The organism is Micromonospora sp. NPDC093244 (assembly GCF_040683695.1).
GTDB lineage: Bacteria > Actinomycetota > Actinomycetes > Mycobacteriales > Micromonosporaceae > Micromonospora.
This window is the reverse complement of sequence record NZ_JBFBEO010000006.1, coordinates 230,304-287,096: the sequence shown is the minus strand read 5'-3', so window position 1 is coordinate 287,096 and position 56,793 is coordinate 230,304. Positions and strand designations below refer to the sequence as shown.

General features: G+C 72.7%; 52 protein-coding genes (1 of these 52 cut by a window edge). 23 read left to right on the top strand and 29 right to left on the bottom strand.

The features are described 5' to 3' along the window. Positions 1-3 precede the first annotated feature (3 nt). On the top strand, positions 4-729 hold the full coding sequence (locus tag AB0N27_RS26030; protein WP_364375044.1) for an ABC transporter ATP-binding protein: 726 nt from the start codon (positions 4-6) through the stop codon (positions 727-729). A gap of 50 nt (positions 730-779) precedes the next feature. On the opposite strand, the gene AB0N27_RS26025 is transcribed toward AB0N27_RS26030, so the two are convergent. After that, on the bottom strand, positions 780-1,262 hold the full coding sequence (locus tag AB0N27_RS26025; protein WP_364374961.1) for a hypothetical protein: 483 nt from the start codon (positions 1,260-1,262) through the stop codon (positions 780-782). An 81-nt stretch (positions 1,263-1,343) separates the two neighbouring features. Continuing rightward, positions 1,344-2,492 (bottom strand): helix-turn-helix domain-containing protein, encoded by a 1,149-nt coding sequence (locus AB0N27_RS26020; RefSeq protein WP_364374958.1) that lies wholly within the window; start codon positions 2,490-2,492, stop codon positions 1,344-1,346. 171 nt (positions 2,493-2,663) lie between these two features. Between AB0N27_RS26020 and AB0N27_RS26015 the strand changes: the two genes are divergently transcribed. Next, a complete protein-coding gene (locus AB0N27_RS26015; RefSeq protein ID WP_364374955.1) occupies positions 2,664-3,938 on the top strand; it encodes a YncE family protein in 1,275 nt (424 codons plus the stop codon). A gap of 34 nt (positions 3,939-3,972) precedes the next feature. Here AB0N27_RS26015 and AB0N27_RS26010 read toward each other — a convergent pair whose 3' ends face one another. Continuing rightward, positions 3,973-4,425, bottom strand: a complete 453-nt coding sequence (locus tag AB0N27_RS26010) for a GNAT family N-acetyltransferase (protein ID WP_364374952.1) — start codon at positions 4,423-4,425, stop codon at positions 3,973-3,975. Positions 4,426-4,498: 73 nt separating this feature from the next. Between AB0N27_RS26010 and AB0N27_RS26005 the strand changes: the two genes are divergently transcribed. Further along, on the top strand, positions 4,499-5,011 hold the full coding sequence (locus tag AB0N27_RS26005; RefSeq protein ID WP_364374949.1) for a potassium channel family protein: 513 nt from the start codon (positions 4,499-4,501) through the stop codon (positions 5,009-5,011). On the opposite strand, the gene AB0N27_RS26000 is transcribed toward AB0N27_RS26005, so the two are convergent. Both AB0N27_RS26000 and AB0N27_RS25995 read right to left on the bottom strand, forming a co-directional pair. Continuing rightward, positions 4,938-6,503, bottom strand: a complete 1,566-nt coding sequence (locus tag AB0N27_RS26000) for an alpha/beta hydrolase (RefSeq protein ID WP_364375041.1) — start codon at positions 6,501-6,503, stop codon at positions 4,938-4,940. The two genes, AB0N27_RS26005 and AB0N27_RS26000, sit on opposite strands and share 74 nt — an antisense overlap. A 14-nt stretch (positions 6,504-6,517) precedes the next feature. After that, positions 6,518-7,624, bottom strand: a complete 1,107-nt coding sequence (locus tag AB0N27_RS25995) for an ATP-dependent DNA ligase (RefSeq protein ID WP_364374946.1) — start codon at positions 7,622-7,624, stop codon at positions 6,518-6,520. Positions 7,625-7,759: 135 nt separating this feature from the next. Here AB0N27_RS25995 and AB0N27_RS25990 point away from each other — a divergent pair, with 135 nt between their 5' ends. Further along, positions 7,760-7,972, top strand: coding sequence for a hypothetical protein (locus AB0N27_RS25990; RefSeq protein ID WP_099851492.1), 213 nt, complete (start codon positions 7,760-7,762; stop codon positions 7,970-7,972). Positions 7,973-8,066: 94 nt separating this feature from the next. Beyond that, a complete protein-coding gene (locus AB0N27_RS25985; protein ID WP_364374942.1) occupies positions 8,067-8,489 on the top strand; it encodes an SRPBCC family protein in 423 nt (140 codons plus the stop codon). Here AB0N27_RS25985 and AB0N27_RS25980 read toward each other — a convergent pair. Beyond that, positions 8,464-8,958, bottom strand: a complete 495-nt coding sequence (locus AB0N27_RS25980; protein ID WP_364374939.1) for a GNAT family N-acetyltransferase — start codon at positions 8,956-8,958, stop codon at positions 8,464-8,466. The genes AB0N27_RS25985 and AB0N27_RS25980 overlap by 26 nt on opposite strands. A gap of 94 nt (positions 8,959-9,052) precedes the next feature. Between AB0N27_RS25980 and AB0N27_RS25975 the strand changes: the two genes are divergently transcribed. Next, positions 9,053-9,556: a DUF1990 domain-containing protein gene (locus tag AB0N27_RS25975; RefSeq protein WP_364374936.1), complete on the top strand. Its 504-nt coding sequence runs from the start codon at positions 9,053-9,055 to the stop codon at positions 9,554-9,556. A gap of 12 nt (positions 9,557-9,568) precedes the next feature. Here the strand turns inward: AB0N27_RS25975 and AB0N27_RS25970 are convergent, their stop codons facing one another. The 10 genes from AB0N27_RS25970 to AB0N27_RS25925 form a co-directional block, all read right to left on the bottom strand. Beyond that, a complete protein-coding gene (locus AB0N27_RS25970; RefSeq protein ID WP_364374933.1) occupies positions 9,569-10,489 on the bottom strand; it encodes a DNA-3-methyladenine glycosylase 2 family protein in 921 nt (306 codons plus the stop codon). A gap of 119 nt (positions 10,490-10,608) precedes the next feature. Further along, entirely contained in the window at positions 10,609-11,256 is a 648-nt protein-coding gene (locus AB0N27_RS25965) for a hypothetical protein (protein ID WP_364374930.1), read from the bottom strand. A gap of 205 nt (positions 11,257-11,461) precedes the next feature. After that, positions 11,462-12,244 (bottom strand): zf-HC2 domain-containing protein, encoded by a 783-nt coding sequence (locus AB0N27_RS25960; protein ID WP_364374927.1) that lies wholly within the window; start codon positions 12,242-12,244, stop codon positions 11,462-11,464. Then, positions 12,241-12,933: a sigma-70 family RNA polymerase sigma factor gene (locus tag AB0N27_RS25955; protein ID WP_139582135.1), complete on the bottom strand. Its 693-nt coding sequence runs from the start codon at positions 12,931-12,933 to the stop codon at positions 12,241-12,243. The genes AB0N27_RS25960 and AB0N27_RS25955 overlap by 4 nt, the downstream gene beginning before the upstream one ends. A gap of 113 nt (positions 12,934-13,046) precedes the next feature. Further along, positions 13,047-13,904, bottom strand: coding sequence for a fused MFS/spermidine synthase (locus AB0N27_RS25950; RefSeq protein ID WP_364374923.1), 858 nt, complete (start codon positions 13,902-13,904; stop codon positions 13,047-13,049). An 18-nt stretch (positions 13,905-13,922) separates the two neighbouring features. Then, positions 13,923-14,885, bottom strand: a complete 963-nt coding sequence (locus tag AB0N27_RS25945; RefSeq protein ID WP_364374920.1) for a hypothetical protein — start codon at positions 14,883-14,885, stop codon at positions 13,923-13,925. After that, positions 14,882-17,356, bottom strand: coding sequence for an SMC family ATPase (locus AB0N27_RS25940; protein ID WP_364374917.1), 2,475 nt, complete (start codon positions 17,354-17,356; stop codon positions 14,882-14,884). The genes AB0N27_RS25945 and AB0N27_RS25940 overlap by 4 nt, the downstream gene beginning before the upstream one ends. Further along, the gene (locus tag AB0N27_RS25935; protein ID WP_364374914.1) at positions 17,356-18,504 is read right to left on the bottom strand and encodes an exonuclease SbcCD subunit D; all 1,149 of its coding nucleotides are present in this window, start codon (positions 18,502-18,504) and stop codon (positions 17,356-17,358) included. Before AB0N27_RS25935 ends, AB0N27_RS25940 begins: the two co-directional genes overlap by 1 nt. A 20-nt stretch (positions 18,505-18,524) precedes the next feature. Then, entirely contained in the window at positions 18,525-20,276 is a 1,752-nt protein-coding gene (locus AB0N27_RS25930; protein ID WP_364374911.1) for an ATP-binding protein, read from the bottom strand. Positions 20,277-20,424: 148 nt separating this feature from the next. Continuing rightward, on the bottom strand, positions 20,425-21,171 hold the full coding sequence (locus AB0N27_RS25925) for a pyrimidine reductase family protein (RefSeq protein ID WP_364374908.1): 747 nt from the start codon (positions 21,169-21,171) through the stop codon (positions 20,425-20,427). Between the two features lie 150 nt (positions 21,172-21,321). Here AB0N27_RS25925 and AB0N27_RS25920 point away from each other — a divergent pair, with 150 nt between their 5' ends. The 6 genes from AB0N27_RS25920 to AB0N27_RS25895 all read left to right on the top strand — a co-directional run bounded on the left by AB0N27_RS25920 (position 21,322) and on the right by AB0N27_RS25895 (position 28,018). Then, positions 21,322-21,876: a plasmid pRiA4b ORF-3 family protein gene (locus AB0N27_RS25920; protein ID WP_364374905.1), complete on the top strand. Its 555-nt coding sequence runs from the start codon at positions 21,322-21,324 to the stop codon at positions 21,874-21,876. A 264-nt stretch (positions 21,877-22,140) separates the two neighbouring features. Further along, complete coding sequence (locus AB0N27_RS25915) at positions 22,141-23,451, top strand: extracellular solute-binding protein (RefSeq protein ID WP_364374902.1); 1,311 nt, start codon at positions 22,141-22,143, stop codon at positions 23,449-23,451. A gap of 114 nt (positions 23,452-23,565) precedes the next feature. Continuing rightward, positions 23,566-24,552 carry a sugar ABC transporter permease gene (locus tag AB0N27_RS25910; RefSeq protein ID WP_364374899.1) on the top strand — a complete coding sequence of 329 codons (987 nt, stop codon included), beginning with the start codon at positions 23,566-23,568 and terminating at the stop codon, positions 24,550-24,552. Positions 24,553-24,622: 70 nt separating this feature from the next. Beyond that, positions 24,623-25,468 (top strand): carbohydrate ABC transporter permease, encoded by an 846-nt coding sequence (locus AB0N27_RS25905; RefSeq protein WP_364375038.1) that lies wholly within the window; start codon positions 24,623-24,625, stop codon positions 25,466-25,468. Then, positions 25,465-26,889 carry a GH1 family beta-glucosidase gene (locus AB0N27_RS25900; RefSeq protein WP_364374896.1) on the top strand — a complete coding sequence of 475 codons (1,425 nt, stop codon included), beginning with the start codon at positions 25,465-25,467 and terminating at the stop codon, positions 26,887-26,889. The genes AB0N27_RS25905 and AB0N27_RS25900 overlap by 4 nt, the downstream gene beginning before the upstream one ends. Positions 26,890-26,971: 82 nt before the next feature. After that, positions 26,972-28,018: a LacI family DNA-binding transcriptional regulator gene (locus AB0N27_RS25895; protein WP_364374893.1), complete on the top strand. Its 1,047-nt coding sequence runs from the start codon at positions 26,972-26,974 to the stop codon at positions 28,016-28,018. Between the two features lie 37 nt (positions 28,019-28,055). On the opposite strand, the gene AB0N27_RS25890 is transcribed toward AB0N27_RS25895, so the two are convergent. Continuing rightward, the gene (locus AB0N27_RS25890; protein ID WP_364374890.1) at positions 28,056-29,267 is read right to left on the bottom strand and encodes an acyl-CoA dehydrogenase family protein; all 1,212 of its coding nucleotides are present in this window, start codon (positions 29,265-29,267) and stop codon (positions 28,056-28,058) included. Then, a complete protein-coding gene (locus AB0N27_RS25885; RefSeq protein WP_364374887.1) occupies positions 29,267-30,337 on the bottom strand; it encodes a phosphotransferase family protein in 1,071 nt (356 codons plus the stop codon). Before AB0N27_RS25885 ends, AB0N27_RS25890 begins: the two co-directional genes overlap by 1 nt. A 145-nt stretch (positions 30,338-30,482) precedes the next feature. Here AB0N27_RS25885 and AB0N27_RS25880 point away from each other — a divergent pair, with 145 nt between their 5' ends. From AB0N27_RS25880 to AB0N27_RS25870, 3 genes are all read left to right on the top strand, one after another. Beyond that, positions 30,483-31,184, top strand: a complete 702-nt coding sequence (locus AB0N27_RS25880) for an amino acid-binding protein (protein ID WP_364374884.1) — start codon at positions 30,483-30,485, stop codon at positions 31,182-31,184. 62 nt (positions 31,185-31,246) lie between these two features. Then, positions 31,247-32,641: a DM9 repeat-containing protein gene (locus AB0N27_RS25875; RefSeq protein ID WP_364374880.1), complete on the top strand. Its 1,395-nt coding sequence runs from the start codon at positions 31,247-31,249 to the stop codon at positions 32,639-32,641. 107 nt (positions 32,642-32,748) lie between these two features. After that, positions 32,749-33,825, top strand: coding sequence for a GNAT family N-acetyltransferase (locus AB0N27_RS25870; protein WP_364374877.1), 1,077 nt, complete (start codon positions 32,749-32,751; stop codon positions 33,823-33,825). Here AB0N27_RS25870 and AB0N27_RS25865 read toward each other — a convergent pair. Next, positions 33,822-34,226 carry a VOC family protein gene (locus AB0N27_RS25865; RefSeq protein WP_364374874.1) on the bottom strand — a complete coding sequence of 135 codons (405 nt, stop codon included), beginning with the start codon at positions 34,224-34,226 and terminating at the stop codon, positions 33,822-33,824. The genes AB0N27_RS25870 and AB0N27_RS25865 overlap by 4 nt on opposite strands. Before the next feature lie 56 nt (positions 34,227-34,282). Continuing rightward, on the bottom strand, positions 34,283-35,848 hold the full coding sequence (locus tag AB0N27_RS25860; protein ID WP_364374871.1) for an aldehyde dehydrogenase family protein: 1,566 nt from the start codon (positions 35,846-35,848) through the stop codon (positions 34,283-34,285). 433 nt (positions 35,849-36,281) lie between these two features. Between AB0N27_RS25860 and AB0N27_RS25855 the strand changes: the two genes are divergently transcribed. The 3 genes from AB0N27_RS25855 (at position 36,282) to AB0N27_RS25845 (ending at position 42,509) form a co-directional block, all read left to right on the top strand. Next, positions 36,282-39,179, top strand: a complete 2,898-nt coding sequence (locus tag AB0N27_RS25855; protein WP_364374868.1) for a glycoside hydrolase family 9 protein — start codon at positions 36,282-36,284, stop codon at positions 39,177-39,179. 203 nt (positions 39,180-39,382) lie between these two features. Beyond that, entirely contained in the window at positions 39,383-41,851 is a 2,469-nt protein-coding gene (locus AB0N27_RS25850; RefSeq protein ID WP_364374865.1) for a non-reducing end alpha-L-arabinofuranosidase family hydrolase, read from the top strand. A 133-nt stretch (positions 41,852-41,984) separates the two neighbouring features. Then, positions 41,985-42,509, top strand: coding sequence for a DUF488 domain-containing protein (locus tag AB0N27_RS25845; protein ID WP_364374862.1), 525 nt, complete (start codon positions 41,985-41,987; stop codon positions 42,507-42,509). 9 nt (positions 42,510-42,518) lie between these two features. Here the strand turns inward: AB0N27_RS25845 and AB0N27_RS25840 are convergent, their stop codons facing one another. From AB0N27_RS25840 to bioB, 3 genes are read right to left on the bottom strand one after another with little or no spacing between them, the layout of a single operon-like run. After that, on the bottom strand, positions 42,519-43,025 hold the full coding sequence (locus tag AB0N27_RS25840) for a GNAT family protein (RefSeq protein ID WP_364374859.1): 507 nt from the start codon (positions 43,023-43,025) through the stop codon (positions 42,519-42,521). 4 nt (positions 43,026-43,029) lie between these two features. Continuing rightward, positions 43,030-43,221, bottom strand: a complete 192-nt coding sequence (locus AB0N27_RS25835; RefSeq protein WP_364374856.1) for a hypothetical protein — start codon at positions 43,219-43,221, stop codon at positions 43,030-43,032. A gap of 5 nt (positions 43,222-43,226) precedes the next feature. Beyond that, positions 43,227-44,222 carry a biotin synthase BioB gene (bioB, locus tag AB0N27_RS25830; RefSeq protein ID WP_364374853.1) on the bottom strand — a complete coding sequence of 332 codons (996 nt, stop codon included), beginning with the start codon at positions 44,220-44,222 and terminating at the stop codon, positions 43,227-43,229. 154 nt (positions 44,223-44,376) lie between these two features. On the opposite strand from bioB, the gene AB0N27_RS25825 reads away from it, so the two are divergent. From AB0N27_RS25825 to AB0N27_RS25810, 4 genes are read left to right on the top strand one after another with little or no spacing between them, the layout of a single operon-like run. Next, positions 44,377-45,543, top strand: a complete 1,167-nt coding sequence (locus AB0N27_RS25825; protein ID WP_364375035.1) for an 8-amino-7-oxononanoate synthase — start codon at positions 44,377-44,379, stop codon at positions 45,541-45,543. A gap of 17 nt (positions 45,544-45,560) precedes the next feature. Further along, entirely contained in the window at positions 45,561-46,265 is a 705-nt protein-coding gene (bioD, locus tag AB0N27_RS25820; RefSeq protein WP_364375032.1) for a dethiobiotin synthase, read from the top strand. Between the two features lie 54 nt (positions 46,266-46,319). Further along, complete coding sequence (locus AB0N27_RS25815) at positions 46,320-47,894, top strand: histidine kinase (protein WP_364374850.1); 1,575 nt, start codon at positions 46,320-46,322, stop codon at positions 47,892-47,894. Next, the gene (locus AB0N27_RS25810) at positions 47,891-48,562 is read left to right on the top strand and encodes a response regulator transcription factor (RefSeq protein ID WP_364374848.1); all 672 of its coding nucleotides are present in this window, start codon (positions 47,891-47,893) and stop codon (positions 48,560-48,562) included. The genes AB0N27_RS25815 and AB0N27_RS25810 overlap by 4 nt, the downstream gene beginning before the upstream one ends. Positions 48,563-48,593: 31 nt before the next feature. On the opposite strand, the gene AB0N27_RS25805 is transcribed toward AB0N27_RS25810, so the two are convergent. From AB0N27_RS25805 to AB0N27_RS25785, 5 genes are all read right to left on the bottom strand, one after another. Continuing rightward, positions 48,594-49,361: an ABC transporter permease subunit gene (locus AB0N27_RS25805; protein WP_364374845.1), complete on the bottom strand. Its 768-nt coding sequence runs from the start codon at positions 49,359-49,361 to the stop codon at positions 48,594-48,596. Continuing rightward, a complete protein-coding gene (locus AB0N27_RS25800) occupies positions 49,358-50,290 on the bottom strand; it encodes an ATP-binding cassette domain-containing protein (protein WP_364374842.1) in 933 nt (310 codons plus the stop codon). Before AB0N27_RS25800 ends, AB0N27_RS25805 begins: the two co-directional genes overlap by 4 nt. 69 nt (positions 50,291-50,359) lie before the next feature. Beyond that, positions 50,360-51,205, bottom strand: coding sequence for a polysaccharide deacetylase family protein (locus tag AB0N27_RS25795; protein WP_364374839.1), 846 nt, complete (start codon positions 51,203-51,205; stop codon positions 50,360-50,362). Positions 51,206-51,229: 24 nt separating this feature from the next. Then, the gene (locus AB0N27_RS25790) at positions 51,230-52,342 is read right to left on the bottom strand and encodes a cytochrome P450 (protein ID WP_364375029.1); all 1,113 of its coding nucleotides are present in this window, start codon (positions 52,340-52,342) and stop codon (positions 51,230-51,232) included. Between the two features lie 66 nt (positions 52,343-52,408). Continuing rightward, a complete protein-coding gene (locus AB0N27_RS25785; RefSeq protein WP_364374836.1) occupies positions 52,409-53,077 on the bottom strand; it encodes a 50S ribosomal protein L11 methyltransferase in 669 nt (222 codons plus the stop codon). A 177-nt stretch (positions 53,078-53,254) separates the two neighbouring features. Here AB0N27_RS25785 and AB0N27_RS25780 point away from each other — a divergent pair, with 177 nt between their 5' ends. Beyond that, positions 53,255-54,091: a hypothetical protein gene (locus AB0N27_RS25780; RefSeq protein WP_364374833.1), complete on the top strand. Its 837-nt coding sequence runs from the start codon at positions 53,255-53,257 to the stop codon at positions 54,089-54,091. Between the two features lie 82 nt (positions 54,092-54,173). Here the strand turns inward: AB0N27_RS25780 and AB0N27_RS25775 are convergent, their stop codons facing one another. Then, positions 54,174-56,793, bottom strand: the 3' portion of a protein-coding gene (locus AB0N27_RS25775; RefSeq protein WP_364374830.1) for a M36 family metallopeptidase. It continues 311 nt past the right edge of the window; only the last 2,620 of its 2,931 coding nucleotides appear in the window; its start codon lies beyond the right edge, outside the window — the gene reads right to left on this strand; its stop codon occupies positions 54,174-54,176.

Here is a 56,793-nt window from a genome sequence, read left to right as displayed (position 1 = left end):
GACATGGTGGTGACCGGAGCGACCGGGTACGGGGACGGATCGACGACGTCCCCCGTCGAGGTGGTGCGGGTCAGCGGCGTCAGCCGGAGCTTCGGGCGGGGCGAGCACGCGGTGCACGCGGTACGGGACGTCTCGTTCAGCGCCGAGCGGGGTGAACTCGTCGCCATCCGGGGCCGCTCCGGAGCGGGCAAGACCACACTGCTGAACATGATCGGCGGGCTCGACCGGCCGGACAGCGGTCAGGTGGTGGTGGCCGGGCACGACGTGACCTCGGCGGGGGAGGCGGAGCTGCTGCGGCTACGCCGGGGCACCGTCGGGTTCGTGTTCCAGACCTTCGGGCTGGTGCCGATTCTGTCCGCCGCCGAGAACGTGGGTGTGCCGTTGCGGCTGGCGCAGGTGCCGGCCGCCGAGCGGGAGCAGCGGGTGGCAGTGCTGCTGGAGCTGGTCGGCCTGGGCGGGCACGCGGCGCAGCGACCGTACGAGTTGTCCGGCGGTCAGCAGCAACGCGTCGCGGTCGCCCGGGCGCTCGCCAACGAACCGGACCTGCTCATCGCCGACGAACCCACCGGCCAGCTCGACTCGGAGACCGGACGGTCCATCATGGACCTGCTGCGCGCGGTGGTGCACACCCGTGGCATGACGGCCCTGGTGGCGACACACGACCCGGCCCTGATCGACCTCGCCGACCGGGTGCTCGTCCTGCGCGACGGCCGACTGGTCGACGCCTGACGGGGCCCGATCGCCGCCCCGCCCGCGGCGGTCGTGGCCCACCGGGCTGGTCAGCGAGTGTCCGGCCGGGGCGCGGTTGGCAGGGTGCCGGCCAGCGGGATCAGCAGGCAGCCCAGCAGGGCCAGCCAGGTGCCGGCCCCGGGGTCCGTCGAGAGCATGCCGGCCTCGCGGGCGTACGCGTCGTGGGCCTGGGCGATCCACACCGCGCCGGTGAGGCCGCCGCAGGTCAGTGCGTTGGCGATGAGCAGCCCGAGGCTCGCCTCGCGCCACGGGCGGCGGGCCGGACCGGTGCGCGTGAGTGACACAGTGGCCACGGCGGCGGCGACCAGCGCGACCGGCACGGCGACCCAGCCGACCTGCGCGCCCGACTTGAGCTGGGTGCCGTCCGGGTACACCGTGCGCCAGGCGGGCAGCAGCGGGGCCACCGCCACGGCGAGCACACCGGCCAGCAGGACGGCGGAGCCCAGGCGCCGCCACCGCGGGTCGACACCGCGCGGGTGGGGTGGCGGATCGGACGCGGCCGGGGTGCCCATCCCGGTCAATCTAATCCGCCGGGCGCGGCCGCACCGCCCGCCCGTGGTGGCGTCCGGAAGACCGAGCCGCCGCCCGCCCTCTCAGCAGCCGTCCAGCCAGCTCCGCAGAGCCCACCACCAGTGGATGATCTCCGGCACCGTGGACCGTGCCCCCTCCTCGACCGGCGGCCCGCCGGTCACCTCCCGGAGCCGGCGCAACCGGTAGCGGACCGTGTTCGGGTGCACGTGCAGGGCGGCGGCGGTCTGGTCCAGCCGCTGGCCGTGGTCGAGCCAGGCGAGCGCCGTGGTGGCCAGCTCCCGGTGGAACTCGTCGGCCGGGTCCAGCGCGCCGAGCAGTGCGCCCCGCAGCAGCTCGGCCAGGGCCGGCTGGGCGGCCAGCGCCGTCTCCCCGGCCAGGTCGGTCACCCGGCGCAGACCGCGCAGCCGCCGCCGCGCCGCGGTCCGCAGTGCCGCCAGGCAGAGCGGGTACATCGCCGGGGCCCGCTCCAGCGGTTGCGCAGGCGCCACCAGCACCAGCAGGTCGACCGGCATGGTGCCCGGACACCGCGGCAGCAGGCCGGCCAACCGGTCCTCGACGGTGCCGAGCAGGCCGCCGTGCCGGATGAGCTGCCGGTGCAGGGCGTGTGTCCGCGCCGGGTCGGGCTCGGTGCCGACCAGACAGTGGTAGCGCCCGTCCGGCCGGAGGCCGAACCGGGTCAGCTCGGCAGGTGACGTGCCGGTAGGCCCGTCGAGCAGGAGCCGGCGCAGCAGGCGTGCCCGGGCCGCCGCGCCGGTACCGACAAGCTCCCGCTCGGCGGCCCGGTGTCCGGTCACCACCGCCCGCTCCACCGCCGCGGCGTACCGGCCGATGGTGAGCAGCCCCTCCAGCAGCACCTCGTCGGCGATGCCGGCCGCCCGCCCGTGTCGGACCACGAGTTCGACCGCCCGGTCCCGGCCAGCCTGCACGCCGCCCAGCAGGTCGGCGACGGAGATGCCCTGCGCCGCCCGGTCAGCGCCGAGCCGGCGGGCCTCGGTGAAGTCCCGCCCGGCGGGGTCCTCGTGGCGTTCCAGCGCGCCGAGGCCGCTGGTGAGCAGCAGGACCACCTGCCGGCGGACCTCGCCGGCGGGGAGGCGGGCCACCTCCGGGGAGTTCGCGCGGGCGGCCCGCGCCACCTCGTCCACGACTGCCGCGTCGGCGGCCAGGTCGCGCAGCAGCCCGCCGAACGTGGGGGCCTTTCCGGTCCGGGTCATCGGCGCCCGCCGCCTCCCGTTGTCGCCGCGGCACAACCGGACCGGTCGTGCGTTGGCACCCGGTCCCTAGTCGTGGCGACCGGCCGGTTGCTCTCCTGGTTGTTACCGCAAGGTAACACCGATCGAGGCACCGAGAAACATCGATGTCCTGCCGGCTGTCAGGAGGCGTACATGACCCCCGTGCCACCCCACCCGTCCCGCTCCCGCCGCCGCCGCGCCGGCCTCGCCGCGCTGGCCGCGCTCGCGCTCGTCGCGCCCACCCCGCTGGTGTCGGCGCCCAGGCCGGCGGCCGCCGCAGTCGCCCTCCAGGAGGTGATGTTCGTCGGCAACAACTGGGACGGCACCGCCGACGTCATCCGGTCCCGCGGCGACTACGCGAAGCTCGGCCGGATCAACGTGATCCCGGACCGTGCCGCGCGACTGCGCGAGATCTACCTCAACCCGATCAAGCTGGCGTTCTTCCTCGGCATCCGGCAGGGGCCGGGGGAGGGGCACGACCAGTTGATCGACGACATGTACACCACCCCGGACGGCACCGCGCTTGTGGTGTCTCGGCCCAGCTTCGCCGACGTGGTCTCGGTCGACCTGGCCACCGGTGCGATCCGCTGGCGGTTCCCGGTCTCCGGCTACCGCGCCGACCACATGGCCATCTCACCCGACGGCACCCGGGTCGCGGTCTCCGCGTCCACCTCGAACACCGTGCACGTGCTGGACATCCGCACCGGAGCGCAGCTCGGCTCGTTCGGCACCGGCGACAAGCCGCACGAGAACATCTTCACAAACGACGGTCGACTGTGGAACTCGTCCATCGGCGAGGTCAACACCGACCTGGACGCGCCCTGGCTCGACTTCACCAAGGGAGACCGCAAGATCACGATTGCGGACGCCAGCACGTACCAGGTGGTCAAGGTGATCGACATGCGTGACCGCCTGGACGCCGCAGGCCGGCGTGACCTCTCCGACGCCGTGCGCCCGGCCGTGTTCACCCCGGACGGCGGCAAGCTCTACTTCCAGGTGTCCTTCTTCAACGGCCTGATCGAGTACGACGTGGCCACCGACCGGATCACCCGGGTAGCCACGCTGCCGAAGAACCCCGCCACCAGCGAGGACCGCACCACCTGGGTCAACGACTCTCGACACCACGGCCTGTCGATCAGCCCGGACGGCACCCGGCTCTGCGTCGCCGGCACCATGGACGGCTACACCACCGTCATGGACCGGTCCACCCTGAACCCGGGCCCGCTCGTGCCGGCCAGCAAGCCGTACTGGGCCACGGTCAGCGGGGACGGCCGGGACTGCGTGATCTCCGAATCCGGCGCGGACCAGGTCACCGCGATCAACTTCGCCACCGGGCAGAAGGTGACAAGCGTCCCGGTCGGCGACCACCCGCAGCGGGTCCGCGTCGGGCACCTGCCGGTCGGCTGGACGCCGCCAGCCGCAGGCTGACCGACGACCACATCCCCGGGCTGGGGGCACGGCGTCAGAGCGCCAACTTCATGCCCTCGTGGCTGGCCACGAAGCCGAGGCTCAGATAGAAGCGGCGCGCGTCCTCGCGGGCCTTGTCGGTGGTGAGCTGCACGAGCGCGCAGCCCCGCTGGCGGGCCTGGTCGACCGCCCAGGTCATCAGCTCCCGGCCCAACCCCTGGCCGCGCCGGTCGGAGCGGACGCGGACCGACTCGATGAGCGACCGTTCCGCACCGTGCCGGCCCAGCCCGGGAATGTAGGTGATCTGGAGGCAGCCGACCAGCTCGCCGTCCTGCTCGGCGACGATCAGCTGGTTGCGCGGGTCCGCGCTGATGGCCGCGAACGCCCTCTCGTAGGCCTCGTCGACCACGGTGAAGTCGCGGGCCTTGCCCAGCACGTCGTCGGCGAGCAGGGCGATGACGGCGGGCAGGTCGGCCCGGGCCGCCTCCCGGTAGGTCACGTCGGTCATGCCGATGAGCTTGACACAGCGACGTCGACGGGTGGGTCGGTGGCGGTTGCCGGCAGGGCGCAGCATGAGCGGCATGGAAGTCTTGCTGCTGCCGTTCCGGTGGATCTACCGGGCGTTGGTGTGGTTCGCGAACTCACCCCGCACGCTGATCACCTCGTACCTGCTGATGATCGTCGTGGCCGGGGTCATCTACGGGGAGGTCGAGCAGCGCAGCCCGGCGGACGCCGTCTGGTGGGCGGTGGTCACCGCCTCGACCGTCGGGTACGGCGACATCTCGCCGACGACCTGGGCGGGTCGTACGCTCGCCGCGCTGCTCATCTCGACCATGGTGCTGCTGGTCATCCCGCTGATCACCGCGCACTTCGCGAGCCGGCTCATCGTCGACGACGACGCGTTCGAGCACGAGGAGCAGGAGCAGCTCAAGGCCGACGTGCGCCGGATGCGGGCGCTGGTGGAGGAGTTGGCCGCCCGGCAGGGGATCGAGGTGCCGCCCCTGCCGCCGGTCCAGCCGGTCAGCGGGCCGGGCAGCGCAGGCCCTCCCGTGGCACGGTCAGGTCGATCAGGTAGGCGTCGACCGCGTCGGTGATGCAGGACGTCTGCGGGTACGCGGTGTGCCCCTCACCCTCCCAGGTGAGCACCCGACCGACGCCCAGCATGGAGGCGAGCCGGGGAGTCTGCTCGTACGGCGTCGCCGGGTCGCCGGTGGTGCCGACCACCACGATCGGGGACGCGCCGTTCGCCTTCCCGGTCGGGTACGGGTCACGCCCGCCCGGCCACTCCACGCAACTCAGCATGCCGACCGCGAGCGCCGGCCCGAACAGCGGATACTTTGAGCGCCACTGGGACTGCAACTGGCGGATCTGCTCCCGGCTCGGCTTCTCGGTCTCATCGGCGCAGTTGATGGCCAGGTTGGCGTCGAACAGGTTGGAATAGTGCCCGTCGCTCTCCCGGCCGGCGTACGAGTCGGCGAGCCGGAACACGTCCTTCGGATCACCCTCGGCCAGCCGGTCGATCGCCCGGGCCAACTCCTGCCAACCGGACTCCGTGTACAGCGAGGAGATGACCGCGTAGAACACCCACCCGGCGGTGGCCTCCCGGCCGTCGGGGCCGCGTACCGGCGAGACCTTGGCCTTGTCGATGGCCGAGGTGACCGCGGCGCGCGCGTCCGGAGCGATCGGGCAGCGGTCGGCGTTCGCCGCGCACCAGCGGGCGAAGTTGTCGAAGGCCCGCTCGAAGCCGCGGGCCTGACTCTCCGACCCGGCTACCAGCCGCTGCTGCGGGTCGACCGCGCCGTCGAGCACCAGCGCCCGCACCCGCTGCGGGTAGAGCTGCGCGTAGATGGCGCCGAGCAGGGTGCCGTACGAGTAACCCAGGTAGGTCAGCTTGTCGTCGCCGACGGCGGCGCGCACCGCGTCCATGTCGCGGGCCGCCTGCTCGCTGCCGTACAGCGGCAACTGATCGCCGTACCTGTCGCCGCAGCCACGCCCGATCCGCTGGCTCAGCCCGACGAAACCGTCGAACGCCGACTGGCTTGCCGGATCCGGGTCGTAGCCGAAGCTGGCGTCCAGGTCGGCGTCGGAGATGCATTTCACCGGGCTGGACCGGGACACCCCGCGCGGGTCGAAGCCGACGATGTCGAAGCGTTCGGTGACCGAGGGGGGAAGCCCGCCGAACTGCGTGCCGAAGGAGAGGTAGACGGCGGTGTCGACGCCGGACCCGCCGGGGCCGCCCGGGTTCACCACCAGCGAGCCGATCCGGTCGCGCTGCTTCGTGGAGCGGGCGCGCAGCAGGGCGATCTCGAACGTCTCCCCGGCGCCCGGACCGGCGGTCGCCCCGCCACCGGTGCCCCAGTCACGGGGAACCGCGATCCGGGTGCACTCGTACCGCATGTCCGGTGCACCGCGCCCGACCAGCTCGTCGGCGACCTCCGGGCAGGCCCGCCAGGTCGGCGTGCTGCCCGTCGGCGCCGCCGCGCCCTCCACCTCGGTGCGCGGCGCGAACGCCGGCAGGGTGCAGCCGGCGGTGAGCAGAGCCGCGACGCCGAAGGCCACGAGAGTACGCCGGACACGATGCGCCAGCTCAACGGTGCGGGTCACGTGGCTGCCCGGTCCACGGTGGCCGCCGGATCGCCGCGCAGCACCTGGTCCACGTCGAAGCGGATCGGACGGTCGAGCTGGTCGTAACGGCAGGAGCGGGGATCACGATCCGGTCGCCACCTGACGAACCGCGCGGTGTGCCGGAACCGCTCACCCTCCATCGCGTCGTAACCCACCTCGACCACCAGCTCGGGGCGCAGCGGCTCCCACTCCAGGTTCTTCGTGCCGGTCCACCGGCTCACCCCACCCGGGATGCGCTGGCCGCGCTCGTGATCACCGTGCACCCACGGGTGCTCACCGCCGATGTCCCGGTAGGGGGCCAACTCGTCGAGCAGCTCGGCCCGGCGCGCCATGGTGAACGACGCGCTCACCCCCACATGGTGCAGGACCCCCGCGTCGTCGTACAGGCCGAGCAGGAGCGAGCCGACCACCGGACCGGACTTGTGCCAGCGGAAACCCGCCACCACCACGTCGGCGGTACGGGCGTGCTTGACCTTGAACATCAGCCGCTTGCCCGGCTCGTACGGCAGGTCGGCCGGCTTGACGATCAGCCCGTCCAGCCCGGCGCCCTCGAAGACGTCGAACCAGCGGCGGGCCGTCTCGGCGTCGGTGGTGACCTGGGTGACGTGCACCGGCGGCCGCACCCCTGCCAGCGCCTCGACCAGCCGTTCCCGGCGACGGGGATAGGGCTCGTCGAGCAACGACTCGTCACCGATGGCCAGCAGGTCGAACGCGACGAAATCCGCCGGGGTGGTCTCGGCCAGCAGCTTCACCCGGGACGCGGCCGGATGGATGCGCTGACCCAGCAGTTCGAAGTCCAGCCGCGGCTGGCCGCCCGGGCCGTCCCGCCGGATCACGATCAGCTCACCGTCGACGGCGCACCGCTCGGGCAACTGTTGGCGGGCCTGCTCGACGACCTCCGGGAAGTAGCGGGTCATCGACTTGCCGCCCCGACTGGCCAGCTCGACCTCGTCGCCGTCGCGGAACACGATGCACCGGAACCCGTCCCACTTGGGCTCGTAGGTCACCCCGGGGGTGGTGGGTAGCTTGGCGACGCTCTTGGCCAACATCGGCTCGACCGGAGGGTTGATCGGCAGGTCCACGGCGACCAGTCAATCAGACGGCACCGACAGCCGTGAGGCAGATCACCGGGGGTACGCGGGCGAGGTGTCCTGCGTCGCGCCGCTCGTCCCCGCCGGGCGAATCAGATAACCGCAGGTCAGAGCTACTTTCGCGAGGTGTCCGAGTGGGTCTGTGACTGCTGCGGGCGGTGGCGGGTCAGCGTCGAGTTGATCCGGGGCCGCTACCGGTACCGGCTGACCCGCCGCTACCCGGAGCGGTTCGGCGGCGGCCGGAACGTGCTCGGCGAGGTCGGTTCGGTGCCCGAGCTCGAGGAACTGCTGCGCCGTCGTACCCCGCTGAGCCTCGCCGACCTGCGCGAAGCCGCCTGATACCGACCGGCCGGCACCCGGTCGTCACGATTCTTCGGGTTGTCTCGTCGTCCTCTCCGGCGGGGCCGGGTGGCACCGCCGGGGAGGGGACACGATGCGGTTCGAGGCCGGTACGGAGATCGACGCCACGCCCGAGCAGGTCTGGGCGGTGCTCACCGACGTGCGGCGCTGGCCGGAGTGGACGGCCTCGGTGAGTCGGGCGGAGCGGGGCGAGCCGGGGCCGCTGACCGTCGGCGCGACCGCCCGACTGACCCAGCCACGGCTGCGGCCGGCGGTGTGGCGGGTCACCGAGCTGACCGAGGGACGGGCGTTCACCTGGGTCTCCGCGACCTCGGGGGTGCTCACCCGGGGCGAGCACCGGCTGCTGCCGCTGCCCGACGGACGTACCCGGGTCGAGCTGGCCATCGACCAGAGCGGGCCGCTCGCGGGGCCGGTCGGCTGGCTGTACGGCGGGCTGCTGCGCCGCTATGTGCGCACCGAGGCCGACGGGCTCAGGCGTCGGTGCGAGCGGGGCTGACCGCCGGCTTCTCCAGCACGACCATCGGGACGCCGTTCGGGTCCGGCCGGTGCGCCGTGATCCGGTAGCCGTGCCGCTCGTACAGCCGCAGGTTCGTCGCGCTGTCCGCACCGGTGAACAGGGTGAACCGGGCGACCCGGCCCGCGCAGGCATCCTCGATCGCCGTGAGCAGTCGCGCCCCGACCCCCCGTCCCTGCTGGTCCGGTGCGACCGACAGCCGGCCGATGTACGCGGCGTCCCCGTCCAGCTGGGCCCGCACCGATCCGACCAGCCGGTGACCGAGCCGGGCCGCGAGCACGATCGCCGGGCCGGTCAGCGCCGCCACGACCTCGTCCAGGGTCTCGGTCAACGGCGGGAGGAACGGGTCGCGGTAGTGCTGCGCCTCGGTCAGGTAGGCGGCGCGTTGCACGGTGAGGATCTCGCCGGCGTCCGCGACGCCGGCCGGGACGATGCTCGCCTCGATGCTCATCCGGGCAGCACACCACAGCCGTCCACCTCGTCGATGGGCGGCCCGCCCGCACCGGCCGTACCCTTGCGGGGTCCGACGACGGCGAGGGGGAGCGGTGGCCGAGCTGACCTACCCGGAGGTGGGGGAGACCCGGCACGGCCCGCTGCCCGGCGGATACCACCACCTGCGCCACAGGTCCCCGCTTCCGGCCGGCTCCTTCGCGACCGCTGCCGAGGCGGTGCTGAGCTGGCGGCTGCACCGCGCCGCCGGGGTCCGGATGCGTACCGACTCCCCGCGCGCCACCGCCGGGGCCCTGGTGACGGCCGGGCTCGGTGTCGGCCCGGCCCGCGTCTGGGGACCCTGCCGGGTGGTCTGGAGCGAGGATTCGCCCACGCTCGCCGGCTTCGGCTACGGCACCCTTCCCGGGCATCCGGAGCGGGGCGAGGAGGCGTTCGTGGTCGGCCGGGACGACACCGGCGCGGTCTGGTTCGAGGTACGCGCGTTCAGCCTCGCCGACCGCTGGTTCACCCGCGCCGCCGGCCCGGCCGTCCGGGCGGTGCAGCACGCGTACGCCTGGTGGCTCGGTCGCACCCTGCGCCGGCTCTGCGCCGAGCGCTGACCGCCGCGGCGCTCAATACCTGGCGAAGGAACGGATCGGGGCGCGCGGCCCGTACTTCGGCGCCTGGATGCCGGCGGCCTCCAGCAGCAGGCACACCCGGCCCCGGTGACCCCGGAACGGCTCCAGCAGGGCCAGCATCCGGGCGTCGTCGCCCCGGGGTTCGCCGGCCAGCGCCCAGGCCACCGTGTTCGGGATGTGGAAGTCGCCGACGCTCACCGCGTCCGGGTCGCCGTACGCGATCCGGACCACCTCGGCGGCCGTCCACGGCCCGATGCCGGCGATGGCTGTCAACCGGCGGGTCGCCTCGGTGGCGTCGGCGCATCGCTCCAACCGGTCGGCGAGCGCGGCGGCGCGGCGCAACGTGTCCGCGCGCCGCTGCTCCACCCCGAACGGGTGGAACACCCAGTACGGGGTCGCCGCCACCGCCGCCGGTTCGGGCGGCAGCAGCAGCGGTTGCAGGGGGCCCGGCGCCGGTTCGCGGAAGTGCCGCACGGTCGCCGCGTACGCCCGGTACGCCTCCTTGCCGGTGACCTTCTGCTCGAAGACCGCCCGCAGCAGCCGGGGGAAGACCTGCCCGGTCGCCGGCATCCGCAACCCCCGGTGCTCCCGGGCCAGCCGGGCGACCAGCGGATGTGTCGCGGCCAGCTCGGCGAAGCCGCTCTGGTCGTCGCGGAGCCCGGCGATCGCGTCGGCGCGGGCCAGGACGTGCTCGGCGCCCGGCCCGTAGCCCTCGGCCAGCAGCGTGCCGCCACCGGGCCGTAGGGCCAGGGTGGCCGGCCCGTCCGGGGTGCGGGTGGCCCACCAGAAGGTGCCGGCGGCGACGCGCGCGCACGGGTCGTACGGGCTGAAGGTGAGCGCGCGGACCGACGCCGCCAGCCGGTAGCCGGCCGGCGGGTGCAGCACCCGCGTCGCGGCGGGCCCGGTTCCGGTCACCCCGCCACTGTGCCAGGTGCCCGACGGAACGCAGGCACCGCCGTGGCGTCGACATCCCGGGTACGACGATGGCCGGCCGCGCCCTCCCCGGCTGCGACCGACCACCGTGTCCCGCTGGCTCAGTACGAGTAGCCCGAGCCTCCGGCGTCGTTCGACCCGCTGTCCGCCGGCGGGGCGACCGCCTTCGGGGTGCCCTTGGGCAGGCAGCTCAGGTTCTTCTTACCGTCCGGCTGCACCACGAACCAGGTGCCGCCGACGGCCTGGCCCTTCCACTGACCGGGCTTCTTGTCACCGATGTAGCGGTACACCGGCCAGCCGCCGACGGTGAGCTGGCGGGTGCCGTCCTGCCGGGTCACGCTGCCGACCTTGTCGTCCGAGACGCCGGTGAGCTGCGGGTTGCCGTCGGTCAGCGCGGGAGGCCACACCTCGGCGCACTTGTCGACGCAGTTCGACGCCGGCGGGTCGGCGGTGTCCTTGTCGAAGCGGTACAGGATCCAACCGTCCTGGTCGGTGACGACCTTGCCCATCCGGGCGACGCTCTTGCCGATCAACTGCTCGGTCAGGTCGACGTTCGCGGGCGGCGCGTCGGCGACCGGCGCCTCCGGCGCCGCCGAGGCCTCGGGTTCCGCCGATGCGGTGGGCTCGGCCGCGGCGACGGCGACCGGCTCGGCCGCGCCCGGGTTCGCCCCGTCGTAACCCGCGGGAGCGCAGGCCGTTAGTGCGACCATCGCGCTCGCGACGATGACGGTCCGCTTCATCTGTGCCACGTGCCCTCCTCATTCTTGGCAGTTCACCCATAGGTACGGCGGGAGGGCTGTCAAGGTTGAAACAGCAACAGTGGTCAATTTCACTTCGATTGATTGAACCGATCGGGGCTGCCGCTCGTACGCCCCGGTACCTGACCTTTCCGGTGCCACGACAGATCGGCGCCGGCCATTGTGACAATGACCGGCGCCGACGTGTCGAAGCGACCTACATGGGGACCGTGACCAGCGGACTCGCCACCCCCTTGGCGTCCACCGACTGCACCTGGATCTGCTTGATGTCGTTCATCGGCGCCGCCGTGGAGGCACTCAACTCGAGACCCTGCGGCCTGGTGTTCGTGCCGTAGCCGCCCTCCGGCACCGACCACGTGGAAATCACCTCGGTGTCGGCGTTCTTGCGTACCACCACCAGCCGGCAGGTACGCGGGCCGGGCAACTTGCGGAGGCTGAAATTGATCCGGGTGCCGTAGTCCCGCTTCACCAGGAACATGGTCGTCTGCACACCTGTGGTCGGGTCGGTCGCGTCGACCTGGTCACCCTCCTCCTCGGTGCCGCCCACACCCGGGCCGCTCGGCGGCGCCGTCGGCACGCTCGTCGGCGGGTCGTTCACCGCCGCCGTCGCCGTCGGGTCGGCGAGCACCCCCGGCGCCTCGTCGCCTGCCACGCTGACGAACCCGTACCCGGTCAACCCGCCGAACACCACCACCGCCGCGGCGGTCGCGAGGAGCTGACGAAACCGGGTACGCCGACGGTCGGCGCGAACAGCGCCCAACGTCCGGTCCAGCAGCGCCGGATCCGTCGCGGTCTGCTCCAACGCCATCATCGTCTCGCCGTCGATGTCGGAGAGCAGCCCGACCACCGGCACCATGGTCTCCAACTCGGCCGCACACGCCCAGCAGGCGGCGAGATGCTCCTCGAACCGCTCGGTGTCCTGCTCGTCGAGCACGCCGAGCGCGTACGCGGCGACGTCCATGTGGTCTGGCCGGCTCATTCTGTCACCCCCCGCTCCTGCAGAGCCGTGCGCAGCGCGCGCAGCGCGTAGTAGACCCGCGACTTCGCGGTGCCGAGAGGAAGCCCCAACTCCTCGGCGGCCTCGGGGACCGTCCGTCCCCGGAAGTACGTCGCCACCAGGATCTCCCGGTGGGACTGACTCAGCGTACGCAGCGCGTCCGCCACCGTCATGGTGCGCAGCACCCGGTCCGTGCTGTCCGCCTCGGCGAACGCCGTCAGGTCCCGGTCGTACGTCTCCGGTGGGCGGGCCTCCTGGCTGCGGTGCTCGTCGATGGCGATCCGACGGGCCACCGTGACCAGCCACGGTCGCAACGAGCCCTGCCCCTGCGCGCCGAGCCGGTGCGCGTTGCGCCAGGCCCGCAGCAGCGTCTCCTGCACGATGTCCTCCGCGCGCTGCCGGTCCCCCCCGGTGAGCCGCATGACGAACATCAGCAACGGACCGGCGTGCTCCGCGTAGAGCAGCCGGATCAACTGGTCGGAGTGGCTCGCCTCGGTTGACGTCGCCTGATGGCGCCCGGGCGCCGGTCGCGGCGTCACCGGACCATTCTGGCGAGCCGTCGCGCGGGCGTCGACCCCACGGGCAGACGAGGTCGGCCGTGACGAGGACCGCGCGGACATCCAGTCCGCACGTACCGCGTCGCCATGCCAACCGGCCGCCACCGCATGCATGCAGACCTCCGGGATGTCCGTGACCAACGCCGGCCCACGAGGTGGGCCGCCCGGTGGTACGCAGCACCGCCGCGAGCGGATCAACGAAGCGCGAAAAAACTTCTGCGCGACGGTCAGCGGCGTACGGAGAACAGGCCCGGCGGCGGGGGATCCGAACCGGTGGCGTCCGCGTCCCGCACCACCGCCGCGCCACCGACGAAACGGTCCAGCTCGTCACCTGCGACCACCCGCCCGGGGAACCAGTCGCCGGCCGCCCGCCGGGTCAACTCCGGCACCGGAGGCGTCGTACGCCCCGCCACCAGCACCAGGTTGCCGTACCGGCGGCCCCGCAGCACCGCCGCGTCCCCGATCAGGCAGGCCCGTGGCAGCACCGAACGGACAGTGGCTACCTGCCCCCGGGCGTGCCGCAGCGGCGGACCGTCGGCCAGGTTCGCCAGGTACCAGCCCGCCGGGCGCAGCACCCGGGCCGCCTCCGTCGCGTACTCCACAGAGGTGAGGTGCGCCGGCGTGCGGGCACCGGCGAAGACGTCCGCGACCACCACGTCGTAGCTGGCGTCCCGGGTGGCGGCCAGCACGGCACGGGCGTCCTCGACCCGCACGCGCAGCCGCGTGTCCGTCGGCCAGGGCAACGCCCGCCGGACCAGCTCCACCAGCGCACCGTCCACCTCGGACACCCGCTGGGTCGAGCCGGGCCGGGTCGCCGAGACGTACCTGGGCAGGGTCAACGCGCCACCGCCGAGATGCAGCACCCGCAACGGCTCACCCGGCGGCGCGAGCAGATCCACCGCGGCGGCCAGCCGCCTGACGTACTCGAACTCCAGGTGGGTGGGATCGGTCAGGTCGACGTGCGACTGCGGCGCGCCGTTCAACAGCAACGTCCACGAGCCGGCCCGGTCCGGTGACGGCACCAACTCGGCCAGCCCGGTGTCCACCTGCTCGACCACCCGGTCACCAGCCCGCTTACGGCCCACGACGACAGGCGTCCCTGCTCAACGGGCCGCGGCGCGGGAGACGGTGGTCAACGCGCGGTGCAGCAGCCGGGAATCACCGAGCAGGGCGCGGAGCCGGCGCTCCAGCCCGGCGATCGGAATCAGATTCTGCGGAGCCCGGGGATCCTTGTACGGCGTCGAGGCGAACCGGGGCAGTGTGACGAGCGACAGGTCGGCAAGCTCGATCGCCGCCTCGACCGGCAGGTCGGCCGAACACTCCACCCGCACGATGCCCGCCCACGGCGCTCCCACGGCCACCGGCAGCCGCACGTACCACGACCAGCCGCCCCAGGCGGTGCCCAGCCGGAACACGGGCGACCGCTCACCCGACGCCAGCGCGGTCACCACTGCCGTCAACCGGGCATCAAGGTACTGGCTGTGCTGGGTCTTGATGTAGCCGAGTGTGCGTGGCAACTGCCGCCGACTGCGCAACGGGCCGTCCACCACCAGCAGGTCACCGTCGACGCGGGCCGCGTCCGACACCGCCACCTCCAGCGCGGTCAGCGGGCCCTGCACGGCGGCCGGCAACTTCGCCAACTCACCGGTGCCACCCACCCGGTGCACCGGGTAACGGATCGCGCCCGCCACCACGTCCTGCGCCGACGGGCTCGCCGTGAACAACCCCCGACCGACGCGGGTACCCGCCAACTGGGCCGCACCCGCCCCCAGGTCGCAGCGGACCACGCCCGCCGCGTACGAGGCGGCCAACCCGGGGAACGACCCGCCGTCGTCCTCGGCCGTCCAGATGCTCGCGTCGATCCGGCGGACCCCGTCGACCATCAGCACCACGTCGGGCGCCCGCACTCCGGGGCGTACCCCGATCGCCCGCCACTCCGCGGCGGGCAGCTCCACGTCCGCGTCGACCTGCGCGCTGCTCGGCGCGGCCGGCCCGGCGGCGGACGCCTCGAACGACGCCCCGTACGCCGGATCCCAGGAGTCGACGAAGAACGCCGCGTCGCTCACCGGCCCGTCCGCTCGACCCGCGCGGACCGGGCGTCCTTGCGCACCTCGAAGCGCACCGGGATCCGTTCGGCCAGCGCCGACACGTGGGTGACCACGCCGACCATCCGGTCACCCCGGGCGGCCAGGTTCTCCAGGGTGGCCGCCACCGTGTCCAGTGTGGCGGCGTCCAGCGTGCCGAAACCCTCGTCCAGGACGATCGACTCCAGGCTCGCCGCGGTCGTCGACATGCCTGCCAGCTGCTCGGAGAGCGCCAGCGCCAACGCCAGCGACGCCTGGAACGTCTCACCACCGGAGAGGGTGCGCACGCCCCGCCGCAGCCCCGCGTCGTGGTGGTCGACCACGAAGAACTCGCCCTTGTCGTGCACCAGCTCGTACTGCCCGGCGGACAGCTCCCGCAGGATCCCCGACGCGCCGTCGACAAGCAGGTCCAACGCCTCGGCCAGCAGCCACCGTTCGAAGTTGTTGGCGCGCAGGTGCCCGGCGAGGGCGCGGGCGACCTGCGCGTCCCGCTCGTGGCCGACGCGCTGCTCGCGCAGGGTCCCGGCCTGCTCACGGCGCTCCCGCAGCCGGCGGCGGTCCGCCTCGGCCCGCTCCACCGCCACCGTCGCGGCGTGCACCGGGTCATCGCCGACCGGCACGTCGGCAGTGGCGAAGCGGTGGGCGATCTGCCGCTGCACCGCGTCGGCCGCCGCCTCGGCCTCGGCGACAGCAGTCGCCCGGCCCGCCCGGTCGGCGCGGCGCCGGTCCGCCTCGGACGCCGCCCAACCGGTCAACGCCGCCCACGCGGTGGCCACGTCGCCCCGGTCCGTCGCGGGTGGACCGAACCGGGCCAACCCGTCCCGCGTGGTGTCGAAGCCCCGCCACGCCGCCCGCAGACGCTCCTCGGCGGCGTCCACCCCGGCCCGGGCCCGACGGGCGGTGTCCCGACCGGCGCGTACCGCGGCTGCCGCCTCCTCCAACGCGCGCCGCAGCCGGGCGTGCTCGGCCAACTCCCGACGCAGCACCGCCGGCTCGGCCGCGCCGGCGAGCTGCCCGGCCAACTCGGCCAGCCGGGCGTCCACCTGCTCCTGCCGGGCGCGGGCCTGCACCAGCAGCCGCTCCAGGTCCCGTGCCGCCGTGTCGCGCTGCTGCACCGCCGCCTGCGCTGCCTTGGTGGCGGCCCGCGCCGCCTTGCCGGCCGCCGTCGCCGCGGCCACCGCCGAATCAGCGGGCACCGCCGGCACCCGCGCCACCGGCTGCTCGCACACCGGGCAGGGCGCACCCTGGTGCAGGTGCACCCGCAGGCTCACCGCCAGGTCGGTGGCTTTCGCCTCCTCGTGCGCCCGGAAGGCCGCCTCCAACTCGGCGTCGGCCCGCTCGGCGTCCGCGCGGGCAGCCGCCAGCGCGGCCACCGCCTCGGCGTGCTCCTCGTCCGCCGCGCGCACCGCCGCGCGGACCGTCTCGGCCTCGCCGGTCAGCCGGTCCCGATCGTCGTACGCCCGCAGCAGCAGTCGCAGCGCGCTCTCGTCCCCGGCGCTCGCCAGCTCGCCGCGCAGCTTCTCCTCGCGCTCCTCGGCCAGGGACACGGCGGTGGCCGCCGCCTCGGCCTCGGTCCGTGCCGTCGTCACCGCGAGCGCCACCTCGGCCACGCCGCCCGGCGCGAACACGTCGGAGAGCACCGCCAGTTCGTCGTCGAGTGCGGTGAGCGCCGCCGCGGCCTCCCGTGCGGCGGACCGGGCCGCCGCCAGGAGCGGCACCGCCTCGGTCACCGCGGCGGACAACTCGACCATCCGGTCGACCCGGGCGTCCGCCTCGGCCAGCACCTCGTCGTCCACATCGGACAGCCCGGCGAGCACCTGGTCGACCGCCTCGAGGCGGGCCTCCGCCTGCGCCGCGCGCGCCGTCGCCCGCTTCTGCACGTCCTCGTAGACGCCCAGGCCGAGCAGGTTGACCAGGATCTGCTGCCGGGTCGCCGGCTTGGCGTGCAGGAAATCGGCGAACTGCCCCTGCGGCAGCACCACACAGCTGGTGAACTGCTCGTACGGCAGCCCCACCGCCTCCAGCACCGCCTGCTCCATCTCGGCGGGGGTGCCGGCCACCACCTCACCGAGATCGTCCGGGCTCAACCCGGTGTCCAGCTTGGTCACGTCGAAACCGGCAGGCATCAGCTGCAACCCGGCGTTCGCCGTCTTCACGTTGCCCCGGCCGTCCCGGCGGACCACCCGGGTCGCCACGTACCGGGCGCCGCCGGACTCGAAGACGAGCCGCACCCGGGCCTCGGCCGCCGACGGCGCGAGCGCGTTCGCCAACCCCCTGGCGCCACCCCAGCGGGGCACCGTGCCGTAGAGGGCGAAACAGATGGCGTCCAACACCGTGGACTTGCCCGAACCCGTCGGGCCGATCAGGGCGAAGAAGTCGGCGTCGGTGAAGTCGACAGTGGTCTCGTCCCGGAAGACCGTGAACCCGGCCATGTCCAGCCGCATCGGACGCATCAGTGATCGACCTCCTCGAAGAGCTCGTCGAAGAGTTCCCGGACACCCTCGTCGGCGTGGCCCCGGCTGTCCAGGTAGTCGGCGAACAGCTCCCGCGGCGACCGCCCGGACCGCTGCGCGATGCGCGTGCCACTGCTCGACGCGGCCACCAGTTCCGGGTCGATCCGGATCTCCAGCGCCCGGGGCAGCAGCTCCTGGACCTCCTCGCGCAGGCCGGCGCGCGGCTGTTCCCGCACGAACACCCGCAGCCAGGCGTCCGGCGCCTCGATCTCGGCGAGCTGGGCCAGGGTGCCGCGCACCGTCCGCAGCGCACTCGCCGCGGTCACCGGCACCTCCCGCACCCGCGCGGCGGTGCTGGCCGTCACCTCGACGATCGTCACCGACGGGACGTTCTCCTGCTCGCCGAAGTCGACAGCGAGAGGGCTGCCGCTGTAGCGCACCGGGCACGGGCCCTCGACGCGCTGCGCCCGGTGCAGGTGACCCAGCGCCACGTAGTGCGCGGTCGCCGGGAAGACCGTGGCCGGCACGGCGTAACCGAGCACAGTGTGCGCGTCGCGCTCACCGCCGCCGGTGGCCGCGCCGGTCACCGTCAGGTGCGCGGTGACCAGGTGCACCCGGTCCGGTTCGGTGAAACCCTCGGTGAGTCGCCCCAGCACCCGACCCAGGTGGTCGGCGTACGTCTGGTTGGTCTCGGCGGCGGTCAGCTCGTACATCTCCAGCGCGCGGACCGCGTACCGCTGGGACAGGAACGGCAGCGCGGCGAGCCGCCACCGCTCGCCGCCGGCCGTGGTGCCGTCGATGACGTGTTCGTCGGGGTTTTCCCGCACCCCGCCGCGCAGGGTGATGCCCGCGGCGTCGGCCCACGGCCGCAGCGCGTCGAGCGCCGGACCGTTGTCGTGATTGCCGCCGATCGCCACCACGTCCGCGCCGGTACGCCGCAACGCGGTCAACGCCCGGGTGACCAGACGTGTCGCCTCCGAGGTGGGCGCGGCGGTGTCGTAGAGGTCACCGGCGACGATCACCAGATCCGGCTGCTCGGCGCGGGCGATGTCGATCACCCCGGCCAGTACGGCCTTGTGCTCCTCGGCCCGGGACTGCCCCTTGAGCACCTTTCCCACGTGCCAGTCGGAGGTGTGCAGGATCTTCATGGCTGTTCCGGTGCCTCTGCCTAGAACGGGATGTCGTCGTCGGTGCCGCCGCCGGAGCCCACCACGGCGAACGGGTCGGCGGACTGGGTGATCGAACGCAGCGTCTCCGATGGTGCCCGGCCCGCCTCGGAAACCCGGGTCGCCCACGCCGGGAACGGGAACTCCAGGCAGAGCGGCACCGGGATGTCCGGCTGGTTGACGAACATGGTGCCCGGCTTGGCCAGCAGCGCCCGCTGCCGCTGCGCGGGCGGCAGGAAACCGTACTCCGGTCGGGACGCCTCGGCCGGGTCGAGCCGGCCGACCACCCGGATCGCCGAGTTGGTGACGATGCGGCGTTCCACCTCGCTCGCCGTCTGCTGCGCGCCGATCAGGATCACGCCCAGCGAGCGGCCCCGCTCGGCGATGTCGAGCAGGACCTCCTTGATGGGGGAGGAGCCCTCCCGGGGGGCGTACTTGTTGAGCTCGTCGAGGACGACGAAGAGCAGCGGCTTGGCGGTGCCGGACTTCTCCTTGCGCTCGAACTCGCTCTTGAGCGTCACACCGACCACGAACCGCTGCGCGCGGTCCGGCAGGTTGTGCAGGTCGACGACTGTCACCTGCGCCGACTCGCTGGTGTTGATCGAGTGCGGGCGGCGGGTGGCCAGGTCGCCACGGATCAGCCGGGCCAGGTCCTTCTTACTGCCGATCAACCGCCTGGCGAACGCGTTGACGGTGCCCAGACCCACCGCGCTGCCCGCCCAGTCCGAGCGGGTCTCGTCGTCGTTGAGCTGATCGACGATGTGGTCGACCAGGTCGCCGTACGAGCCGAGCCGCACCCCGTCGATGCTCACCCCGCCGTCGGCCGGCTGGGCGTACCGGGCCAGGTGGGCGGTGACCGAGTGGACCACCATCGTGTACTGCTGGCGTTCGTCGTCGGCGTCGGCGAACACGTACGGCAGCAGGCGGTCGGCGCAGAACTCGGCGAGCGTCCAGTAGAAGCTGTCCACGCCGGTGAGCCGGCTGCTCACGTCGGGAGTGCCCGACGAGTCGCCGGGGCGCGGCGGGGCGTAGACCCGCACGTCGGGGAACGCGCCGGCGCTCAACCCGAGCTTCGCGTACGCCGCGCGGGTGGGCTCGTCCAAACGGGTGTTGGGGTGGTCGAGGAACAGCAGGTCCTCACCCTTGACGTTGAAGATCAGCGCCTTGGCGTTCACCGCGTCGCCGCCCAGCACTCCGGAGCGGAACACGGAGTAGAGCAGGAAGGTGGCGAAGCTCGTCTTGGTGGCCACCCCGGAGATGCCGGAGATCGAGACGTGCGCGCCCCGGCTGCCGTCGAGGAAGTCGGCGTTGAGGTAGACAGGCACCCCGTCGCGGCCCATTCCCATCGGGATGCGCCGCTCCATGCGGTCGAAGTGCAGCGCGCGCGCCCGGGCGTCGCCCTCGGCCCGGTGCACCACCGCGCCAGGGGTCGGCGGCACGTACAGCTCCGGGTCGACACGCGTGGTGGTGATCTCGGCTGCCTCCTGCACCTGCGCGGGCAGCGTGCCGTCGGCGATGGCGAACACGTCCGAGTCGAACTGCGCGCCCTCGTGGCGGGCGCGGACCTGGGTGACCACCCCGGCGATCGTCACCGGCTCCCGCTCGGGCAGCTCCCGTCGGGTGACCACCACGTCGTCGAGCTGGAGATAGCTGCCGGGCGCCACGGCCGTCCAGAACTGCAACGGGGTCGCGTCGGCGGTGCCCAGCACCCGCCCGACCGCCTCGCCAGGGCTGTCGAGGTCGGGGTCGGTCATCGGGCGACCCGGGTCGCTCGGGCATCACTGTCGGCGCGCATGACGTGCATCCTGCCCGAGGAGTACGACAGGTCGCCACGCGACGCGGCGGACGACACCAGGCGGCGTCACACTCACGACGCTCGGTGTGTGAACGGGTGACGGCGCGTCACTGGCGGGCGTGGCGGAGCAGGAGGACACCGTCGTCGGCGGCGAGCACGTGCCGCAGCGGCAGGTGCCGGGGCGGTGCCGCGTCGCCGGCGGTGATCCGGCCCGGGCCGGGGCCGGCGAGCAGCGGCGAGACGGTCAGGCACAGCTCGTCGACCAGGTCGGCGGCGGTGAGCGCGCCGAGCAGGTGCGGGCCGCCCTCGCAGAGCAGTTGGGTCAGCCCGCGACCGTGCAGCTCGGTGAGGCCTGCGGCCAGGTCGACCCGCCCGGTGCCGCAGCGCAGCAGGTCGGCGACGTCGGTCAGCCCGGGCGGCGGGTCGGCGTCGGCGTGGGTGAGCACGATCGGGCGGACCGGCGCGTCGGCGAAGGCCGCCTGCGCCGGGTCCAGGTCGAGCGAGCCGGAGACGACCACGAGCGTCGGGTACGCGGCGAGCCCGTGTTCGCGGCGCCAGGCGCGACGGCGCTCGTCGAGCCGGACCGCGCGGTATCCCTCGTGGCGCAGCGTGCCGGCGGCCACGACGAGGGCGTCGCAGACCATCCGCAGCAGCCCGAACACCCGCTTGTCCGGCTCGCCGGAGAGCCCGGCGGAGTAGCCGTCGACGGTGACCGCGCCGTCCAGGCTGGAGACGAAGTTGACACGCAGCCGTGGGTGGTCGGCGCGGGCGTACAGGCTGGTCAGCGTGGCGTTGTCGAGCGGCTCGGTCGACGGCTCGGGCCAGAGCCGTCGAATCGGGATTCCGACCGTCATTCGCCGGCCGGACCGGTGACGGGAGGGGTCGGCTGGGCGGTACGGTGCTGGCAGTCGCACCAGTTCCGGCCCGGGCAGTCACCGTGTCGCCGGGCCCGGCACGCTCGGCAGATCATGCTGGCAGCCTAAGCCGCGGGAGGACAGGACAGCATGCCGCGTCAGATCTTCCAGCTGAAGATGTCCCTCGCCGGTGTCCGTCCGCCGGTGTGGCGGCGGGTGCTCGTGCCGGCCGGTTACACGCTGGACCGGCTGCACCGGGTGGTGCAGCACGCCATGGGCTGGCACGACTGTCACCTGCACTCGTTCGAGATCGGCGCCGTGCAGTACGGAGAACCCGATCCGGACGGCGAGTTGGCGCTCGACGACGAGCTGGACGTCCGGCTGGACGCGGTGCTCGGCAAGGGCAGCCGCTTCTCCTACACGTACGACTTCGGTGACTGGTGGGAGCACGACCTGGTCGTCGAGGACGCGCTGACCGCGGACCCGGACGAGCGGTACCCGGTCTGCCTGGACGGTGAGCGGGCCTGCCCGCCGGAGGGGATCGGCGGGCCGGCGGGCCACCAGGCGCTGCTTGTCGCGTTCGACGATCCCGATGTCCTGGCCGATCCGCGGTACGCCCTGCTGCGTGACTGGGCGGGTGCCGACTACGACCCGTCCCGCTTCGACCCCGGCCGTACGACCACGTTGCTGCGCCGCTTCTGCTGAGCCGGCTCCGCCAGTTCCACCAGGCAACGCTCGCCCCGCGCATCCGCCCGAAACAGGGCGGTAACGATCTGGGAACGCTCCCATTGGTCTATTGACACCCCGGGGGCACCCCGGCAATCTCATGGGAGCGCTCCCGGGGGAGTGGCGGACATCTCCTTCACGGCTCCCCCCAGACGCCCCTGCCACCGGCAGGGCGACAGCAGGGGCGTTGCAGCATCCCCCGCCACACACGACACCAAGCCTCACCACTTGAGAGGGGTCAGGATGAGCGTCACCTCACGTCGCCGCTTTGCGGCGATCGCGCTCGCGTCCGTCGCCGTGCTCGCCGCGGCGACCGCCTGCGGCGACAGCGACTCGTCGTCCGGATCGGACGGCGGCAAGGTCACTCTGGTCGTCGACGTCTTCGGCGACCAGGGCTTCGGGTACGAGGAGCTCTACAAGCAGTACCAGTCGGAGCACCCGAACGTCACCATCCAGGAGCGCGGCAAGGGCCTGGGCCTGGGCGACTACAACACCCGCCTGACGCAGCAGATCACCGCCGGCGCGGGCGCCGGGGACGTCGTCGCGCTCGAAGAGGGCACCATCGTGCAGTTCTTCGCGCAGGCCGACAAGTTCGTGAACCTGGCCGACCACGGCGCCAACGACCTCAAGGGCAACTTCCTGCCCTGGAAGTGGGAGGGTGGCCTCACCCCCGACGGCAAGGTCCTCGGTCTCGGCACCGACGTCGGCGGCATGGCCGTCTGCTACCGCAGCGACCTCTTCAAGGCCGCCGGCCTGCCGACCGACCGCGAGCAGGTCGGGGCTCTCTGGCCGACCTGGGAGGAGTTCATCGCCCAGGGCCAGAAGTTCGTCGCCGCCGACAAGAAGCACAAGTTCGTCGACTCGGCCACGAACTTCTACAACATCGTGCTGATGCAGAAGGCCGGCGCGGGCACCGGTTACACCTACTTCGACAAGAGCAACAAGCTCACCATCGGAGAGAACCCGGACGTGCGGGCCGCGTTCGAGCTGACCACCAAGATGACCGCCGCCGGTCTGTCGAACAACCTCAAGAGCTTCTCCAACGAGTGGAACGCCGGCTTCAAGAACGGCAGCTTCGCCACCATCGGCTGCCCGGCGTGGATGACCGGTGTCATCAAGGGGCAGGCCGGTGACGCGGCCGCCGGCAAGTGGGACGTGGCCAAGGCGCCCGGCAACGGCGGCAACTGGGGCGGCTCCTGGCTGGCCGTGCCGAAGTCCAGCAAGCACCAGAAGGAGGCCGCCGAGCTGGCCAAGTTCCTGACCACCGCCAAGAGCCAGACCGAGGCGTTCAAGAAGGTCGGGAACCTGCCCTCGTCGCCGCAGGCCCTCGAGGACCCGGCCGTGCTCGCCGCGACCAACGAGTACTTCAACGGGGCGCCCATCGGCAAGATCTTCGCCGCCGGCGCGAAGGAGCTGAAGCCGGTCTACCTCGGCCCGAAGAACCAGGCGGTCCGCGACGCGGTGGAGAACGCGCTGCGCAGCGTCGAGCAGGGCAAGGCCGCCGACGCGGCCTGGCAGGACGCGGTGAAGAACGGCGAGGCAGCAGGCAAGTAACCGGCTGTCGACGCGCTCACGGGTGGTGCCGGACTCCGGCACCACCCGTGAACCCGCGTCGGAACGCCCTGCCGCGGCGCCCGCGACGGTGCCGCCAAGTGTGAAGGACCGTTCATGAGCTCTCTCGAGACCACCGCGCCGCCGGCCGCACCGCCCCGCGGCCCGCGGCCCGCCCCGCGGCACTCCTCGCAGCGTGGCCGGCTACTGAACCGGCTGGACCTGCGCCTGACCCCGTACGCCTTCGTGCTGCCGTTCTTCGTGCTCTTCGCGATCTTCGGCGTCTACCCGATCATCTACACGTTCTGGATCGCGATGACCGACAGGTCACCGCTGAACGCCACGATCAGCTTCGTCGGCGTGGACAACTTCGTCGAGCTGTTCACGAACGACCCGCAGTTCTGGAACGCAGTGGTGAACACCTTCGGGATGTTCCTCATGTCCACGATTCCGCAGCTGCTCATCGCCCTGCTGCTGGCAAACGCCCTGAACCGGCGTATCCGGGGGCAGATGTTCTTCCGGCTGGCCATCGCCATGCCGATCATCACCTCGACCGCCGTGGTGGCGCTCATCTTCTCGATGATCTACGCCCGCGAGTTCGGCCTGGTGAACTGGCTGCTCGACCTCGTCGGGGTCGGTCCCATCGACTGGCGGGCCAACCGGTTCGCGTCCTGGTTCGCCATCTCCACGATGGTCGACTGGCGGTGGGTCGGCTACAACGCCCTGATCTACCTCGCGGCGATGCAGTCGATCAGCAAGGACATGTACGAGGCCGCGGCCCTCGACGGCGCCTCCCGGCGCCGGCAGTTCTGGTCGATCACCATTCCCCAGCTGCGCCCCACCATCATCTTCACGCTGATCATCTCGACGATCGGCGGTCTGCAGCTCTTCACCGAGCCGCTCATGTTCACAAGTGGCTCGGGCGCACTCTCCGGTGGCTCGGAGGGGCAGTTCCAGACGATCACGATGTACCTGCTGGACGTGATGAACCAGCGGTTCCGCTGGGGGTACGCGGGCGCCGTCGCCCTGGTGCTCTTCGTGCTGATCGCATCCGTCTCACTGCTCAACTACCTGCTGGCCCGCCGAATCAGCTCCGACAAGTGAGGGTGGCGCACCCATGACCATGACCACTCTGCGACCACCGGCGGCGCTGCCGCCGACCGGGCGTACCGGCATCCGCCACCGGGCGGAGAAGCTCTGGACGGCCAGCCCCCTGACCTGGGTCGGGCTCGTCCTCGGCGTGATCCTGTCGCTGTTCCCGTTCTACTGGATGATCGTCATCGCCTCGCGGACCAGCGACGCGGCCAACTCCTGGCCGCCGCCGTTCCTGCCCGGCGGCAAGCTTGGCGAGAACATCCAGCGGGTGCTCGACAACGGCGACGCGAACATCGTCAAGGGCCTGATGAACTCGTTCCTCGTGTCCGGCACGATCACCGTGGCGACAGTCTTCTTCGGCTCGCTCGCCGGGTTCGCGTTCGCGAAACTGAAGTTCCGGGGCAAGAACGCGCTGCTGCTCATCATCCTCGCCTCGATGATGATCCCCATCCAGCTCGGCGTGCTGCCGTTGTACATCCTGATGGCCAAGCTGGAATGGCTGAACACCATGCCGTCGGTGACGGTGCCGTTCCTGATCGGCGGTTTCGGCATCTTCATGATGCGCCAGTACGCCGAACAGGCCGTGCCCAACGAACTGATCGAGGCGGCCCGGGTCGACGGCTGCTCCACCTGGCGCGTCTACTGGCACGTGGTGGTGCCGGCGCTGCGACCCGCCGCGGCGGTGCTCGGCCTGCTCACCTTCATGGAGCAGTGGAACCAGTTCTTCTGGCCGTTCGTGGTGCTGGCCGACCCGGCCAACCCGACAGTGCAGATCTCGCTGCGCAGTCTGAACACCGCGTACTTCGCGGACAACTCCCAGATCTTCGCGGGTACGTTGATCGCCACTCTTCCGCTGTTCATCGTGTTCGTCCTGTTCGGCCGCCAGATCATCGGCGGGATCATGGAAGGTGCCGTCAAGTCGTGAGCAACCCCGCCAGCCCGCCCGCCGTCGGTGTCCTCGACGACCGGCCCGGGTTGACCTTTCCACCCGGCTTCCTGTGGGGGGCCGCGACCGCCGCGTACCAGATCGAGGGGGCGGCGGCCGAGGACGGCCGTACCCAGTCGATCTGGGACACCTTCAGCCACACCGACGGCCGGGTCGTCGCCGGGCACACCGGCGACGTGGCCTGCGACCACTACCACCGGGTCGGTGACGACGTCGCGCTGATGGCCGAGCTGGGCCTGAAGTCGTACCGTTTCTCGGTCTCCTGGCCTCGGGTGCAGCCCGGCGGCACCGGCGCGGCCAACCAGCGCGGCCTGGACTTCTACCGGCGGTTGGTCGACGAGCTGCTGGCCAAGGGCATCGAGCCGTGGCTGACCCTCTACCACTGGGACCTGCCGCAGCCGCTTGAGGACGCCGGTGGCTGGCCGGCCCGGGACACGGCGGCGCGGTTCGCCGACTACACGACGCTCGTCGCCGACGCGCTCGGCGACCGCGTGCGCTACTGGACCACGCTCAACGAGCCGTGGTGCTCGGCGTTCCTCGGCTACGGCTCGGGCGTGCACGCGCCGGGTCGTACCGACGGCGCGGACGCGGTCCGTGCCGGGCACCACCTGATGCTCGGCCACGGCCTGGCCGTGCAGGCGTTGCGGGCCACCCGGCCGGACGCCGAGGTGGGTGTGACGGTCAACCTCTACCCGGTCGACCCGGCCAGTGACGCGCCGGCGGACGTGGACGCGGCCCGGCGCATCGACGGGTTGGCCAACCGCTTCTTCCTCGACCCGCTGCTGCGTGGGTCGTACCCCCGGGATCTGGTGGCCGACCTGCGCACGGTGACCGACTTCGACCACGTGCGCGACGGTGACCTGGCGACCATCGCCACGCCGCTGGACATGGTCGGCGTCAACTACTACAGCAGGCACGTGGTCGCCGCGGCGGTCGAGGGCGTCGAGGCCGACCCGGCCCCGTCGTGCTGGCCGGGCAGCGAGGACGTCCGCTTCGTCACCAGGGGCGTCCCGGTCACCGACATGGGCTGGGAGATCGACGCCCCCGGCCTGACCGAGACGCTGCGCCGGGTGCACGACAACTACACGGACCTGCCGCTGTACGTCACCGAGAACGGCTCCGCCTTCGTGGACGAGGTCGTCGACGGGCAGGTCGACGACGTCGACCGGCTCGCCTACTTCGACGCCCACCTGCGGGCCGCGCACGAGGCGATCAACGCGGGGGTGCCCCTGCGGGGATACTTCGCCTGGTCGTTGATGGATAATTTCGAGTGGGCCTGGGGTTACACCAAGCGATTCGGCATGATCCATGTCGATTACGACAGTCAGGTCCGCATTCCCAAGTCCAGCGCCAGGTGGTACGCCTCGGTGATCCGACGCAACGGTCTGGCCGCACAATAGGCTCGGGCCAGCCATCAGGGCGGTCCTGGTGTCCACCTTCCGCTGGTGGCACCGGGCCCGCCCGCCGTCGGAGGAGCAGACGATGACAACGCAGCGCACCCGGTCGCTCGGGCGCCCGACCCTCGACGCGGTCGCGGCGCGCGCCGGCGTCGGCCGGGGCACGGTCTCCCGCGTCGTCAACGGCTCGCCCCAGGTCAGCCCGGAGGCCCGGGCCGCGGTCCAACAGGCCATCGCCGAGCTGGGGTACGTGCCGAACCGGGCCGCCCGAGCGCTCGTCACCCAGCGGACCGACTCCGTCGCGCTTGTGGTGTCCGAATCCGGCGAGCGGGTCTTCACCGAGCCGTTCTTCGCCTCGATCGTGCGGGGGATCAGCTCCGCGCTGCTCGAGACACCGATGCAGCTCTGGCTGGCCATGGCCCAGTCGCCCGTGGAGCGGGAGCGGGTCGAGCACCACCTGACCAACCAGCACGTGGACGGCGTGCTGCTGCTGTCGCTGCACGACTCCGACCCGCTGCCGACGCTGCTGGAGGAGCGCGGCCTGCCCGCCGTGCTCGGCGGTCGGCCCGCCCGGATGCTGCAACCCGGCGCTCAGCCGGCCTGGTTCGTCGACGTGGACAACGTTGGCGGGGCCCGGCAGGCGGTGGAGTACCTGACGGGGCGGGGTCGGCGCCGCATCGCCACCATCGCCGGGCCGCAGGACATGGGCGCCGGCCTGGCCCGGTTGGCCGGCTACACCGAGGCCGTCAAGGCCACCGGTGGCGGCGTCAACCCCGACCTGATCGCGTACGGCGACTTCAGCGAGGGCAGCGGCGTGAGCGCCATGCGCCGGCTCCTGGACGCCTGCCCCGACCTGGACGCGGTATTCGTCGCGTCCGACCTGATGGCGTTCGGCGCGCTGCGTACCCTGCGCGAGGCCGGCCGGCGGGTGCCCGAGGACGTGGCGGTGATCGGCTTCGACGACGCGACGATCGCCCGGCAGGCGGAACCGCCGCTGACCACTGTCTTCCAGCCGGTGGAGGAGATGGGCCGGCAGATGGCCCGTCTGCTGGTGGCCCGCATCCGCGGCGACGACCTGCCCGCCCCGCACATCCTCCTGGACACCCAACTGGTCCACCGAGCCTCCGCCTGACCTGCGTCCGGGGCGGGCGGAGGCTCCGGGACGGGCGTTACGAGGTCCAGCGGCGGAGTTCGCGCTTGGCGAGGGAGTTGCGGTGGACCTCGTCGGGCCCGTCGGCGAGGCGCAGGGTGCGGGTCTGTGCCCACAGGGCGGCGAGCGGGGTGTCCTGGCTGACGCCGGCGCCGCCGTACCCCTGGATGGCCTTGTCGATCACCCACTCCGCCATGGCCGGCGTGCCGATCTTGATGGCCTGGATCTCGGTGTGCGCGCCCTTGTTGCCGACGGTGTCCATCAGCCAGGCCGTCTTGAGCACCAGCAGGCGGGCCTGCTCGATGCGCACCCGGGACTCGGCGATCCACTCGCGGACCACGCCCTGCTCGGCGAGGGGCCTGCCGAACGCGACCCGCTCGTTGGCCCGCCGGCAGAGCAGTTCGAGAGCCCGCTCGGCCATCCCGATCAGCCGCATGCAGTGGTGGATCCGGCCCGGACCGAGCCGGGCCTGGGCGATGGCGAAGCCGCCGCCCTCGGCGCCGATCAGGTTCTCCGCAGGCACCCGGACGTCGATGAAGTCGATCTCGGCGTGCCCGCCGTGCGACCCGTCGGTGTAGCCGAACACCGTCATGCCCCGACGGACGTGCACGCCCGGGGTCTCCCGGGGCACCAGCACCATGCTCTGCTGGCGGTGCCGGTCGGCGTCCGGGTCGGTCTTGCCCATCACGATGAAGATCTCGCAGCGCGGGTCCATCGCCCCGGACGACCACCACTTGCGGCCGTTGATGACGTACTCGTCGCCGTCGCGGGTGATCCGGGTGGCGATGTTCGTGGCGTCGGACGAGGCGACGTCCGGCTCGGTCATGCAGAACGCGGAGCGGATCTCCCCCTCCAGCAGCGGCATGAGCCAGCGTTCCCGCTGCGCGTCCGAGCCGAACTCGGCAAGCAGCTCCATGTTGCCGGTGTCCGGTGCCGCGCAGTTGACCGCCTCCGGCGCGAGGTGCGGGCTGCGCCCGGTCAGCTCGGCCAGGGGCGCGTACTGGAGGTTGGTCAGGCCGGCGCCGTAGCGCGGATCGGGCAGGAAGAGGTTCCACAGGCCGCGCTTGCGGGCCTCCGCCTTCAGCTCGGCCAGCACCGGGGTACGCGACCACGGGTCCCCGGCGGCCACCTGCTCGGCGTGCACCGGCTCGGCCGGGTAGACGTGCTCGGTCAGGAACCGGGTCAGCTCGTCGCGCAGCTCCTCGGTCCGGCTGTCGTATGCGAAGTCCATCACCGCTCCCTGGCGGCGGTCAGCCCGTGCGCGACCAGCGGTGCCACCATGTCGCCGATCCGGTCGAAGCCCTCGCCGAGCGTCTGCCCGAGCGTGTGGCGGTAGTGGATGCCCTCGCAGATGACCGCGAGCTTGAAACAGCCGAGCGCCACGTGCCAGTGCAGCGGCCCCACGTCGACGTCGCTGCGCCCGGCGTACCTGTCGATCAGCTCGGCGCCGCTGGGGAAGCCGGCGCGCGGGCCGAGGCCGTCGGCGACCGGGTTGCCCTCGGCGGTGTCGCTGCCGCCGAGCACGTCCCAGTAGGTCAGGAGCAGCCCCAGGTCGGCGAGCGGGTCGCCGAGGGTGGCCATCTCCCAGTCGAGGACGGCGTGCACGGCCACCGGATCGGCGGAGGCGAGGAGGTTGTCGAGGCGGTAGTCGCCGTGCACGATCCGGCCGGTGTTCGCGCCCTCCGGGGCGGTCGCGGCGAGCCTGTCGCGCAGCTCGTCGATGCCGGGCAGATCGCGGCTGCGGGAGCGGTCGAGCTGCCCGGCCCAGCGGCGTACCTGCCGGGCCAGGTAGCCCTCGGGGCGGCCGAAGTCACTCAGCCCGACCGCTGCCGGGTCGACTGTGTGCAGCGCGGCGAGGGTGTCCATCATCGCCATGGCGAGTGCCCGGCGCCGCTCGTCGCCCAGCGGGTCGGTCTGCGCCCGGGTGCGGAACACCTCCCCGGGTACGCGTTCCATCAGGTAGAACGGGGCGCCGATGACGTCCGGGTCGGTGCAGAGCAGCAGCGCCCGCGGGACCGGCACCTCGGTCGGCGCCAGCGCCGAGATGACCCGGAACTCGCGGGCCATGTCGTGCGCGGTCGCCAGAACGTGCCCGAGCGGCGGCCGGCGGAGCACGACCTCCCGGTCGCCGGCGCGCAGTAGGTAGGTGAGGTTGGACTTGCCGCCGGCGATCAACTCGGCCCGCAGCGGCCCGGCGGCCAGCTCCGGCCGGTGTGTCGCGAGGTGGTCGGCGAGGCGGGCCAGGTCCAGGCCGGCCGGGACTGCTCCGGGCCGGAGTGCGTCGACGGCCGGATCAGTCATCCGACTAGTTGATGGCAGCCCGCTCACGTTGTCAAGGTCAGATTTTCCGCTCGGGACATGCCCCTGCAACAGGGACGAAATGGTCAACGACCAGGCTGTGACCAGCCTGCCGGCCGTCGCCGGCCCGCCGAGCGGAGGGACAGACATGTTGCTGCGAGTTCGGGTCACCCTGCCGGACCGTCCGGGCACCCTCGGCCAGGTCGCCCGCACGCTTGGCGTGTCGGGCGCGGACATCGTCCAGGTGGTGGTCCTGGAGCGGCTGGGCGGGCGCGCGGTGGACGATTTCACAGTCGTCTGGCCGGGGGCCGCCCGGGTCGAGCGGCTGCTGGCCGGTCTCGCGGCGATCCCGGGCGTGCGGGTGGACGGTGTGTGGCGGGCGATCGGCGCGCCCACCACCACCGGTCAGGACGCCGAGTTGCTGGCCCAGGTCGCGGCCAACCCGGCCGACGGGCTGGCCACCCTCGTCGACGCGGTGCCCGGGCTACTGGCGGCCGACTGGGCGGTGGCCGCCGTGGTCCCGGTGGACTGGGCCTCGCGCAGCGGGAGCGGTGGGGCCACCGTCGGGCACGCGAGCTGGCGCACCCCCGTACCCCTGCGGTTGCCGGAGGTGACCCCGCTGCGGGGCCGCTCGATGACCACCCCCGACGGCACGCACCACGCGGTAGCGCCGTTCGGCCGGGCCGGCCTGGTGCTCGTGGTGGCCCGCGAGCACAGCGACACGCTCTACGCCGCCGGGTTCCACAGCACCGAGGTCGACCGGCTCAGCCAGCTCGTCCGGGCCTGCGCGGTGATTCTCGGGGACCGGCTGGACCTGGTGGGCGCGCCCCCGGTCAGCGCCAACCCCTGAGCCGCCACCCGCCGGGGTCGGCGGTCCGCGAGGCCCGAGCCTGTTGATCTAGTCTCTCCGGAATGGACTCTGCTTTCGACGGATATCGCTGGGAGGCGGCCCGCGGTGGCTCGATCCCGGCGGGCGCGGTACCGCACGGGTACGAGGAGGACCAGCCCTTGTGGGTGTGCCGCGTCCGGATGCACGGCGGCGTGCACCCGGGCCAGGTCCGTCCGGCCTTGGGCGCGGCCCGGACCACCTGGGCCGGCGAGGTGGTCCGCGTCGACGAGTACGAGGTGCTGATGGACCGCGGCGTCTGGGGCATCGCGTCCGGTGGCTCGGTGCCCGCGGACGCGTTGCCGGCGGGCCGCGAGAGCGACGGCGAACCGCTCTACGTCGCCCGGGCGGCGGTCGCGCCGGGCGCCCTGCGCATCGGCAAGGTGCGGCGGGCCTTTCGCGCCGCCAACATCGGATACGACGACGTTGAGCGCACCGCCCGGTCCTACGAGGTGCTGCTGCGACCGCCGGCCGCCGCGCCGGTGAGCGGGCAGAGGCCCGGGATCCAGATGGACCCCACCTACGCCGACTTCGGCACCGAGCCGCCCCGCGTCGGGAACGTCACGATCACCGGCGTCGACCGTTCCTCGGCCGCCGGCGACCACCTGGCCATCGACGCCGGCGGGTCGGTCGAGCTGGAGTTCGACGTGCCCGACCCGGCCGTCGTCGGCGAGGCCTGCGTCGCCATCCGGGCGCTCGCGTCGATGCTCTCCCGGGCGCCCGGGTACGCCCCGCTCACCGTTCGCCTCAACGGCAGGCCGCTGGCCAACCGGCTGCGGATCCCCAACGGCGGTGGGCTCCCGCAACGGTTGGTCTTCGCGGTGCCGGCCGAGGAGTTGACGGCCGGCCGGAACACGCTGCGCATCGAGAGCGGTGTCGACGCCCGGAGCATGCTGTGGCTGTACCGGGTGACGATCGACCCGATGCACGCACACGACCAGGCGGGACTGGCCCTCGAACGGCAGGCGATCGCCGAGCCGGTGCTGCGGTACGCCAGCGACGCCGGCGACATCACCATCTTCATCGACCGCGGCGAGCAGGCCGTTTTGGAGCAGGTGGCCTGGGCCGACGAGTCCGGCGTCGAGTACGCGATCACGTTCGAGAAGCAGCAGGCCGCCTTCTACGGCTGGCGGCGGCAGCCGGGTGGAGAGCCGACGGAGTTCCGTGGCCGGCTGACCCAGCGCGGCACCGTCGCCAAGGAGGCGTGGCGCTTCTCCACCCAGGAGGGCTGGGCCGGTGGGTGGCACCGCTCGCGTGACCTGCTCGTCTCGGTGACCGTGGCCGGCCGCCCGGTCACCAGGCTGGCCTGGCGGGACCTGCGCGGCAACAACGGCACTGTCGCCTTCGGCGAGCGTGGGTTCCTGGGCACCTACCAGCGGGTCGGGGAGGGCCCCATCGGTTACCGCGGCCTCCCCGCGTAGCGGCCGACCCGGGCGGGAGACACCGGCCCGAGCGCAACCCGTCACCGCCGGGCAATCGGGCGGCAACAGCGGGAGGTCAGGGTGGTACCCGGGGAAGGGAGCCAACCATGACGTTGTGGCGGATCCGAGCGACCGTGGACGACCGTCCGGGCTACCTGTCGGTGCTCACGGCGAGCCTCGCGTTGCGCGGGGTCAACATCCTCACCGTGCAGGTGCAGCCGACCGAGCAGGGTGCGGTGGACGACTTCCTGGTCGACGCGCCTGACACGCTCGCCGAGGCCGAGTTGGTCGCGGCCGTCGAGCGTGGTCGTGGGCGGGACTGCTGGGTGGCGCGCAGCGAGGCGCGCGGCCTTGTCGACCAGCCCACCCGGGTGCTCGGACTGGCCAATCGGCTGGTGCGTGACCCGGACGCGACGGGCGAGGCGCTGCGGACGCTGCTCGGCGCCGACTCGGTCAGCTGGCGACCGGCGTCGACCGGGGCCGAGAGGGGCGTCACCGGCACCAGCATGCTGCTGGCCGACCCGGCGGGTGGCTCGTTCGCGCTGCGCCGGGCCGCGCCCGCGTTCACCCCGGCGGAGTACGCCCGGGCGCAGGCCCTCGTCGAGCTGGCTGCCACGGTGGCGCGGCGGGCGGCCGAACACGTCACACTGGTGCTGCCCGACGGCGCCGAGGTGGCTGTGCGGCCGGCGTGCGCGGACGACCTGTCGGCTGTGCTGGAGCTGCACGAGGCGTGCTCCCCGCGCAGCCGGCACCGGCGCTACCTGGGTGGGGCGGCGGTGCCGCAGCCGGCCCGGCTGCGTCGACTGTTGGAGCCGGGCCGGGGGCTGGCGCTGGTCGCCACGACCACAGGCGCCGACGGCGGGCCGGAGTCGGTGGTCGCCCTGGCGAACCTGCTCGGCGAGGGCGACGAGGCCGAGGCGGCGCTGCTGGTACGGGACGACTGGCAGCGGCGGGGGCTCGGCTCGGTGCTGCTACGCCGGCTGGCCCGGCACGCCGACGCGGCAGGGTACGCGGCACTCGTGCTGCACGTCCACGCCGAGAACACGCCGATGCTGCGGACGCTGCGCCGGCTGGACCGGCCCGGCACGGCGGAGCGCGACGGTGCTCTGCTCACCCTCACCGTTCCGCTCGCCGCACCGGCCGGGGCGACCGTGCCGGGGACCGTCCTGACGCCTGGCGGCTAGCGGGGGTCCTCGGGCGGTTCGCGCCGACCCGACACGCAGAACCGATTGCCCTCCGGGTCGGCGAGCACCACGTACGGCGGCTCGGTCGGGAGTGGATCGGTCGGGTAGTGCCGCCAGTCGACAGGTCGGGCGCCGAGGGCCAGGAGCCTGTCGACCTCCTCGTCGAGGGTGCGCTCGCCGGCGTCCAGGTCGAGGTGGACGCGGGGAAACTCCTCGACCGGGCTGTCGCTGAGGTCCATCGCGATGGCCGCACCGGACACGCCCGGCGGCGGCTCCAGCACGATCCACTCGTCGCCCGGGTGGCGGGGCGGGCGTCGGCGGTAGCCGAGGGCGGCCGCCCAGAAAGCCTCGGCCCGTTCGGCGTCGGACACGCCCAGGGAAAGCTGCGCGATCATCGCCATCGGTCGACCGTACGCGGTCCCGGTCCCCGCCACCGTGGCGGGGACCGGGGTGTCGGTCAGGTGGCGGGGTAGCTGCTGTAGTCGGGGAAGTTGCCGTACAGCCGGCCCTGGCCGCCGACGGTGACGGCGTGCACCAGCAGGTCACCGCCGACGAACGCGCCCTTCCACGAGGCGCCCCGACCGCCGAACGCCTCGTCGCGGTCACCTCGCGAGCGTGGCTTGTTGATGCCCACCTTGAACGCCTGAAGGTCCACCGCGAGCTTGCCTGCCAGTTCCTCGTCGTCGCAGGCCAGGGAGGCGACAAGCGCGCCGTTGGAGGCGTTCATCGCGGCCAGAAGCTCGTCGGTGGTGTCCACCACGACGATCGTGTCGACGGGGCCGAACGGTTCGGCGTGCATGAGACGGGACCGGCCGGGCGGGGCGAGCAGCACCGACGGCGCCACGTACGCCGAGGTGTCCTGCCCGGGCAGGAACGGCGCGCCGGTCAGCTTGCCCCGGTGCAGGGGCACCGCGCCGCCGCGGACCGCCTCGTCGACCTTGCGGTGCAGCTCGTCGGCCTTGGCGGCACTGATCAGCGGCCCGAAGTCCAGCTCGGGCAGCGGGTCGCCGGCGGTCCAGTTCTCGTCGACGGCGAGCGGGTGGCCGAAGCGGACCGAGCGCACCACCGGCAGGTACATGTCGAGGAACTCGTCGACCAGGTCGCGTTGCACGACGAACCGGGGGTACGCGGTGCAGCGCTGCTTGCCGTACTCGAAGCCCTTCTTCAGGTGCGCGGCGAGCAGGTCCCACTGGGAGAAGTTCCAGATGCCCCAGGCGTTGAGGCCCTCCTGCTCGATGAAGTGCCGCTTGTCGCTGTCGAGCAGCGCGGCGGCGACCTTGCCGCCGTTGGAGCGGCCGCCGACGAACGCCACCGCGCCGATCTCGGGTGCGCGGACCAGCACCTCGGACAGTTCCTCACCGCCGCCGGAGACGAGGGTGGCGGGCAGACCGGCGCGGCGCATCAGCGCGTGCGCGACGGTCAGGCAGACCGCGCCGCCCTGTGACGGCGTCTTGGCGATGACCGCGTTGCCGGCCAGCAGTTGGACCAGTTCGGCGTGCACGAGGACGCTCATCGGGTAGTTCCACGAGGCGATGTTGCTGACCGGGCCGGGCAGCGGTTCGCGGCCGTCGGCGAGCATCCGGTCGATCTCGTCGGCGTACCAGCGGACGCCGTCGAGCGCGCGGTCCACGTCGGCGCAGGCGAGCCGCCACGGCTTGCCGATCTCCCAGACCAGCAGCAGCGCGAGCAGGTCGCGGTGGGCGGTGAGGGCGTCCAGCGCGTCGGCGACCCGGGCCTTGCGGTCGGCCAGCGGGGTACGGGCCCAGGCGTGGTGCGCGGCGGTGGCGTGCGTGACGGCGGCGCGGGCAGTGTCGGCGTCGAGCCGGGGCAGGTTGACGATGACCGTGTTGTCCACCGGGGTGCGGACCGGGGCGGGGCGGCCCACGGCCCGCCACTCGCCCTCGACGAGGTTGTGCAGTGTGGTGACGCCGTCCACGTCGGCGCCGAACGCCTCCGGCGCGGCAGCCACCGCGCGGGCGAGGACCTCGGACCAGGCGGTGCCCTCGGCGAGTCGTAGTGCCATCGCGTCCTCCTCAGGGTCGACCGGGGAGCGGCGGCGTCGATGGCACCGCTGATGGTCGGTACTGTCTCGCGGGCAGTAGCGGGTCAGCAACAGTACGTTTGTCTGGCTGGACGTCGTTGGCATTGTCATGCCCGACGGTCTGCTCGGGTGCGGAGCGGCTGAGCTGCGGACACGATCGTCATAGAATCGATGTACATCGATGGTGTGATGTCGTCCACCGGGGTTACTCGCGAGTACGCCGGCCGCGAGGTGGCGTCGGCGGTTGCGGGCTTCCCAAGCGACGTCAGGGCCGATACATTGTCGACTATCCATGGGAGCGCTTCCACGGCTACCCCTGGTGACACCGCCACCCCACCGTCGCCGGTGGCCACGCCGCCCCCACGCCGTCCCGCGTCGGTGCGACCACCGGCGGCGCCTCCGACAGGAGCCCGCCATGCGCCATCTGACCCGGCCGGTTCCCGGCCGACCCGGCCGGCGGCCGGTCGCCGACCAGCCCTGGCCCAGGCGAATGCTGGCCGCCGGCATCGCCCTGCTCACCGGCCTGTCCCTCGCCGTCACCGCACCGCCGTCCGGTCCGGCGTCCGCGGCGGCGTCCTTCAACTACGCCGAGGCGTTGCAGAAGTCGCTGCTCTTCTACGAGGCCCAGCAGTCCGGCGAACTGCCCGACTGGAACCGGGTCTCCTGGCGCGGCGACAGCGCCCTCACCGACGGCCGGGACGCCGGGCTGGACCTCACCGGCGGTTGGTACGACGCCGGTGACCACGTGAAGTTCGGTTTCCCGATGGCGTTCAGCGCCACGATGCTCGCCTGGGGAGCGGTGGAGTACCGCAGCGGCTACACCTCCTCCGGCCAACTGCCGCACCTGCTCAACAACCTGCGCTTCGTCAACGACTACTTCATCAAGGCGCACCCGTCGGCGAACGTCCTCTACGGGCAGGTCGGCAAGGGCGACGACGACCACAAGTGGTGGGGTCCGGCCGAGGTGATGCCGATGGCGCGGCCCGCGTACAAGATCGATGCGAGCTGTGGCGGCGCGGACCTGGCGGGGGAGACGGCAGCCGCGATGGCCGCGTCCTCGATGGTGTTCCGGCCCACCGACGCGGCCTACGCGGACAAGCTGCTCGGCCACGCCCGGCAGCTCTACACGTTCGCCGACACCGTGCGGAAGGCGTACAGCGAGTGCATCACCGACGCGGCGTCGTTCTACAAGTCGTGGAGCGGCTGGCAGGACGAGCTGGTCTGGGGCGCGATCTGGCTGTACCGGGCCACCGGCGACGCGAGCTACCTGGCCAAGGCCGAGAGTGAGTACGACAAGCTCGGCACCGAGAACCAGAGCACCACCCGCTCCTACAAGTGGACGATCGCCTGGGACAACAAGCAGTTCGGCGCGTACGTGCTGCTGGCCAACCTGACGGGCAAGCAGAAGTACGTCGACGACGCCAACCGCTGGCTGGACTACTGGACCGTCGGGGTGGACGGGCAGCGGGTGCCGTATTCACCCGGCGGGATGGCGGTGCTCGACTCGTGGGGCGCGCTGCGCTACGCCGCCAACACATCCTTCGCGGCGCTCGTCTACAGCGACAAGACCAGCGACACCACACGCAAGGCGCGCTACCACGACTTCGCCGTCCGGCAGATCAACTACGCGCTCGGCGACAACCCGCGCAACTCCAGCTACGTCATCGGGTTCGGGGCCAACTCACCGAAGAACCCGCACCACCGCACCGCGCACGGGTCCTGGTGGGACAGTCAGACCGTGCCCGTCGAGACCCGGCACACCCTCTACGGCGCGCTTGTCGGCGGCCCGTCCTCGGCAAACGACGCGTACAGCGACAGCCGCTCGGACTACGTGATGAACGAGGTCGCCACCGACTACAACGCCGGCTTCACGTCCGCGCTGGTCCGGCTCACCTCCGAGTACGGGGGCACGCCGCTTGCCAACTTCCCGGTCGCCGAGACGCCGGACATGGACGAGCTGACAGTGGAGACCACCGTGACCCAGGCGGAGCCGCGGGCCACCGGGCTCAAGGTGATGGTCTACAACAAGTCGGCGTTCCCGGCCCGCGCCCTGACGAACGGGAGGTTCCGGTACTACTTCCGGCCCGACGGCACCGGTCCGGTGCAGGTCACCGCCGGCTACACCCAGGGCTGCCCGTCCCCGACCACCGCCAAGCAGTTCAGCGGCGACATCTGGTACGTCGAGGTGGACTGCACCGGCTACACCATCGCCCCGGCCGGTCAGTCGCAGCACCGGATGGAGGTCCAGTTCAAGATCGGTGTGCCGGAGGGCGGCACCTGGGACCCGACAAACGACCCGTCGTACCAGGCAACCGCCGGGCCCAACCGCAAGGTTCCGCTCTACGCCGGCAGCACCCGGATCTGGGGCGAGGAGCCCGGCCCGGTGGTTCCGGACACCACGGCGCCTACCGTCCCGGGCACCCCGGTGGCGTCGAACTTCGGCCCCCGCACGGTCACCCTGACCTGGACGCCGTCGACCGACAGCGGCGGCAGCGGCCTGGCCGGGTACGACGTCAACGAGTTCATGGTCGGCAACGACGTGGTGGCGACCCAACGCGTCACCGGGAACTCGGTCACCATCTCGACGCTGCTGCCCGAGCGGACGTACGAGTACACGATCGTCGCGCGCGACGGCGCGGGCAACACGTCGGCCGCGTCACCGAAGCTCAGCGTGACAACGCCGCCGGCCGGCACCGCCGACACCACAGCGCCGAGCACGCCCGGCACCCCCGTCGCCTCGGCTGTCACCGCCACCGGGCTCACCCTGAGCTGGGCGGCGTCCACCGACAACGTGGGCGTCACCGGGTACCGGGTCTACCGCGAGGCCGGCACGACCGACGCGCTCGTCGGCTCACCGACCGGCACCACAGTCGCGGTGACCGGGCTGACCGCGTCCACGGCGTACCAGTTCTACGTGGTGGCCGTCGACGCGGCGGGCAACACCTCCGCGGCGTCCGCGCCGGTCGCGGTGACCACCGCGGCACCGCCGGTCGGCGGCACCTGCTCGGTGGGGTACGCCACCACCGACTGGAGCACCGGCTTCACCGCCACCGTCACCGTCACCAACACCGGCACCACCGCGATCAACGGCTGGACGCTGCGGTTCAGCTTCGCCGCCGGGCAGACCGTCAGCCAGGGTTGGTCGGCGACGGTCAGCCAGAGTGGCGCGGCGGTCACGGCCACCAACCTGTCCTACAACGGCACCATCGCGCCGGGTGCGTCGGTGAGCTTCGGCTTCAACGGCAACCACACAGGCGGTAACCCGAAGCCGACGGCCTTCACCGTCAACAACACCACCTGCGCGGTCGCCTGACTCGACGACGGGGCGTGGTGTGGCCGGTGTCGCGACCGGCCAGGCCACGCCGCGTAGCGCCAACACATTTCCGAAACTTTTCCGAAACCTCCGCTACCGGGACCGGTCGCGTGGTATGAACATTGACCAAGATAAATATATGACTGAGACGTCCGGTCGTCCCGCCTCGGCGTTCCGGGTGTTGGCCAAGTAAGGAGGCCAAGATGGAAACAAGCCCATCCGTTCATTCCGGCGGAACTCGGCGGCGGCGGTCGAACGTCGTCCGAGCGCTGCTCGCCGGCACGTTCAGCGTCGTGACCGTGGCCGCTGTCGCGGTGATGATGCCCTCGGCGAACGCCGCCGCGACCACGCTCGGCGCGGCCGCCGCGCAGTCCGGCCGGTACTTCGGCACCGCCATCGCGGCGGGCCGGCTGAGCAATTCCACGTACAGCACGATCGCGGCGCGTGAGTTCAACATGATCACCGCCGAGAACGAGATGAAGCCGGACGCGACGGAGCCCCAGCGGGGCCAGTTCAACTTCAACTCCGGTGACCAGATCTACAACTGGGCGACCCAGCGTGGCCTGAAGGTCCGTGGGCACACCCTGGCCTGGCACGCACAACAGCCGGGGTGGATGCAGAGCCTGAGTGGCAGCAACCTGCGTCAGGCGATGATCGACCACATCAACGGCGTGATGGCCCATTACCGGGGCAAGCTCGCCGCCTGGGACGTGGTCAACGAGGCGTTCAACGAGGACGGCAGCCGCCGCAGCTCCAACCTCCAGGGCACCGGCAACGACTGGATCGAGGTGGCGTTCCGCACCGCGCGGGCGGCCGACCCGTCGGTGAAGCTCTGCTACAACGACTACAACATCGAGAACTGGTCGTACGGCAAGACGCAGGGCGTCTACCGCATGATCCAGGACTTCAAGTCCCGCGGAGTGCCGATCGACTGCGTCGGGTTGCAGACCCACTTCACCGGTGGCAGTTCGCTGCCGAGCAACTTCCAGACCACGCTGTCCAGCTTCGCCGCGCTCGGCGTGGACGTGGCGCTGACCGAGGTCGACGTCACCAACTCCTCCACCACCCAGTACGCCGGGCTGACCCAGGCGTGCCTGAACGTGCCGCGCTGCATCGGCATCACCGTCTGGGGCGTACGCGACAGCGACTCCTGGCGCTCGAACGAGAGCCCGCTGCTCTTCGACGGAAACGGCAACAAGAAGGCCGCCTACAACTCCGTCCTCAACGCCCTCAACGCGGCCCCGCCGACCTCCAGCCCGACCACGACCCCGACGGTGAGCCCGACCACGACCCCGCCGCCGAGCGGTGGCGCCGGCCGGATCGTCGGGGTGCAGTCGGGCCGGTGCATCGACGTGCCCAACGCCACGCAGACCAACGGCACCCGCGTCCAGCTCTACGACTGCAACGGTCAGTCGAACCAGCAGTGGACGTACACCAGCGGCAAGCAGCTGCGGGTCTACGGCAGCAAGTGCCTGGACGCGAACGGCGCGGCCACCGCGAACGGCACCGGAATCATCATCTGGGACTGCAACAGCGGGGCGAACCAGCAGTGGAACATCAACTCCAACGGCACCATCAGCGGTGTCCAGTCCGGCCGGTGCCTGGACGTCTGGGGCACCGGCAACGGCCAGCAGGTCCAGCTGTACGACTGCCACGGGCAGACCAACCAGCAGTGGCGGACCGACTTCGGTGGCGACACCCCGCCCACATCGACCCCGCCGACGTCCACCCCGCCGACCACCACGCCACCGCCGACGGATGGCTGCGCGCTGCCGTCGACCTACCGGTGGTCGTCGACCGGCGCGTTGGCCAACCCGCAGAACGGCTGGGTCTCGCTCAAGGACTTCACCAATGTGGTCTACAACGGCAAGCACCTGGTCTACGGGTCGTACGTCAACAGCAGCGGCCAGTACAGCTCGATGAACTTCAGCCCCTTCACGAACTGGTCCGACATGGCCTCGGCCGGCCAGACCGGAATGAGCCAGGGCACGGTGGCGCCCACGCTGCTGTACTTCGCCCCGAAGAACATCTGGGTGCTGGCGTACCAGTGGGGACCGACCTCGTTCAGCTACAAGACGTCGAGCGACCCGACGAACGCCAACGGCTGGTCCTCGGCGCAGACGCTGTCCACCGCCACCCTCTCGGACGCTCCGTACGGCGTGATCGACCAGACCCTCATCGGCGACGACCAGAACATGTACCTGTTCTTCGCCGGGGACAACGGCAAGATCTACCGGTCGAGCATGCCGCTGGGGAACTTCCCGGGCAGCTTCGGCTCGACCTACACGACTGTCATGTCGGACTCGACGAACAACCTGTTCGAGGGCGTCGAGGTCTACAAGGTGGCGGGCCAGAACCAGTACCTGATGATCGTCGAGGCGATCGGGAGCCAGGGGCAACGCTACTTCCGTTCGTTCACGTCCACCAGCCTGAGCGGCTCGTGGACCCCGCAGGCCGCCACCGAGAGCAACCCGTTCGCCGGCAAGGCCAACAGTGGCGCGACGTGGACCAACGACATCAGCCACGGTGACCTGGTCCGCACCAACCCCGACCAGACCAAGACCGTCGACGCCTGCAACCTGCAGTTGCTGTACCAGGGCAAGAACCCCAGTGCGGGGGGCGACTACAACCTGCTGCCGTGGCGGCCGGGTGTGCTGACCCTCCAACGCTAGGCGTCACCGGATTCGGAGAACAGGGGCGTGCCCGGCACCGCACGGTGCCGGGCACGCCCGCGATCTGCGTCCGGGTACCCACTCCGTCGTACCCGGGATAAGCACACGGGATTCGGGGCAAGGCAGCAGTGTGGTGGAACTGCTGACCGTAGGGCACGGTACGGCCGACCGGGTGCGGCTGGGGGACCTGCTGACCGGGGCCGGGGTGGCCCTGGTCGTGGACGTGCGCAGGTACCCGGCCAGCCGCACCAACCCGGACGTCCGCCGCGAGGAGCTGGAGCGGTGGCTCCCCGAGTTCGGGATCGACTACCGCTGGGAGCCACGCCTGGGCGGGCGGCGGCACATCCCCTCCGGCGAGCCGGAGCCGGACACCTGGTGGAACGTCGCGGCGTTCCGGGCATACGCCGCCTACACGCGCACGCCGGAGTTCGACGTGGCGCTCACCGAGATGTTGGCCGACGCGACCCGGCGGACCACCGCCGTGATGTGCAGCGAGAGCCTCTGGTGGCGCTGCCACCGTCGACTCATCGCCGACGTCACAGCCCTCGGCCGGGGAATGCCTGTCGCGCACCTCATGCCGGAGGGCCGGATCAGCTCCCACCAGCCCGCCGAGGGTGCCCGCCAGCTCCCCGACGGACACCTGTGCTGGGACGGCTGACGCGCCCGCTCACTCCACGAGATCGTCGGCGAGCAGGTCCATCAGCAGGCCGTCGTGCCAGCGGCCGTCCTCGCCGCGCTCGTAGCGCCGCAGCACACCTACCGGACGGAAACCCGCCTTGGCGTACGCGCGGATGGCGGCGCTGTTCGCCGCCGCCGGGTCGACTGTGAACCGGTGGTGGCCGTACTCGTCGACGAGGTGCCGGGCCAGGGTGCGGATGGCGTCCCCACCGAGGCCCTCGCCGCGGACCGCCGGGTCGAGGAAGATGTCCAGGCTGGCGTGGCGGTAGTCCGGATCGGACTCGGCGTGCCACTGGATCGCGCCGACCACCCGGCCGTCGTGCTCGATGGCGTACAGGGCCAGGTCGTCGTCGCCGAGGTCGGCGCGGACCGAGTCGGCCAGGTCGTCGCCGCCGCGCCACCACCGGCGTACCTCTGGGGCCGCCCGGATCGCCGCGAGGGCCGGCACGTCCTCGACCGTCGCCGGTCGCAGGGTCACCGCCCGCCCTCGCAGCATCGGCTCAGCCCCGGATCTCACCGTGCTCGACGCAGATCGCCGACCAGCCGACCGGCAGCACCTGCACCTTCATCCGACGGCGGCACGAATGGCAGTACCGGGGCGGCTCCAACCGGCGGGCCGACGCGCAGCCCGCATGGGCGCCGTCGGTCGCCGACTCACCGCACCTGTCGCACCACACCTGCGTCGTCGTCATGGTCGTCACAGCGTGGCGGAGAGGGCCTTGACAGGCATCTTCAGCTCGTCGAGCAGGTCCAGGTCGGCTGTCGCCGGCCGACCCAGCGTGGTGAGGTAGTTACCGACGATCACCGCGTTGATGCCACCGAGCAGACCGTCGCGGGTGCCCAGGTCACCGAGGGTGATCTCCCGACCGCCCGCGTACCGCAGGATGGTGCGCGGCATGGCCAGCCGGAACGCGGCGATGGCCCGCAGCGCGTCCTTGCCCTCCACCACCGGACGGTCGCCCAGCGGCGTGCCGGGGCGGGGGTTGAGGAAGTTGAGCGGCACCTCGTGCGGGTTCAACTCGGCGAGCTGCGCGGCGAACTCCGCCCGCTGCTCGACGGTCTCGCCGAGGCCGAGGATGCCGCCGCAGCACACCTCCATGCCGGAGTCGCGGACCATCCGCAACGTCTCCCAGCGCTCCTCCCAGGAGTGCGTGGTGACCACGTTGGGGAAGTACGACCGGCAGGTCTCCAGGTTGTGGTTGTAGCGGTGCACGCCCATGTCGACAAGGTCGTCGACCTGCTCCTGGGAGAGCATGCCCAGCGACGCGGCGACCTGGATGTCCACCTCGGCCTTGATGGCGGCCACGCCCTCGCGCATCTGCTTCATCAGCCGCGCGTCCGGGCCGCGTACCGCCGCCACGATGCAGAACTCGGTAGCCCCGGTCTTCGCGGTCTGCTTCGCCGCCTCGACGAGCGACGGGATGTCCAGCCAGACCGACCGCACCGGAGAGGTGAACAGCCCGGACTGGGAGCAGAAGTGGCAGTCCTCCGGGCAGCCGCCGGTCTTCAGCGAGACGATCCCCTCGACCTCGACCTCCGGGCCGCACCAGCGCATCCGCACGTCGTGGGCGAGTTGGAGGGCTGCGGGCAGGTGCTCGTCGGGCAGACTGAGCACGGCGAGAATGCCGGCCTGGTCGAGGCCGACACCGTCACCCAGGACCTGGGTCCGGGCCTGGTCGAGGATCTCTGGCATGGCTCGTACCCTACAAGGCCTCCCGATCAGCCGGAATGACCCGCCGTCTCCGGACCCTCGCACCGAGTGGATCCGTCGGGCGGCTGGCGGCGGGTGGTAATTTCGCCCGGCGGGTGTCGGCGTGACCGGCGCGGACAGCGGCGAAGGGGTGACGGTGGCGGACTGGCTGGCGACGCTCGACCGCCGCGCGGACCTGCGGGCGAAGGCCGGGCTGACCCGGCGGCTGCACCCGCGTCCCGCCGACGACGGCATGACCGACCTGGCCGGCAACGACTATCTCGGCCTGGCCACCCACCCGGAGGTCACCGGCGCCGCCGCGGCGGCCCTGTCGGCGTACGGGCTGGGGGCCACCGGGTCTCGGCTGGTACGCGGCTCGACCGACGCGCACCACGCGCTGGAGGCCGAGCTGGCGGGGTGGCTGGGCACCGACGGCGCTCTCGTCTTCTCCTCCGGCTACCTGGCCAACCTCGGCGCGCTGCGGGCCCTCGTGCAGCCCCGGACGCTGCTCGTCTCCGACGCGCACAACCACGCGTCCCTCATCGACGGGTGTCGCATCTCGGGCGCGGAGACAGTGGTCACCGCGCACGCCGACGTGGCTGCGGTCGCCGCGGCGCTCGCGGCGGCCCCGGGCCGCCCGGCGGTGGTGGTCACCGAGTCGGTCTTCTCGGTCGACGGTGACCTCGCCCCGCTGACCCGACTGCACGCGGTGGCCCGCCGCCACGGCGCGCTGCTGCTCGTCGACGACGCGCACGCGCTCGGCGTGACAGGTCCGTCAGGCGCCGGTGCGGTCGCCGCTGCCGGGCTGGCCGGCGAACCGGACGTGGTGGTCACCGCCACCCTGTCCAAGGCGCTGGGCGGTGCGGGGGGAGTGGTCGCCGGCCCGGCCGAGTTCGTCAGGCACCTGGTCGAGACCGGGCGTACGTTCATCTTCGACACGGCGCTGCCGCCGGCGGTCGCCGCCGGGGTGCACGCCGCGCTGCGGCTGGCCCGGGCCGGGGACGATCTGCGCGCCGAACTGGCCGACCGGGTGGCGCTGGCGGTCGGTCGGCTGCGCGCCGCCGGGTTGACCGTGTCCGCTCCGGACGCGGCGGTGATCTCGGTGACCGCCCCCGGTCCGGACGCGGCGACCGCCTGGGCCGCCGCATGCCGGGACCGGGGCGTCGCGGTGGGTTGCTTCCGGCCGCCGTCCACCCCGGACAGCCGGTCCCGGCTGCGGCTCACGGTCAGCGCCGGGGTGCCCCGGGCGGCCTTCGAGCGGGCCCTGGACGTCGTCGTGGAGTGTGCGCCCGTGCCGGCGAGGGATACCGAGGTGGTCGCGTGAGTGCCTGGCAGGGAGTGGTGCTGGTCACCGGCACCGACACCGAGGTCGGCAAGACCGTGGTGACCGCGGCGATCACGGCAGCCGCGCAGGCCGCCGGACTGCGGGTGGCAGTGGTCAAACCGGGCCAGACGGGTACGGCCAGCGGCGAACCGGGTGACGTGGACGCGGTGAACCGGCTCGCCGCGCCGCTGACCGGCCGTACGCTGGCCAGCTATCCGGATCCGCTGGCGCCGCTGGCCGCCGCCCGGGTGGCCGACCTGCCGCCGCTGGAGCTGTACACGGCGGTGGACGCCGTACGCGACGAGACCGACAAGCACGACCTGGTGCTGGTGGAGGGCGCCGGTGGGCTGTTGGTGCCGATGGGCCTGCGCCCGTCGGGTGAGCCGTGGACGATGGCCGACCTGGCGGTGTCGCTCGGCGCGCCAGCGGTGGTGGTCGCCCGCGCCGGTCTGGGCACGCTCAACCACACCGCGCTGACCCTGGAGGCGCTGGACCGGCGGGCGGTGCCGGCGGGCGTGGTGATCGGCGCCTGGCCGGCCACGCCGGAGCTGGTGCACTGGACGAACCTCACCGACCTGGTGCCGAACCTGCTCGGCGCGGTGCCCGACGGCGCCGGCGCGATGGACCCGGGCGTGTTCCGGCGGTCGGCGCCGGGCTGGCTCACCCCGGCCCTGCACGGGGTGCTCGACGACTGGCGGACCTGGGCCGAGGAGAGCAGCTGAACACCTGACTTTCGTCGGTGTCCGGGCAGGTCGGGCGTGGGTAGCCTGACCGCCGTGAGGATTCTGGACCACCCGGCGGCCGGTGCGCCGCGGCGGGTGTCCCGGTGGCGGCGTCCACTGCTGGACGTGCTGCTCTGGGCGGTGCTCGCCGCCCCGATAGCCGGCGCCAGGTTGAGCCCGCCGTCCCCGCCGTGGGACGTCGCGATGCTTGTCGGTTCGCTGGCGGTGCTGGCGGTGGCCGTGGTGTCGGCGCGGCGCTGGCCGCTTGTCGGACTGCTGCTGGCGGTGCTCGGCTCGTTGGTGGACGGCAACTTCGTCTTCGCGATCCCGGTGTTCAGCTATCTGACCGGCCGCCGCAGCGCTGGCGCGGCACCGGCGGCGGTGGTGTTCGGTGTCATCGCGGTCGGCGGCACGGTGCTGAACCTGGGGCTGCTCGGCACCGGCGCGGCCACCTGGTTCCTGCTGGCCTCGGTGCTGCTGTTCGCAGGCGTGTTCCCCTGGCTGGTGGGCCGGTACCGCCGCCAGCAGCGGGAGCTGACCGACGCCGCCCGCCGCCACGTCGAGGCGTCGACCCGCGAGCGGCGGGGCGCCGCCGAGCGGATCCGGTTGCGGGAGCGGGCCCGCATCGCCGAGGAGATGCACGACTCGCTGGGCCACGACCTCAGCCTGATCGCGTTGCGGGCCGCCGCCCTGGAGCTGGCCGACGACCTGCCGCCGGCGCACCGGGCGGCGGTGGGTGAGCTGCGGGCCAGTGTGGCGGCGGCGACCGAGCGGCTGCACGACATCATCGGGGTGCTGCGCGAGGAGGGCCGCCCGGCCGGCGTCGCGCCGGTGGGGGAGACAGTCGTCGACCTGGTCAACGGGGCGCGGGAGGCCGGGATGGCGGTGCGGTTGGACGTCGAGGCCGGCGCCGCCGAGCCGCCCGGGATGACCGGGGCCGCCGCGCACCGGGTGGTCCGGGAGGCCCTCACCAACGCGGCCCGGTACGCCCCGGGCGCCCCGGTCACCGTCACCCTCGCCCCCGAAGGGGCCGGGATCGAGGTGCGGGTACGCAACGGGCCGTCGCCCGCCGACCGGCCGCCCGTACCGGCGTCCTCGGGCAGCGGGCTGCTCGCCCTCGCGGAGCGGGTACGGCTGGCCGGCGGCGTGCTGGACACCGGCCCGTGCCCCGACGGTGGATTCCAGGTGCGGGCCCGGCTGCCCCTGCCCGCCGACTCGTCCACGGGCGTGCCGGCCGGAGGGTGGTCCGCGGCTCCCCTCGACCCGGAAGCGGGTGACGACGACGGTGGGATCGAGCGGCGGCTCGGTGAGGCCCGCCGTCGGGTCCGGCGCAGTCTGGTGACCGCGCTCGCAGCCCCTGCCGGTCTGGCGCTGGTGCTGTCGCTCGTCTACTACCCGTTCGCCACTGCCGGCACGGTGCTGAGCGAGTCGGTGTACGACCGGATGCGGCCCGGGACCCCACGCGCCGACCTGCCCGGGTTGCCCCGCCGACAGCTCACCGGGCCGCTCGGGACGTCGGAGCCGGGCTGCGAGTACTACACCGACGGCAATTTTCCGCTCGCCGCGCCGACGTGGCGGCTCTGCTTCGCCGACGGCCGGCTGGCCAGCAAGGAGCGGATCACTCAGTGAGCACCGAAACGACCGGACCCGTGCGGGTGGTCCTCGCCGACGACGAGGCGATGATCCGGGCGGGTGTCCGGGCCATCCTCGCCACCGATCCCGGCATCGAGGTGGTCGCCGAGGCCGGCGACGGGCACACGGCTGTGGAACTGGTCCGTGCGCACCGGCCCCGGGTGGCGTTGCTGGACATCCGGATGCCGAGGCTGGACGGGCTGGCCGCCGCCGCCGAGATCCGCCGGGTCGTGCCGGAGACCGCGACGATCATGCTGACCACGTTCGGCGAGGACGACCACGTGGCCCGGGCGCTGGGGCACGGCGCCAACGGGTTTCTGCTCAAGGCCGGCGACCCGCGTGAGCTGATCGCAGGCGTGCACGCGGTCGCCGACGGTGGGGCGTACCTGTCGCCGCGGGTGGCCCGGAGGGTGATCGAGCTGGGCGCGGGGCGGTTGGCCCGTCGACCGGCCGCGCGGGACCGGACCGCCGGGTTGACCGAGCGGGAACGGGAGGTGCTGGCGCTGGTCGGGGCGGGGCTGTCCAACGCGGAGATCGCCCGCCGGCTGCACCTGGTGGAGGGCACCGTGAAGAGCTACCTGACAAGCATCTTCACCCGGCTGGACGTGCGGAACCGGGTGCAGGCGGCGATCGTCGCGTACGAGGCGGGGCTGGTCGACGGCTGAGCGGGGGCCGGCCCGGCCCCCGCTCAGCGACTCAGGCGTCGCGCCGGCGCAGCGCGGCACGGCCCAGCAGCAGCGCCGCCGCGGCCCATCCGGCGAGCAGGAGCAGCCCGACCGCGCCGGGGTACGGGTCGGTGTCGCCGGCCAGGAAGTGCCCGCCGGCCACCCCGGGGAACACGTCGGCTATCCGGTTGAGCACGGCGATGTCCGGCTCCTGCAGGGACAGCGGCACGATCATCAGGGTGGCGAGGAGCACGATGATCGTGAGCACCGCGCTGCGCAGCGCCGCACCGAGACCCAACGCGAGGACGCCGACGAGCGCCAGGTAGGTGGCCACCGCCACGATGTCGCCGATCGTGTCGGCGGCCGGCGCGGTGCCCCACTCGCCGAGGACGGGCCGGGCGACCACTGTGCCGACACCGCCCAGCAGCAGCCCGAGCACGAAGGTCACCGCACCGGCGACCACGGCCTTGGCCAGCAGTACGCGACCGCGCGACGGGGTGCACTGAAGGGTGGTCCGGATGGTGCCGCTGGTGAACTCGGCGGTGACCGCCAGCAGGCCCAGCGCCAGCACCGCGTACTGGGTCAGCTCGACCGCGTCGATCACCACACTGCCGACGGTGACGACCCCCGCGTTGTCGGTGAGGTCGTCGTTGGTGTTGCCGTTGGCGACGTAGATGGCCAGCTGCCCGGCGCTCGCCGCCATCAGCAGCAGTCCGGCCAGGACGGTCCACCAGGTGCTCCGGACCGAGGAGAGCTTGGTCCACTCGGCGGCCACCGCGCCGCGCAGAGAGCCGTTCATCGGGTGCCACCTCCGGTCGGGCCGCCCGCGTACTCGACGCTGTCGGCGGTCAACTCCATGAACGCCTGCTCCAGCGAGGCGCCGTGCGCGCTCAGCTCGTGCAGTCGTACCCCAAGCTCGTGTGCCAGGTCGCCGACGCGGTCAGCGGTGGTGCCGGTGACGGTCAGCTCGTCCGGGCCGGCCGGCTCGACGGTTGCCCCGGCGGCGGTGAGGTGCGCGGCCAGGGTGACCAGGCCGTCCGGGTGCGGACTGCGGACGCGGACCGCCACCCCGCTGCCCGCGATCACCTCGGCGACCGGGGCGTCGGCGAGCAGCCGGCCCCGGCCGATCACCACGAGCTGGTCGGCGGTGAGCTGCATCTCGCTCATCAAATGGCTGGAGACGAAGACGGTACGTCCCTCGTCGGCGAGGGTCCGGGTGAGCTGGCGCACCCAGCGCACCCCGTCCGGGTCGAGGCCGTTGACCGGCTCGTCGAACATCAGCACCGGCGGGTCACCGAGCAGAGCGCCGGCGATGCCGAGCCGTTGGCCCATGCCGAGCGACAGGGTCCGTCCGGGTTTCCCGGCGGCCGGTCCGTCCAGCCCGACGATGTCCAGCACCTCGTCGACCCGACCGGCCGGGATCCCGTTGCTGCGGGCCATGGCCAGCAGGTGCGCCCGTCCCGACCGGGCCGGGTGGATGGCGCGGGCGTCGAGAAGCGCGCCCACCTCGCGCAGCGGCCGGCGCAGCTCCTGGTACGGCCGTCCGCCGACGAGGGCCTGCCCGGCGGTGGGCCGGTCCAGCCCGAGGATCATCCGCATGGTGGTGGACTTGCCGGCGCCGTTGGGGCCGAGGAACCCGGTGACCCGGCCGGGTGCGACGTCGACGGTCAGGGCGTCGACAGCGACCGTCGCACCGAACCGTTTCGTCAACCCACGTAATGTGATCATGCGGTGACGGTAGGCGTGCGGGAGGTCGTCCCACCGCGCCCGAACGGCACCACCCGGCCCTGACTTTGGTCAGGTCAGCGGTAGGTAGTCCTCCAGCAGCGCCGGCGTGAGCCCGGCCCGGTGGATCGCCTTCAACGCTCCCAGCAGGTCGTCCATGAGCGCCGGCCGGAAGTGCATGAGCAGCACGTCGCCGGGGCGTACGACCTTCTCCGGGGTCTGGTAGCGCACCTTCCCCTCGTGGACGGTCTCGGACCAGTGGAAGACAGCCTTCATGCCGCAGTCGTGCGCCGCCCGCAGGGTGCTGGCGTCACGGTTGCCGAACGGCGGGCGGAACAGGGTCGGCCGCTTGCCGAACAGGGTCTCCAACCGGTCGGCCGCGCCGCAGATCTCCTGCTTCTGGAACTCGTACGACCGGCCGGACAGCGAGGTGTGCGTGATCGTGTGGTTCTCGACGACCCCACCGGCCGCCTCGATCTGCCGGAAGTAGTCGGTGTGCTCCTGCGCCGCCGGCGAGTTGAGGAACATCGTGACCGGGATGTGCGCCTCCCGGATGAAGTCGATCACGGCGGGTGGTCGGGCCAGCCCGCCGTCGTCGATGGTGATGAAGGCGACAGGCTGCTCGGTCGGCAGCCGGTGCCAGAACGGGGCCGAACCGGTCGCCGGCAGCGGCACCGGCTGCGGTGGCGGGGCGGGCGGGAACGTCGGCACCTGGGACACGTACCAGGCCAGGCTCCCCGGTGTGGGCTTCGCCGTGGGCGACGGCGAGGCCGACGGCGTCGGGGCGGACGGGGTCGGCAGCGGGGTCGTGGTGATCCGGCGCGCGTGGAACGTCGGCCCGGCTGTGCAGGCACTCAGCGCCAGCAGAGCCAGAAGCGTTGTGACGACACGGATCCGACGGGATGGGGTGGCGGACACGCCCGGAAACATACCGAGTGGAGATCAGCCCGGGGGCCGCCGCACCACGAAGGCGTCAGGCATCCGGAAGGTGAGATTGTCCGGACACCAGGGCGGGCGGACGACCCGGATCCCGTCCAGCAGCGGCGCGGCCTCGGCCACCACGACTGCCGCCTCCATCCGGGCCAGCACGTCACCGACGCAGCGGTGCGCGCCCGCCCCGAACGCCAGGTGCCGGCGCGATCCGCGCTGGCCGGGGCGGAACTCGTTTGGCGACTCGACGACCGCCGGATCGCGGCCGGCGCGGCCCAGCCACAGCACGAGGCTGGTGCCCGCCGGCACGTCCGTCCCGCCAAGCGTGCCGTCCACCGCCGCCACCCGCCGCCACGTGACGATCGGCGGTTCCAGCCGCAGGCCCTCCTCCACCACGTCGGCGACCGCGACGTCGCCGGTCCGCAGCCCGGCCCGTACCGCCGGTTCGCCGGCGAGCCGGTGCAGCAGCAGGGTGAGGAACTGCGAGGTCGTCTCCTGCCCGGCGACCAGCAGGAAGAAGAGCGCACCTACCACCACGTCCGGTGGATGCCCGGCGGCGCGCAGGTCGCCGGCAAGCCCACCGCCGGTGGCCGCGAAGTCGCGCAGGACGTCGTGGAACCTGCCCACCTCGTCGGCGAGCGCCACCTGCCGGTCGGCGTCCAGCGGCGCCCAGAACAACTCCAGCGCGGCCCGGGCGAACTCCTTGACCGCACCGACCGGCGCGTCCGGCAGCTCCACCAGCCGGGCCAGCACCAGCAGCGGCAGGTCGGCGGCGAGATCGGCGTACAGGTCGACGGGCCGGCCGGCGTCGAGCGTGGCGCCGAGCCGGGCGACCCGGTCCCGCACCAGCGCGGTGAGCCACTGCCGCTGCGCGGCGACCCGCGCGGGATGCAGCGTGTCCGCCACGATCGCCCGGATCGCCGGATGACTGGCGCCCGAGTTGTTCGCGAGGGTCGGCGGCAGCCGGAACCGGTGCCCGGCGAGCACCCGCAGCGCCGTCACAGGCATCGGCGTCACCGCGTCCAGCGCGTTGTCCGGCCGGTAGCTGACCGGATCGGCGAGGACCTGCCGGACCAGCGCGTGCCTGGTGACGACCAGATGGCGTACGCCGACGTGGTCGGTCACCTCGACGACGTCCGGCCCGGGTGCCTCGACCGCGGACTCCCAGCTCCGGAACAGCACGCCGACACGCTAGCGGGCGGCTCCCGGCAGCCCGGGGCGCAACTGCCAGACGGTGGTGCGCTTCACCCGCACGCTCTCCAGCGCCTCCGGCACCGGAACGTCGTAGTGGGCCAACTCGTCGAAGCGGTCCCGGGGCAGGAACGCCCGACCGGGGTCACCGACAAGCGCCGGCGCGCCGGCCCGGGCGGCGCGCAGCAGGAACCGCAGCACCCGACGGGCCATCGCGTCGCTGTAAAAGACGTCACCGGCGAGCACCACCTCGGCGTCCCCGGCGTCGCCGTCGAGGATGTCGCCGAACTCGGCGTCGACGCGTACCCCGTTGGCCTCGGCGTTGAGCGCGACGGCCGCGACGGCCAGCTCGTCCACCTCGACGGCCCGCACGGACGCCGCGCCGGCCCGGGCGGCGGCGATGGCCACCAGGCCGGAGCCGGAGGCCAGGTCGAGCACCCGACGGCCGGCGACCGCCTGCGGGTGGTCGGTCACGTAGCGGGCGAGGGCCTGCCCGCCGGCCCAGGCGAACGCCCAGAACGGTGGCGGACGGTCGGTGCTGAACTCGCCCTCGGTCAGCTCCCAGAGCCCGATCGGCTCGTCCGCCTGGTGCAGTCGCACCTCGGGAACGAACGGGACCGGGGCTAGCCGCGCGTGCAGCCGGACGAAGGTGCTGGAGAGCTCGGACACCTGCCCGATTGTTCCAGCGACCAGTCGCCCGGCGTGTCGCGGGGGAGTGGTGACCGGTTCACCACCGTCGGTGAAAACCCACCCCGTGCTTGCCGCCCGGTGCGAACACACCCGTCTGGTCGGGGCACCGGCCCGCTCCTAGCGTTGCCAGGTGGAGACGACCGAACGGAGGCGACGGTGGTGACGGTGTGGCGGAACGCGCTGAGGGCCGGGGTGGTGCTGGCCGGCCTGACCGGGGCGTTGCTGACCCTGGCCGCACCGGCACAGGCGGCCTTCGCGACCGAGATGAGTGGCCTGCCGGCCCGGTTCACGGCCGGCGACCAGGTACGCACGATCTCCGCCGTGGTCTCGCAGACGGACCGGCGCGCCGGCTGCGCGAAGGTGCGCTGGTCGATGGTGCTCACCGTGCGGGGTATCCGACTGGACCAGGTGAAGATGGACCGGGTGGAGGAGAACGGCGACTTCCCGCTGGAGATCCGGACCGAGGGCGACGTGGCCCGGCTGACCGACCGGCAGCTCGACCCGGGCACCCTCTGCCCGGGCCGCACTGTCACGGCCCGCTACCGGGTGGCCTTCGACAAGGACGTCACCCAGGGGCGGATCACCCTCGCCGCCGAGGCGTACGACGCGAACCTGCGGCTGCTGGCCCGGCAGACCGCCACCCGTTCGGTGGTGGGGGTGGGCGCCACGGCCACCGCTTCGCCGAAGGCGAGCGCGACGCCGACGTCGAGCGAGCCGACTGGCGAGCCGGAGGAGGCGGCGAGCACGCCTGCCGACGAGCCCGTCGTGGACCAGCCGGTCGATGCCGCACCGCCGGCTGCCGGCCGTCCGGTCTCGCAGGCCGGCGGGTTCGGCCTGGTGCACGCCGCGTTCCTGCTCGGCGGCCTGCTGCTCTCGCTCGGGGTGGGGCTGCTGCTGCGACTGCGCCACCTGACCCGGGCCGCTGCCACCGAGGCCGAGGAGCCGCCTGTGGACCGGCTCTGGGAACGGCCGGCGCCCGCCGGTCGCTGGTGACCGCCCGCCGCTGACGATCGGGTACGCCGGCGGCGGGCCGCCAGCCGTGGGGGCCGGCGGATCGCCGCCGGCCCCCACGGTGTCACCTGGTGAACGCCTGGAACTCGGCGATCCGGACCTGGTCGCGCGCCGGGCTGGCGGTCGCGCAGTCGGTCGTCGTGGCCGGGTCGTCGTCCTGCTCACCCGCGTAGTTCGGGCCGCCTGTGCACTGGCTGGCCAGCACCTCCAGCCGCAGGTGGGTGGCGACGGTGCTGGGCACCGTGAACGTCCGCAGGTTGATGTCCCGGCTGTACGCCCGGTACGCCCCGCCGGGGAACGCGTCGGCAGCACTCGTGTAGATCCGCTGCCAGCGCGACGGGTCCGCGCAGTCGGTGGTCCGGGCGTTGCACGCGGACACCGCGAACGAGCGCAGCGCGCTCAGCGCGTTCTGACTGCCGGTGTCGACGTCCCCGGCCACCGCGGGACGCAGCATCGCGCTGACGTTCACCCGCTTGACGGTCTGCGGCACGCCGCCCGGCAGCGCCACGGTGACCTGTCGCCCGGCCACCCCGTCCACCGATGCCCAGTTCGTGGCCTCGGTGTCGTCGGCGATCCGGTCCAGGTTGACCCCGTCGCCGCTGATCGTGGCCCCGGACGTGGTGGACGCGAGGTTGCGGCTCAGCGACAGGTCGACAATTCCGCTCCGCCCGGCGTCGGCGACCACGCTGAGTCGCTGGTGCCCGAAGCCGGGCGCCACCGCCAGCAGGTCGTACGTACCGGCGACCATCTCCACCGTGTCCGGGATCGGGGTCGCCGGGTCGGTGTCCGCGATCGGCGTCGCCCGGGCCTCGTACGCCCCGACGTACACCCGGATCGGCGCGTCGGCGCTCTCGCCGCGCGGGCGCAGGGTGAGCGTCCCGTTGCCGCCGCGCGGTGACGCGAAGCTCGGCGTCGGGTCGGTGTCGGCGGCGCCGTTGGTGACGGCGTCGCGGCCCATCCCGGAGCGGGCGAACTCCGCCCAGATCAGGTCCTGGTTCGCCCCGCCGAAGCGCAGCAGGTCGGCGGTGAGCATGTTGTCCCGCATGTCGAGCATGCTGACCTGGCTGGCCGCCTGGAGCAGGAACGAGTCGAAGACCAGCTGCGACCAGCGCCGGTTGCCGGGGCACCTGTCGGCGGCGACCTTGCCCTGCGCGCACTCCGCCTGCCGCTGGGGCGTGCCGAGGCCGTACCGCTTGACGAGTGCGGAGCGGACCCGGAAGTTGGTGGCGCCCCAGATCTCCCCGTCGGCGTGCACCGCCGGGCCTCCGGTGTTGTAGCCGATGTCCGAGTAGTTGAGCGGACTGCGGCTCAGGTCGTAGTTGCGGATGCCGCTGACCAGGTTGCCTGTCACGTAGCCGCCGGTGACGAAGGGCGTCTCGCCTGGCGCGCGCAGGCCGTTCTGGTAGAGGTACTCGGCGGCGAGCAGATCGCCCCACGACTCGCCCATCGCCCCGCCCTGGTGGCCGCCGATCCCGCTGTCCGGGCCGGCGATCATCCGGTTGGTGATCGCGTGGGTGTACTCGTGGCCGATCACCGTCATGTCGTAGTCGCCGTCGACGCACGGCGGGTACGGTCCGCCCGCCTGCGGCTGCCACAGGTACATGTTGGTGGTCGGCGGCAGCCCGTCGCGCGGGGTGCCCTGGTTGGCGTTGTTCCGGTTGCCTGTCAACGCGCCCTGCTGGGCCCGGCCCTGCTCGGCGTCACCCCCCAGACCGGCCGCTGTGAGGTTGACCGCCTGGAGGTTCCACGCCGACTCGGTGAAGCCGAGCTGGTACGCCCAGTCGTGCATCCGGTTGTGCATGGCGAAGAGGTTGGCGATCGACGCGTCCGCGTCGTTGCGCTGGGCGGAGGTGAACACCTCCGGGTTGCACTTCGCCTGGTGCCACTGGTCGGTGAACGGGTACTCGTAGCGGCGCTCCGGGCTGGTGGGCGCCGGGACGACAGGGGTGTTGTTGCCCCAGGACAGGACCGTGTTGGCCGAGTTGCCGCGCGAGGTGAAGGTGGGCGTGCCGGTGGCCGCGTCGATGTCCCACGGCTGGCCGGTGGCCGGGTCACGGAAGGCGGCCTGGCAACCGGGTGCCGGGTCGCCGCACCAGCGCACCCGGGGGTCCTGCCCGGGGCCGAGGTCGCGGGGCGGGGTTGCCGGGAAGACCGCCCAGCTCGGGTTGTCGGAGTCGAAGTCGACGAGGTCCTCCCGGACGAGCACCTTCCCGGTGATGCCGTCCACGTACGTGGTGAACGCGGCCGGGTGGTCGCTGTCGGCGCCGATGAGTGTCACCTCGTACGCGGACCGGGGGCCGTCCACCGGGGTGGGTACCGCAACGGCCCGCACGGTGTGGCTGGCGACCGCGCCGGCGTCGAGTCCCGCGTCGGCGAGCGCGGCGGCGTACGCCTGCTCGGCGGTGCGGGTGGCCGGTGCCGGCGTGCCGGTGTCGCGGGCCAGCGAGGAGCTGACCGAGAGCACCGCCCCGCCGGCGACGGCGACTGTGACGAGCCCGTCCGGCCCGGCCGGCAGGTCGCCGAAGCGTTGCCGGAGGGTGACCACGGCGCCGCTGCCGATGGGGCGTACCAGCACCCGTTCCATGGCGGCGACGGTGGGGGCGTCCATGCCGTACAGGTCGCGGTTGGCGGTCAGGTAGGCGCGGGCGGCGGCCTCCGGGTCGGTGGGCAGCCCGGCGGCGAGG

Excerpts from the sequence above, each read along its gene's own strand:
- AB0N27_RS26030 (WP_364375044.1), top strand. The coding sequence starts at position 4 with ATGGTGGTGACCGGAGCGACCGGGTACGGGGACGGATCGACGACGTCC.
- AB0N27_RS26025 (WP_364374961.1), bottom strand. The coding sequence starts at position 1,262 with ATGGGCACCCCGGCCGCGTCCGATCCGCCACCCCACCCGCGCGGTGTC.
- AB0N27_RS26020 (WP_364374958.1), bottom strand. The coding sequence starts at position 2,492 with ATGACCCGGACCGGAAAGGCCCCCACGTTCGGCGGGCTGCTGCGCGAC.
- AB0N27_RS26015 (WP_364374955.1), top strand. The coding sequence starts at position 2,664 with ATGACCCCCGTGCCACCCCACCCGTCCCGCTCCCGCCGCCGCCGCGCC.
- AB0N27_RS26010 (WP_364374952.1), bottom strand. The coding sequence starts at position 4,425 with ATGACCGACGTGACCTACCGGGAGGCGGCCCGGGCCGACCTGCCCGCC.
- AB0N27_RS26005 (WP_364374949.1), top strand. The coding sequence starts at position 4,499 with ATGGAAGTCTTGCTGCTGCCGTTCCGGTGGATCTACCGGGCGTTGGTG.
- AB0N27_RS25985 (WP_364374942.1), top strand. The coding sequence starts at position 8,067 with ATGCGGTTCGAGGCCGGTACGGAGATCGACGCCACGCCCGAGCAGGTC.
- AB0N27_RS25980 (WP_364374939.1), bottom strand. The coding sequence starts at position 8,958 with ATGAGCATCGAGGCGAGCATCGTCCCGGCCGGCGTCGCGGACGCCGGC.
- AB0N27_RS25960 (WP_364374927.1), bottom strand. The coding sequence starts at position 12,244 with ATGAGCCGGCCAGACCACATGGACGTCGCCGCGTACGCGCTCGGCGTG.
- AB0N27_RS25955 (WP_139582135.1), bottom strand. The coding sequence starts at position 12,933 with ATGCATGCGGTGGCGGCCGGTTGGCATGGCGACGCGGTACGTGCGGAC.
- AB0N27_RS25940 (WP_364374917.1), bottom strand. The coding sequence starts at position 17,356 with ATGCGTCCGATGCGGCTGGACATGGCCGGGTTCACGGTCTTCCGGGAC.
- AB0N27_RS25935 (WP_364374914.1), bottom strand. The coding sequence starts at position 18,504 with ATGAAGATCCTGCACACCTCCGACTGGCACGTGGGAAAGGTGCTCAAG.
- AB0N27_RS25930 (WP_364374911.1), bottom strand. The coding sequence starts at position 20,276 with ATGACCGACCCCGACCTCGACAGCCCTGGCGAGGCGGTCGGGCGGGTG.
- AB0N27_RS25925 (WP_364374908.1), bottom strand. The coding sequence starts at position 21,171 with ATGACGGTCGGAATCCCGATTCGACGGCTCTGGCCCGAGCCGTCGACC.
- AB0N27_RS25920 (WP_364374905.1), top strand. The coding sequence starts at position 21,322 with ATGCCGCGTCAGATCTTCCAGCTGAAGATGTCCCTCGCCGGTGTCCGT.
- AB0N27_RS25915 (WP_364374902.1), top strand. The coding sequence starts at position 22,141 with ATGAGCGTCACCTCACGTCGCCGCTTTGCGGCGATCGCGCTCGCGTCC.
- AB0N27_RS25910 (WP_364374899.1), top strand. The coding sequence starts at position 23,566 with ATGAGCTCTCTCGAGACCACCGCGCCGCCGGCCGCACCGCCCCGCGGC.
- AB0N27_RS25895 (WP_364374893.1), top strand. The coding sequence starts at position 26,972 with ATGACAACGCAGCGCACCCGGTCGCTCGGGCGCCCGACCCTCGACGCG.
- AB0N27_RS25890 (WP_364374890.1), bottom strand. The coding sequence starts at position 29,267 with ATGGACTTCGCATACGACAGCCGGACCGAGGAGCTGCGCGACGAGCTG.
- AB0N27_RS25885 (WP_364374887.1), bottom strand. The coding sequence starts at position 30,337 with ATGACTGATCCGGCCGTCGACGCACTCCGGCCCGGAGCAGTCCCGGCC.
- AB0N27_RS25880 (WP_364374884.1), top strand. The coding sequence starts at position 30,483 with ATGTTGCTGCGAGTTCGGGTCACCCTGCCGGACCGTCCGGGCACCCTC.
- AB0N27_RS25875 (WP_364374880.1), top strand. The coding sequence starts at position 31,247 with ATGGACTCTGCTTTCGACGGATATCGCTGGGAGGCGGCCCGCGGTGGC.
- AB0N27_RS25870 (WP_364374877.1), top strand. The coding sequence starts at position 32,749 with ATGACGTTGTGGCGGATCCGAGCGACCGTGGACGACCGTCCGGGCTAC.
- AB0N27_RS25865 (WP_364374874.1), bottom strand. The coding sequence starts at position 34,226 with ATGGCGATGATCGCGCAGCTTTCCCTGGGCGTGTCCGACGCCGAACGG.
- AB0N27_RS25860 (WP_364374871.1), bottom strand. The coding sequence starts at position 35,848 with ATGGCACTACGACTCGCCGAGGGCACCGCCTGGTCCGAGGTCCTCGCC.
- AB0N27_RS25855 (WP_364374868.1), top strand. The coding sequence starts at position 36,282 with ATGCGCCATCTGACCCGGCCGGTTCCCGGCCGACCCGGCCGGCGGCCG.
- AB0N27_RS25850 (WP_364374865.1), top strand. The coding sequence starts at position 39,383 with ATGGAAACAAGCCCATCCGTTCATTCCGGCGGAACTCGGCGGCGGCGG.
- AB0N27_RS25840 (WP_364374859.1), bottom strand. The coding sequence starts at position 43,025 with ATGCTGCGAGGGCGGGCGGTGACCCTGCGACCGGCGACGGTCGAGGAC.
- AB0N27_RS25835 (WP_364374856.1), bottom strand. The coding sequence starts at position 43,221 with ATGACGACGACGCAGGTGTGGTGCGACAGGTGCGGTGAGTCGGCGACC.
- bioB (WP_364374853.1), bottom strand. The coding sequence starts at position 44,222 with ATGCCAGAGATCCTCGACCAGGCCCGGACCCAGGTCCTGGGTGACGGT.
- AB0N27_RS25805 (WP_364374845.1), bottom strand. The coding sequence starts at position 49,361 with ATGAACGGCTCTCTGCGCGGCGCGGTGGCCGCCGAGTGGACCAAGCTC.
- AB0N27_RS25800 (WP_364374842.1), bottom strand. The coding sequence starts at position 50,290 with ATGATCACATTACGTGGGTTGACGAAACGGTTCGGTGCGACGGTCGCT.